The organism is Glaciimonas sp. PCH181, assembly GCF_003056055.1.
Lineage (GTDB): Bacteria > Pseudomonadota > Gammaproteobacteria > Burkholderiales > Burkholderiaceae_D > Glaciimonas.
In genome coordinates this window covers 1,557,132-1,614,802 of the sequence record NZ_PYFP01000002.1, presented here as the reverse complement: position 1 = coordinate 1,614,802, position 57,671 = coordinate 1,557,132, and the positions used below count along the sequence as shown (strand labels likewise).

The window sequence follows — 57,671 nt, the reverse complement described above, 5'->3', positions numbered from 1 at the left end:
TCAAGACACCTACACCATGAGCAGCCATCTCGACGCAGACACCGTCGCACAATATCTTGCCGAAACGCCCCGCTTCTTTGAAGAGCATGCTGAGCTCTTAGGAAAAATCAAGTTGACGAGCCCATTGTTGGGACGCGCTATTTCCTTGCAAGAGCGGCAAATGGAAATATTGCGGGAAAAAATCAAAGTCCAGGACCTCCGTCTCGCCGACATGATACGTAACGCACAAGAGAACGACACCATCGCCGAAAAACTACAAGTCTGGTCACGCAGTCTGCTAATGGCGCGTAACGACGTCGATATGCCGCACACCTTGGTCAGCGGATTACAAACCATATTTAATGTCCCTCAGGCCACACTGCGACTCTGGAACGTCGCCGAGGCGTTTTCACATACGTGGTTTGCCGCACCAGCATCTGCCGACTCCAAACTTTTTGCGAATAGTCTGAGCGTCCCGTTTTGCGGTGCTAATAATGATTTTGAGGCCGCCACATGGTTTGAAAATCCGGCTGACATGCAATCTATCGCCATGCTCCCATTACGCGTAGATAGCGCCGAAAGCACATTCGGATTGTTAGTCCTGTGCTCGCCGGATGTCGACCGTTTTAGCTCCGACATGGCAACCGATTTCCTTGAGAAAATCGGCGATACCGCCAGCGCAGCGCTTGCCTGCCTGCTTGCCTAAAGACTAAAACGTCACATCGTCATGTCCACCGACCGCCTCTCCCCCTCCCAAAATCAACGTTCTTCGGCGGTCGTTGAAGCCTATCTACAAAGTCTGGTTGATCAACGCAAGTTGTCCCCTCATACGGTCAGCAGCTATTCACGCGATCTGGCAGAATTACTTTCGCTAAGCCGTGCGCTCGCCAAAAGTGCTGAAGACAACATCGACTTCACGCTGCTCACCCATGCCCACATACGTAAATTTGCTGCACAGTTGCATTCCCATGGCCTAAATGCGCGCTCAATTGCACGCAAACTTTCTGCCTGGCGTGGATTTTTTAATTGGATGGGAGAGCACACTGCGCTAACCAGTAACCCAGTCGAAGGGGTTAAAGCCCCCAAGCGCGCCAAACCTTTACCGAAAGCATTAGGAGCCGACGATGCAATACGGCTTGTCACCAGCGCCAATCAACACAGCGAGCAAAGCCCCACCTTGACCGCCTGTAATCGCGCCATGTTTGAATTACTGTACTCAAGCGGATTACGTGTGTCCGAATTAGCCGGGCTGGATGTCCGTTACACAGCGACCGCAGGGTATTCCTCCGCCGGTTGGATCGATAGCGATGCCGCCGAAGTCACCGTCACCGGAAAAGGTAATAAGAAGCGCTCCGTTCCGGTCGGACAACCCGCGTTACGAGCGATCGCGGACTGGCTAATATTGCGGAATGCCTTAATAAAACACGAAGACACATTTGCACTATTCCTGACTGAGCGCGGCAGCCGCATGTCGCCTCGCGTGATTCAGCTCCGACTAAAAGCGCACGCACAGGCAATCGACATTCCGACCGATGTTCATCCGCACGTATTGCGCCATTCATTTGCGTCGCACCTGCTGCAAGGATCCGGCGATCTCAGAGCAGTACAGGAAATGCTCGGCCACACCTCAATTGCCTCAACTCAAGTCTATACATCGCTCGATTTCCAGCGTCTTGCGCAGGTCTACGATGCCGCGCATCCACGTGCGAAAAAAGTACCCAAAGAATAATTTCGCCATGAGCAAAGATGACCTGGTTCAAATCTGCGCAAAATATGCAACTCAATTGCAATTTGGGGCATAATTAGTCCTCACTCACACTCCTCTATGTGTCCTGGCATGACCACTGACATCAAACTTAAATCCACCACCACCTTCGCGGCTAACCAGCAGGCCACACTTTCGCAAGCAGCGACACTGGCAGCAGAGCAATTGCGCTCGGCATTGGTGCGCATCACCAGCGCCCGGCTAAAAGTGTTAACGGCATTGCTAGAGGCGCGTTGCGCGGTTTCACATCAGGACATGCAGGATTTATTCGTAGAGATGGATCGCGTGACGCTGTATCGCGCACTCGATTGTCTGACCGATGCTGGACTGGCACATAAAATTGCCGGTGATGACCGCGTATTCTTGTACAGCGCAGGCGCAGAACATACTGAATCGACTTTTGCAAACCCGGAACACCACGCGCAACATCAGCACGGGCATTTCAAATGCACCCGTTGTGCCAAAGTATTCTGTCTGGATGGCAGCGGCGAGGCAGGTTTTTTAGGCGACGTATTAGCGCCAGTCAAAACTGACCTGAAGGGCGAAGAGTCTGCTACAGCATCACCGGCCACGCTGCGCAGACATTTACAGCAGGCATTGCAGGATTCGCTCGGCAAAGGCTTTGAGGGCCATGACATCGAACTGACCATTAAAGGCTGGTGCGCTGACTGCGCACATTAGTTAGGGCGCATGGGCTAAGCCACTTAGCCCTTTGACACCCAGCCGCTTATTGCCACAAATATAGCAGTCCCAATTCCCCCATTCTTACCCCGCACATTCACTCACTTTATCGCCATGGCACTTATCCCCACCACTATTCTTACCGGCTTTCTCGGCGCTGGCAAAACCACTCTCCTGAATCGCATTTTGCAACAGCCGCACGGCCACAAAATTGCCATCATCGAGAACGAATTCGGCCAGGAAAATATCGACAATGAAATCCTGGTGCAAGACAGCACCGAACAAATTATCGAAATGAATAACGGTTGTATTTGCTGCACAGTACGCGGCGATTTAATTGTTGCCCTGAGCGCACTGGCGCGACGGCGCGATGCTGGCGAATTGCAATTTGACCATGTCATCATCGAAACCACCGGCATGGCGAATCCCGGCCCGGTCGCACAAACCTTCTTCGTCGATGAAGAAGTCGCGATGCACTACATGCTCGATGCCATCGTTACAGTCGTTGATGCCAAACACGCCATGCAACAACTCGACCAACAAGAAGAGGCCCAGCGCCAGGTCGGTTTTGCCGATAAATTGTTGTTGTCCAAAACTGATCTGGTTGACGCGCCCGAGATTGCGGCCTTAACTGCACGCCTCACCAGAATCAATCCACGCGCATCCATCATCAGACTCGATCCGGCGCATACCCCGATCGACGAAATCCTGGATATTCGCGGCTTCAACCTCAACGCCAAACTGGAAATCGATCCAGATTTTCTTGCCGCAGAGGAAATGCACGACCACGCCACGCATGCGGATCACGACCATAGTGGCAGCGATTGTGCCCACCCATCGCATCAGGACGAGCATGCCCACGCGGCAGAAAAGCACCACGATCACGACCATAATCACCATCACGCCCAACATGCAGATGACATTGCAGCGTTCGTTTTCAAAAGCGAGCGCCCATTTAACACCGCCAAACTGGATGAATTTTTAGGTGGAATCGTCCAAGTTTATGGACCGCGCATGCTGCGCTATAAAGGTATATTGTTAATGGAAGGCGCGGACCGCAAAGTTGTATTTCAGGGCGTGCATCAAATTATGGGGAGCGATATCGGTGGAAAATGGGAGGATAACGAAATCCGCACCAGCAAAATGGTATTCATCGGCAAGAACCTGCCAAAAGACATCTTTATTCGCGGTTTGGAGCAATGTCTGGTATAAACTATGGCAGTTTTGTACTACTGGAAATATGTCGGCCATGCGAAATGTTAACGATAGCAGGATGATAATAAATACGAAAAAGGAGATAAAAAACTCCCTTCGTCATTGTCGCAATTGAAAACCCGCACGTTTTTGGCATCAAACCTGTTGTAAAATTCTTGACCAACCAACAAAATGATCGTAATGGCAACAAAACGATTTTGACTTGTTAACAAGATACTCTCGCACAGCATTTGATAAAGCTAGTGACATTGCCTCAAAGAGAACTCCAAACGGCCAGATCCAGTACAAATTACAACCAGGACATCGTCAACATCTTGTCCTCACGTACTGAATTAACGGATAAAATTGAAACATACGTCGTATCGAAAGTAAGCGAAGTGGCTACCAAAACAACCAAACCGACCCCTGATGTCCCCCTGTTGACCGAAGCGCAACTCGTTACGATGAGCGAACAGGACTACATGAATGAGGCACAACTGGCTTTCTTCAGAGCGCGTTTAAAACAGCTGGAAATTGATCTGCTGAAAAACGCCGGAGAAACCACTGAGCATCTGCGCGAAACCGTGCTTGTCCCGGACCCTGCAGATCGCGCCACCATCGAAGAAGAACATGCGCTGGAATTACGCACACGTGACCGTGAGCGCAAATTGCTGAAAAAAGTACAACAATCAATCGCCTCGATTGATGCTGGCGAGTACGGCTGGTGCGAAGAAACTGGCGAGCCTATCGGTATTCCCCGTTTATTGGCACGACCAACAGCAACACTGTCACTAGAAGCACAACAACGACGTGAACTGAAACAGAAGTTATACGGCGATTAATTCTCACATCGACGCTAGTTCACACTGCTGCATCTCCCTGCGCCCGCTCTCTATGGCGCGTAGGGACTTCTGACTAAAACTGAAGTCAGACACCCCTACAATGTGCAAAGATTAATTTAAATTAACGTTGGTCTGATTTACATTAACAAGAAAACATCCTGATTCGTTTGTACTTACGCGCAATGCGAAACATTTTCTCGCCTGTATTTGCCTGACGCCGCTGGCATCTCTTCTGCCATGGAATACGCGCACTCCCCATCCATATGCTCAATAAGGTGCATCCCTCAGGCATCAAACTTACTCACTAAAAAAAGCAGGCAGAGCTGTTTCATCCGACCGTCAACAGGGTGATAACTTCCCCCAATCAAGCGCTTAAAAAAGCAGCAAAAGAACCACAAAAGCAAGAGTCGGATATCAGCTTTTTACTTAAAGTGAGGAAGGGTCTGGTGTAAAGGCGCACATATCCGACTACACTAAGCATAGCAATCGATATTGACGCGTTCAACGATCATCAACTCACCGCTTAGGATCAATGTGGGGCTTTTCTCGATATTTGGCAAAAATACCCGCCCCGTCGGTACGCCGGCTGAAGAGAGCAACGCATCTGATGCTACTCAGCCGGGAAACAATACTGCTCAGAAAACTGTCGCACCGCGGCTAAATAATATTAGCCGCAACACCACCGCAATGAAGATCGACGCCATCGAATCTGAAATGTCGACGGAGTTTATTTATCCCGTCAACATCCTCAATACAATGCCGTCGGAGCTGGCGGCTGCCGAAAAAAAGCTCCTCCCCAATTCGCCCAATGCTGCCAAACTCATCGCAGAGGATATAAACGCGTCACCGAGCAGCGCAAAGCGCGGCAATATCGAAGTCGCCATCTCGGACACACCCGCAGTAGTAGAAGAAGCGGCCGTATTATTTGCCAATTCGCAATCCGACCTCGCTGAGCAAGTGCTGCTACAAGCAATCGCGGAAAATGATCTTGGCAACGTGGTTTGGTGGATGTTGCTAGACCTCTATCGGATCAGTGGAAAACAAACCCAATTCGACGATTTATCACTCGATTTTGCACATAAATTCGAAACATCCCCTCCCACCTGGGATAAACAGCTCACCCTCAGTCCGAATAGCGAGTTAGCCCAAAAAACTAGCCCAATCACAGCTATCGCATTTTCGGGCAAACTCGACGGTAACATCATCAAACAAATCGAGCGCGCCCAAAAACTGAGCTTAACGCACGCGACTTTACGACTTGAATTCACACGTATTACATCGGTCGATTCGATCGGCTGCGGATTGCTGTTGCGGATGCTAAAGAAACTTCAAAAGGCCGGACTCGATCTGATTCTGGTCGGCAGCAACGAATTGGGCGATAGTATTCGCGCCATTTTATGTGTTGGCCGCCGCGACGAAACCACTGCGCCGTGGTTATTGCTACTTGAAATTTTGCACTTATTAAATAATCAGCAAGCTTTTGAAGACGTTAGTATCGATTACAGCATTACTTTTGAAGTCTCTCCGCCACCCTTTATTTCACCGGTAACCAAAGTCACCACGGCAAACGATGGCGATGCGGGCAGCGTCGGACCGATGCTAAAGAATCAGCAACAACTACGGATGCCGATTTTGATTGAAGGACGGATTGATGACTTGTTATTGCAGATTAAAACCCACGCGCACGAACACAATCCAGCGCTGATTGATTGTTCACGTCTGGTAAGAGTTGATTTCAATGCCGCCGGACAATTAGCAAATGGCTTGTTGCCCCTTACTGCGCAAGGCCGAAAAATAGCATTTTATGAAGTCAATCATCTGGTTGCTGCGCTCTTTAAAGTCATGGGACTACACGACATCGTCAGCATTAATACGCGAAAAAATTAAGCATTTAGACAGCAAAGCGTTAAAACTACCTTCATAAATAGTTGCTATCATCGCTAGAGATGGCATCGTTGCACCAACATTATTCAGACGTTAACAAGTAGACCTGTGTAACGACAAAACTGGTTTAATTCGCAAAAAAACACGCTTGTAATCACGCCCGCCGCCCCCATTTTTTTAACTACGCGCCGCGTTATTATGCGCTAGCAAACATGCGACGACGTCCGACATCCGGACGCCGCATGGCTGGTCCGTTCGTCCAGTTTGTCAAACTGCAACACGCTCGGTCCGCTTTTTTTAGGCAGACAAAATGGAACAATTTCATGGCACCACAATCCTTTCAGTGCGACGCGGGAATTCCGTTGCATTAGGAGGAGATGGGCAGGTCACCCTCGGTAACGTCGTGATGAAAGGTACTGCGCGGAAAGTGCGCACGCTGTATCAAGGTAAAGTACTGGTTGGATTTGCCGGCGGCACTGCCGATGCCTTCACTCTTCTGGATTTATTTGAAGCAAAATTAGAGAAGCATCAAGGCAATTTGATGCGCGCTTCGGTCGATCTGGCCAAAGAATGGCGCACCGATCGCATGTTGCGTCGACTTGAAGCGATGCTACTCACCGCAGATCGCGATACTACTCTGGTCATCACCGGCAATGGCGACGTGCTGGAACCGACAGACGGCATCGGTGCGATTGGTTCAGGCGGCACTTTCGCGCAATCTGCTGCGAAAGCCTTGCACGACAACACTGATCTGACGCCTCCAGAAATCGTCAAAAAATCGCTCGTGATTGCTGGTGATCTTTGTATTTATACCAACCAATCGCACATTATCGAAACCCTTAATTAAATCCGTCCGACCAGATGATGCGCTTGGGCGTAACAATATCCTTCGATAGACACTATTGAAGCGACGACCAGGCGACGACATTACGCAGCTATGAAAGATGCGACGGATTGGCACTTACACGGAACCGAAAAATATGAATATGACCCCACAAGAGATCGTTTCTGAACTCGACAAACATGTAGTCGGACAAGATAAAGCCAAACGCGCGGTAGCGATTGCGCTGCGTAACCGCTGGCGTCGTCAGCAAGTTGCCGAACCGCTACGCCACGAAATCACGCCGAAGAATATTTTGATGATCGGCCCTACCGGCGTCGGCAAAACCGAAATCGCACGACGTCTGGCAAAATTGGCCAATGCGCCCTTTATCAAAGTCGAAGCGACCAAATTTACCGAAGTCGGCTATGTGGGTCGCGACGTCGAAACCATCATTCGTGACCTGATCGATATCGGCATCAAGCAAACCCGAGAATTCGAGATGGCTAAATTAAGATCACGCGCCGAAGATGCTGCGGAAGATCGAGTGATCGATATTCTGGTTCCGCCAGCACGCGACTTTGGTTTTCATCCAGAGCAAGATACGCCTACCGACACCGACAATAAGGACAAAGGCAATAGCACCCGCCAGACATTCCGCAAACGTCTGCGCGAAGGCTCACTTGATGACCGTGAAATCGAAATCGAATTGGCAGAAAGCGCGCCACAGATGGAGATCATGGCACCGCCCGGCATGGAAGAAATGACGGAGCAGATCAAGTCGATGTTCTCCGGCATGGGTAACAGCCGCAAGAAAAGCCGCAAGGTCAAGATCAAGGATGCACTTAAACTGCTAATCGAAGAAGAAGCGTCGAAACTGCTCAACGAAGATGAGCTAAAACAAAAAGCCATCTTTAACGTCGAGCAAAACGGTATCGTATTTTTGGATGAGATCGATAAAATTGCCACTCGCTCGCAAAACGGCGGTGCCGATGTTTCCCGTGCTGGCGTGCAACGCGATCTGTTGCCGCTGGTGGAAGGTACGACTGTTAATACCAAGTACGGGATGATCAAAACCGATCATATTTTGTTCATTGCATCGGGTGCATTTCACTTGGCTAAGCCATCTGATTTGATCCCGGAACTACAAGGTCGCTTCCCGATTCGGGTAGAACTAGACTCGCTATCGATTGCCGATTTTGAGCGCATTTTGACTGGCACCGATGCTTGTCTGACGACGCAATATGAAGCATTGCTCGCCACCGAAGGCGTGACGTTGGAGTTTGTAGCTGAAGGCATTACACGGATGGCGGAAATCGCTTTTTCGGTCAACGAAAAAACTGAGAATATCGGTGCTCGTCGTCTGCATACCGTGATGGAAAAAATGCTCGAAGAGATATCGTACGCTGCCACGAATACCAGCGAAAAACATTTGAAGATCGATGCTGCGTATGTCGATTTAAGACTTGGCGCGCTGGCTGTGAATGAGGACTTATCGCGTTACGTGCTGTAAAAATCTACGCGGCAAATAGAAAACAGGATGCGATTGCAATTGCTGCAATCGCATCCTGTTTTATTTTCTGCGCTATTAAAAACAAAGATTAACCGCCATGTCATCGGCTGATTAGGAATAATAGATATCGCTGAAGTAATCTCAAGTCAGGCACAACATGAAAAAAATAGCTTCAATTTTCAATTAGTCATCTCCGAATTTAGGCAGACTCTTCACGGGGAGTCCGCGCAAGCAGCAACTCCACCATTGCCGCAGGCGCATCACCGTCAAACAACACCCCCGCCACCGCATTAGTAATCGGCATATCGACGCCACGCTCCTGCGCTAACGCACGTACCGCAGCGGCGCAGCGCACGCCTTCTGCTACGTGGCCTAACTCTGCCACGACGTCTGCCAGACTTTTACCGCGCGCTAAACCGAGACCGACTTTGCGATTACGCGACAGATCGCCAGTGCAGGTAAGAATCAAATCCCCCACGCCAGACAAGCCCATAAAAGTTTCGCTCCGCCCACCCAGCGCGATACCAAGTCGCGTAATTTCAGCAAGCCCACGCGTAATTAAGGCCGCACGAGCATTTAGTCCGAGATTTAATCCATCGGCAATCCCGGTGGCAATCGCCATGATATTTTTAACCGCACCGCCAACTTCGACACCGACCATATCATCGGTTGAATAGACGCGAATATTGCCGCCATGCACCGCTGCCACTACGCGCTCGGAAAGCGCTGGATGATCGGTTGCAATCGCCAACGCGCAAGGCATTCCGTGCGCAACTTCCTGCGCAAACGACGGCCCAGAAAGTGCACCTGCAGGAATGGCGTCTCCCAATACTTGCCGGACGATCTGATGCGGCAGCAAACGCGTTTGTTCTTCAAAGCCTTTGCATAACCAGACGATATTCGGTATCGGTAAATCCCGCAATTGCTCCGCCAGTGACCGGATTCCAGCGACGGATGACGCAACGATCAACAGGCTATCATTTGCATTAGCATGCGGACTCACATGATCGATAGCTTGCGCAAAATCAGCGGTCACAATCAATGTGGCGGGCAAGTGTAAACCGGGTAGATAAATCACATTCTCGCGCTGCGCTGACGCGGCCGCGATCATTTTTTCATTGCGTCCCCACAACAATACGTTGTGACGTTGCGCTAACGCGATCGCCAGCGCAGAGCCCCATGCGCCAGCGCCGAGGATCGTGATATTCATGGGTGTGGAATCAGCGGACACAGAGATCAATCGTCTAATAAAAATGGTGGGAGGGGAATAAGAACAACGAGAAATACGGCCGCGAAATCGTTGAATATCAACGTCGGCGGAAGCGACAGCAAATGGTATAACCCACTCCGCCGCGTTGACGAAGCCGATCAGCTAACGCGGGGGTAAATAAAAACCGTCCTATCGTTGGTCATCGTTCGCAATTCAGCCAGCGCTTCGCTTCTGAACTTGCCTTACTTAATTACCCCAAACTTCAGTCGCTTTTACATAGCCGCTCTGACCGTCGCGGTGCCGCACTTTGATCCAACCGGATGCACCAGGCTCGACCAGTTCCAGCAAAACCCCTTTATCGGCGCTAAATACTTCCGCTGCGGTATCGTTCGGATTCGCCCGAATCTTGGCGTTGGCGACCTTAACCTGTAAGTTACGCTTGCCAACCAGCCCACTCGATTGCACCCACGATAAGTCACCGCTAGAATCACGCACTTTGGTCCACTCGCCATAGGTCAGAACAACTTCGACCGGCATGCCGCGTGGTGCTACGGCTACACGTCGGCCTTTTTCGGATGGAGCATCGTAGAACACAACCGGTGCCGCGCCAACTGCCTTGAAATCAAGCGCATGTGCCGTGCCACCCGTGCCTAACACCACCAGCGCCGACGCCATTACCATACTGGTCAAGCGAATACATTTCATTCCATCGTCTCCACTTACTGCGCGTCCGTCCGAACAACTGGCAAACCACCATCATTATTCTTGCAAGCGACAAATAATGCCAGCAGCGCGCCGCCCACGTTATCTGGGCGGCTTAACACTAATACTAAAAAACCTGCTCTTAGTTGATTGTGTTGCTGCCGTCTACCGCAATACTGTCTTTGCTTCCCTGGTTCTCAGCCAGCGCTTGGGTACGTTGCTGATAAAACACTTCAAAGTTGATTTCCGCCAGATGAATCGGTGGGAAACCAGCACGGGTGATTGCATCGGCGATGTTAGCGCGCAAATAAGGATAAACAATATTCGGGCAACCGATACCTAACAATGGATCTAGCTGTTCAGCAGGGATGTTGCGTACTTCAAAAATACCAGCTTGCTTGCCTTCGACCAGAAACGCGACTTTGTCTTTGATCTTGGCAGTGACTGTAATCGTCACCGTCGATTCGAATATACCTTCAGCCAATGCTTCAGCACCAACGTCAACCGCTACTTCGATTTGCGGCGCATCTTGCTCAAGAAAAATAGCTGGGGAATTTGGCTGCTCAAGCGACAAATCTTTCAGATACACACGTTGGATCTGAAATACTGGTTGATCGTTTGTCTCGGTAGTTGCTGTTTGAATAATTTCGTCGGCCATAAAACTCTTTCGGTAAATGTAAGATGGCTAGTATGTGCCAGCCATAGAATGGTTATTGCAACAATTAATACGACCCTGGAATCTGTTTGCCATTGAGGTCTTCGCTATTTCGAAGGTCCAAACAGCAAGCAAAGCAAAATGCGCATGTCCGGATTGCTACATCGCCTCAAACTTGCTTGTTATTCATCAGGCCATAAAACATCAGATCGGTTCCCAACAATTTGCTCAGAACTTAAGGACCTTGCAGCAGAGGCAGTAATTTTCCTCCGTGATCAAGCGCGCTCAAATCATCGAAGCCGCCGACATGGGTTTCACCGATATAAATTTGCGGAACAGTGCGACGTCCGGTCTTTTTCATCATTTCGTCGCGCTGTTGCGGGTCAAGATCAATACGAACCTTCTCGATATTGTCGACGCCGCGGGATTTCAGCAGCTGTTCTGCACGTATGCAATAAGGGCAAACAGCGGTGCTGTACATTAAAACATGGGCCGTCATAGGGTTCTCTTTGTCGTTATTTAATAGTCGGCAGACCTTGCGTTTGCCAGCTTGCAATGCCACCGTCGAGGCTATAGACCTGCGCGAAACCAGCTTTAGTAAGTTGCGCAGTGGCTTTAGATGCTTGTGTACCTGTCTGACACACTACAATAACGTTTTTGGCTTTGAATTTTTCAATTTCGACCAAACGGGTAGTCAGGTCTTTCAAAGGGATGTTTTTCGAATCAATTAAATGACCGGCAGAAAATCCCTCTGCATCGCGTACATCAAGGACTAACGTCTTTCCTTGATTAATCAGTTGTGTTGCTTGCAATGTTGTTACTTTGCTCCCGCGTCGTTGCAATAGCGGGAAAATCAGTGCTCCGCCAGACAAAATGACCAATCCGAGCACAAAAATATTATCAATCAAGAATTTCACAGTGATCCAATGGTATTAGTTAATCGCGACATTATAAAATAGAAGCTGAAGCGCCACCCAATTCGTATTGGTTAGCCTGCAATGATTTTTTTCTGACCCTTTTTTCACTACTCCCCTTATTGCACCTATGTATAAAATTGTATTGATGCGCCACGGCGAATCCACCTGGAATCTGGCTAACCGCTTCACCGGCTGGGTAGATGTCGATCTGACCGAAAAAGGACTGGCTGAAGCCAAACAAGCGGGCAAACTGCTCAAGGAAGCCGGTTTCACGTTCGATCTGGCGTACACCTCGGTGCTTAAGCGCGCCATCCGTACGCTCTGGGGCACGCTTGATGAGATGGACTTGATGTGGCTGCCAGTACAACATGACTGGCGCTTGAATGAGCGCCACTACGGCGCGCTGCAAGGGCTGAACAAGGCTGAGACAGCCGCTAAATATGGCGATGAACAAGTAATGGTATGGCGCCGCAGCTACGATACGCCGCCGCTCAAGCTGGATGAAAACGATCCGCGCGCTTCGTATGACGATCCACGTTACGCCAATCTGGCGCGTGAAGAAATTCCGCTGACCGAATGCCTGAAAGACACCGTTGCCCGCGTGCTGCCAGCATGGAACGACACCATTGCACCAGCCATTCGATCAGGTAAGCGCATCATCATCTCTGCCCACGGCAACAGCCTGCGTGCGCTGATCAAAATGCTGGATGGCATCAGCGACGACGACATCGTCGGCCTGAATGTCCCGAATGGTCAGCCACTCGTCTATGAGCTAGACGCTGATCTAAAGCCGATCAAGAGCTACTATCTGGGCGATCAAGCTGCCATTGCCGCAGCAATGAACGCAGTTGCCAATCAGGGGAAAGCGAAATAAATATCGCCCTGATGAGGTCGCATCGCCCGGTGCAGCAAGCCGGGCGCGAAGCCGCGTGCAGCGGCAGCCAAGACCGCCCAAGAGGTGCTAAGTCAGCGCGGCTTGGCGGGCTGACGCTCGTCCTTGCATTTGTGCTGGCATTAGCGCCTGCATTAGATGCACGGGCGGTTGCCGCGACCAACAACTCCCCAAAAATCACGGAGCGCAGCAAACAAAAACAAGCTGCCGAAGCCGAGCGCGCGGGACTGCAACAAAAATTAAACGTATTACAAAGCGACATTAATCAAACCGAAACGGCAAAAGACGATGCCGCCGATGCGTTGGCAGATTCCGAAGCGGCCATCTCTACCGCGAATCGCGCTCTCTTCGACCTTAGCGGCGAACAAACGCAGACCCAGGCCAAATTAAATACATTAGCAAAAAAACATAGCGAACTCAGCAAAACCGTTGCCGCGCAACAAATCCAGATGGGCGCTCTGCTGCGTCAGCAATATCTGGCCGGTAACGAAGACCGCATCAAGCTGTTGCTGTCCGGCGATAATCCGAATCAAATTAATCGTGAATTGCAATACATGGGCTATGTTTCCAAAGCCCAGGCGAAGCTGATCGAAGCGCTGCGCACCAACTTACAGGCGATTGAGGCGAACCAGGCCGAAACACAAAATGCCAAAAATGAACTCGACGAAATAGCACTCGAACAACGCACTCAAAAGGCCGCGCTAGAAAAGGAAAAGAACATTCGGGCCGGACTGCTAACGCAACTCTCCAGCAAACTTGTCGCGCAACGCAAAGAAGTCGGTAAAACGCAGCGCGACGAACAACGTCTGGCCGGCTTGGTCGATAAGCTGGCGGTATTGATAGAAGCTCAGAAGAAAGCAGAAGCAATCCTGCGTGAACAACGCCGTCAGGAGCAACTGGCAAAAGCGCAGGCAGCCGCGCTGGCAAAGGCGCAAGCCCAAATAAAAGCCCAGGCCGCACGTGCGCTGGAGCAACAACGCCAGCGTGAGCGCGCCGCGTTGGCGAAAAAATCGAAGACCCCGGAAGCGCGCCAAAATCCGCCTGCAAAAGCGCCCGCCTTTACCCCAGACCCGATTGACGACGATCAACCGCCGCCACAAACTGCGACAACCGCGCCGCCAGCACCGGCAGCGCCAATAGCGCACAATGACGTGACGCCGGATGCCAACTCGCCCGACACCGCCTATGGCAAACCGTTTGCATCGTTACGCGGTCTGTTACGCTTACCGTTGCGCGGCGATCTGATGAATCGATTTGGTAGCAAACGCGGCGATGGTCCGGCAAGCAGAGGCGTGTTCATTCGCGCCCCTGAAGGGACCGAGGTCAAGGCAGTTGCGGCAGGCCGGGTGGTGTTTGCGGACTGGTTGCGCGGGTTCGGCAATCTGATTATTGTCGATCATGGCAACGAATACATGACCATTTACGGTAACAATCAGGCACTATTGAAACGCCCCGGCGATGTTGTAAAAGCAGGGGATATCATTGCTAACGCAGGTAACAGCGGCGGCAACGAACAATCAGGTTTATACTTTGAAATTCGGCATCAGGGCCGTGCGTTTGACCCCATCAGTTGGGTAACTACTAGGTGAAACATGGGAAGTAAGCTCAAAAATATCAGCCTAATCGGTTTAGGCGTGGTCGCAGGCGTCGCCGCCTCGATCCAATTTGACGCTATTGCGCAAAAAAGTGCGGCATCGCCATTACCGTTAGAAGAAGTGCGGCAACTTGCCGACGTATTTGGGTTAATCAAATCTGACTATGTCGAGCCGGTGGACGACAAAAAACTATTGACCGAAGCCATCTCGGGCATGGTCGCGTCGCTTGACCCGCATTCGTCCTATCTGGACAAAAAAGGCTACAAAGAACTGCGTGAAATGACGCAAGGGAAATTTGTCGGCATCGGAATTGAAGTCGGCATGGAAGAAGGCTACGTCAAGGTCATTTCTCCGATTGAAGATTCGCCAGCCTATCGCGCGGGCATCAAGGCCGGAGATCTGATCACCCGTCTAGACTCTACCCCGATCAAAGGAATGACACTGGATCAGGCCGTCAAGCGCATGCGCGGCGAGCCGAATACCAAGATCAAACTGACGATTGCCCGCAAAGATGAAGACAAGCCGATTGTTATCACCATCACGCGCCAGGAAATCCGCGTCCAGAGCGTCAAATCCAAAGTAGTCGAACCCGGCTATGGCTGGATACGCATCACGCAATTCCAGGAACCAACTGTCAACGACATGGCTAAAAAGATCGAAGCCATGTACGCCGCAGATCCGAAAATGAAGGGTCTGGTACTTGACTTACGTAACGATCCGGGCGGCGTGTTGCCGGGCGCTATCGGGGTTTCTGCCGCGTTCTTGCCAAAAGATGTGGTTGTTGTTACCACCAATGGTCAATTACCAAGCTCAAAAGCAACTTTCTACGCCAAGCCGGAATTCTACTCATCCGGGCCGGGCATGGACGGACTGGCAAAATTGCCGGATGCGGTGAAAAAGATCCCAATGGTGGTGTTGGTCAATACCGGCTCTGCTTCCGCCTCTGAAATCGTCGCTGGCGCATTGCAAGACTATAAGCGCGCCATCATCATGGGATCGCAAACTTTCGGTAAAGGCTCAGTCCAATCGATCGTCGCCCTGCCGCCAGATCGCCAGACCGCTGTCAAGCTGACGACTGCCCGTTACTACACACCAAACGGTCGCTCGATTCAGGCCACAGGCATCGTTCCAGACATGAAAGTCGACGAATACGCCGATGGTGATTTGCTCAAAGGTCTACGGGTACGTGAAGCCGATCTGACCAAGCATTTGACCAACGACAAGGACAAAGAAGCCGAGGTCACCGCCGCTGCACCAAAAGCAGACGAACTGGAAGAAGATCAACGCCTGATTGCACTCGCACGCAAACGCAAGCCGCTAGAATTTGGCGCGAAAGACGATTTCCAGTTGAATCAGGCCTTAAATTACTTGAAAGGCTTACCTGTTCAACTTGCCAAAGCGGACCCAAAACCTGCGTTAGATAAAGACGCAACGGCGGAAAAAGATGGCAAGAAACCGCTGCCGAAAGATCTGACTAAAGACGGCGACATCAAAAAAGACGATAAAAAGTAAGCAAAATAATCGGCTTAAGCGTTTGTTGTAGCCCGCACTAAACTCCCGCTAAAGCCGCATCAATCTTGATGCGGCTTTTTTTATTCCTTTTTTATAGTCATATTTGTGCGCGATACCATGGACGATCAACAGCTGCTACGCTACTCACGTCATATCTTGTTAGACGACATCGACATCCACGGTCAGGAAAAACTGCTGGCATCACACGCGTTGATTATCGGCGCAGGTGGTTTAGGCTCACCAGCCGCGCTATACCTGGCTTCCGCTGGCGTCGGCACCATTACGCTAGTCGATGATGACACCGTAGACCTGACTAATTTACAGCGCCAAATCCTGCACACCAGCGACCGTGTGGGCCAACTAAAAGTCCAATCGGGCAAAACTGCGCTAACCCAAATCAACCCCGGCCTCAACATCATCTGCATCGCCGAACGCGCCGATCAAACCCGCCTGAACGCCTTGGTTGCCAACGCAGACGTCGTACTTGATTGCAGCGACAATTTCAACACGCGCCACGCCGTCAATCTGGCCTGCGTGACGCACAAAGTCCCGCTAGTATCCGGCGCAGCAATTCAATTCGACGGCCAGATAAGCGTATTCGACCCACGCTCACCAACCTCGCCTTGTTACGCCTGCCTGTTCCCACCGGATCGTGAATTTGAAGAAATAAACTGCGCCACCATGGGCGTCTTCGCCCCACTAGTGGGCATTATCGGCAGCATGCAAGCCGCTGAAGCGTTAAAGTTGCTGATTGGGATTGGTACTTCGCTGGCAGGACAATTATTGATGCTGGATGCGCGCACGATGGAATGGATGCGGATTAGTCTGCCGCGGGATGGGAATTGCCAGGTTTGTGGAGAGCATTAAATTTAAATGAAGATTATTGTTTTTTCCAAATAACTTCCAAACACCAAGGCTGTTGACATTGCGGGCGCAGCCAAATTTGACGTTGACGCTCTTTTTGAAGTGGACATGGCCGTGGCAGTTGACGTACCCCGGCATGTAGCACTGCCAAATGTTTCAGGGGTTTATCGGGAAACATGTTTGAGCGTAGCGAGTTGGTTTCTCGACCCGACAAACGCCTGAGACATTTGGGGACCCGAAGGGCAGAGACACCCCCGGTCGCCTTCTTTTTGGTTGCGGTTTCTGCGGGGCCGCCTATCTGAAGCAAGAAAAAGTGACCGGCTGTCGGGCCGCCCCCGACAACTCTCCACAGAGCACCAACCGTTTTAAATACACACGGCTCTCATCAAGAACATCGTGGAATCTTGATTAAGCAGACTGCAATGCTCGCGGCACATTTGCAGCTGGCGTCGCACCAATTGACGTACCCAACTCGCGAAGCGCACGCAATCCCTCTACGGTCGATGCACATGCCCGCGCAACCTCAGCCCCTTTAACCAGAAAATGGTCAAAGAAAAATTTCTGATGTTCTTCGCCAGCATGAAAATGATGCGGCGTCAGCACTGCCGAAAAAACCGGCACGCCAGTTTCCAACTGTACCTGCATCAGTCCCGTAATCACCGCTTGCGCTACGAATTCATGGCGATAAATCCCACCATCGACGACCAGACCCGCCGCGACTACAGCAGCGTACCTGCCGCTATTTGCCAGCAATTTGGCATGCAATGGGATTTCAAAAGCACCGGCGACTTCAAAAAAATCGAGGTCGGATTCGCTATAACCGAGGCTGGTCATTTCTGAAATAAACGACAAACGACATTGATCCACGATATCCCGATGCCAACCGGCCTGGACGAAAGCGACGCGTTGACCATGCTGACCTGCTTGGGTTTTGGATGTGGTGACAGCTAATTGTTGCAACATTTGACTACTCCTGTTTTTAGATAATGCATAAAAAAACAGGGCAATTTGGATCGATAGGGATTTACAAGGCGTGCATAAGCTCGCCCAGAACCAGTTCTACATCGCTTACAACGCTGCCATCAACATGCTTAAATCCAACCAAAGCCAACATTAACACCAGACTTGACCACAGATTTCGTTCCAATTCTTAACTGCATCCCGCTCTCTCTTTATCCGGACTATAACCGTCGGCCTCGGAATCACACCGAGTCTGCTGACCTCGCTAGTGAAGCCAAACTACCGGCCTCACAACAAGCGCTCGCGGGCTAGACACATTGCGTGCCATTACCGCCGGAGGGGAATTTCGCCCCGCCCTGAGAACGTATTCGGCTGTCCGTGTATTAAGTACAACGCCCAGCCGAAAACAGAATTTATCATATTTGCCGGATTGCTGCAGCGCCGTTGTAAATTTGCGACCAGCCCGGTATTTCGCGCGAGTCAGCCGGTTTGCTGCCGCTCGTCAGTACTAGCCAGCCTTTTTCGCCAATCCCAAATACGCAGCAATGACCTTAGGATCACAGGCCAATTGCGAGGCCGGACCCTGCATGACCATATCGCCGGTTTCCAACACATAGGCATAGTCCGCTACCTGCAAGGCCGCACGAGCGTTTTGCTCAACCAGCAGAATCGCGACACCGGTTTGTTTAAGCCGTACGATAATGTGGAAAATTTCTTTGACGATAAGCGGTGCCAGACCGAGGCTGGGCTCATCCAGCATCAATAGTTGCGGCTTAGCCATCAACGCGCGCCCTACCGCCAGCATTTGACGCTCACCGCCGGACAACGTACCGGCTTGTTGTTTGCGCCGCTCTTGCAAACGCGGGAACAGATCGTAGACCACCGGCAACTGATCGGCATAATTTCGCTCGCGTGCTTTGTAACGCCGATAGCTGCCAAGCAACAGATTATCTTCTACGCTCATGCTGGCAAATAACTCACGCTTTTCAGGCACCAGACTCATGCCGCGTGCAACCCGCGCCTCGATCGGCACGCCCTGCATATCATGGCCTAGCAAGCGCACTTTGCCGCGCGCACCGCCATTGTTCGGCATGGCTCCGGCAATCGCATTCAGCATTGTCGATTTGCCCGCGCCGTTGGGGCCGATGACGGTCACTATCTGACCTGCGCCGACTTGCAATGTCGCGCCGTGCAACGCTTCGACCTTGCCGTAAGCGACGTGCAAATCGGTGACTTCCAATACCGGTGTCGCTGAGTTATTCGTACTATCAATCATCGATGCCTCCCAGATAAGCGTCCAGCACCGCAGGATGTTGCTGCACTTCTGCTGGCAAGCCTTCGGCAATCTTGGTGCCAAATTCCATCACCACCAGACGGTCAGTCAGCGTCATCACAAAATCCATATCATGCTCAACCAGCAAGATACTCATCCCTTCCGCTTTTAGTTTGCGCAGCAAAGCGGCAAGCGCCTGCTTTTCCTGATAGCGCAAACCCGCAGCCGGTTCATCGAGCAGCAACAACGTCGGATCGCAGCACAGCGCCCGGGCGATCTCCAATATCCGTTGCTGGCCCAACGCCAGACTGCCCGCTTCTTCGTACATCAATCCACCCAGACCAACACGTTCGAGCTGGACTTTTGCCTCAAACAATAACGCGTTTTCTTCTGCTTTATTCAGGCGCAACAAACCGCTTGCCACGCCCGCAACATCGCCATATTTTCCACGTAAATGCGCGCCGATTGCGGCGTTTTCCAGCACCGTCATCGTCGGCAATAAGCGTACATGCTGAAAGGTGCGCGCAATCCCGCGACGTACGATCTGACGGGATGGCAAACCGGCTATTTGCTGCAACACGCCGTCGCTACGAAATTTGACCGAGCCGCTGGTCAATGGCAACACCCCGGTGATGAGGTTAAACATGGTTGATTTACCCGCACCGTTGGGGCCGATCAGGCCGACAATCTCTGCCGCCGCAACGTTGAAACCGATGTCATTCACCGCGACCAGACCGCCGAATTCCTTACGTGCCTGGGCGATTTCCAAGACGATTTCACCGTGCGGCGGTTTGACCCGCATCGCCAATGCTGGCGCAGTCTCCGGCGCGACAGCATGCTGTTTAGCCGGACGCAATTTGCGCAGATAAGGCCATAGACCTTCACGTGCACGCTGCAACAACAGCACCATCAAAAGGCCAAAAACGATGGTTTCAAAATTGCCATTCGATCCTAGCAATTTAGGCAACCACGATTGCAACTGATCCTTCAACAGCGTCAGCAAAGTCGAGCCGAGAATCGCGCCCCAGACATAACCAGCGCCGCCGACCACGGCCATGAACAAATATTCGATACCGGCATTCAGGCCAAACGGGGTTGGATTGACCGCACGTTGCAAGTGCGCATACAGCCAGCCGGAAACGCTTGCCAGCAAAGCTGCCAACACAAAAATCACGATCTTGACCCAAGCCGTATTGACGCCCATCGCTTCAGCCATGACGCCGCCGCCATTCAATGCCCGAATCGCCCGCCCCAATCGCGAATTCAACAAATTCTGCATACCCAACAGCGCGACCAGCAACATCGCCCAGATCAGGTAATACATCTTGCGGCCACTATCGAGGGTGATGCCAAAGAGGTCTATCGAAGGAATCCCATTGAGGCCGTCGTACTTCCCCAGAAAATCCAGATTGCCGAATAAATAGAACAGCGACAATGCCCATGCAATAGTCCCAAGCGGCAAATAATGACCTGACAAACGCATGGTAATCGCGCCGATGCTGAAAGCTGCAATCATCGTCACGCCTAAGCCGACCAGTAATCCGAACCAAGGCGAAATGCCAAATCGGGTACTGAGATAAGCCGTGGAATACGCGCCAAGTCCGACAAAAGCCGCCTGCCCGAAAGAGGTCAAGCCACCGATACCGGTCAGCAGCACCAATCCCAATGCAACAATGGCGTACAAGCCAATATAGTTGGCTAACGTAATCCAATATTCGGGTGTTGGCAAAACCGGTAGCAACGCCACGATCACCAGAAAAATGATCAAAAGTACGAAGGTCTGCGATGCCATCAAAGGCCGTAAAAAAGCGCGCATTATTGATCTCCCTCGTCCACGTGCTTGCTAGTCAGCGAGCGCCATAACAGCACCGGAATGATCAACGTAAACACGATGACTTCTTTGAATGCGCTGGCCCAGAAAGACGAATACGATTCCAGCAAACCGACCAGCAATGCACCGGCGGCGGCAATCGGATAGCTGCCAAGGCCGCCAATAATGGCGCCGACAAAGCCCTTCAATCCGATCAAAAATCCACTGTCGTAGTACACCGTCGTCAGCGGCCCGATCAATACGCCGCACAATGCGCCTAATGCCGCCGCCAATGTAAAGGCCATGCGCCCTGCTTGCGTAGTACCGATCCCGACCAGACGTGCGCCGAGTCGGTTCACTGCCGTCGCCCGCAGCGCTTTACCGGATAAAGTCCGTTCGAAATACAGATACAGCGCCAAAATCAGCACGATAGAAACGCTGATGATGACCACGCTTTGCCCTGTAATCGCCAGCCCGCCGATATCCATGCGCGCATCCGAAAATGGCAATGTGCGCGAACCCTCAGCGCCAAACATCAGCAGGCCGATCCCGATCAACGCGTAATGTACGGCGACCGCAACGATCAGCAACACCAGCGTACTGGCTTCAGCCAACGGTTGAAACGCCAATCGATAAATCATCGGTCCCATCGGCACCACAATCAGCAACGTCAGCAAAACTTGTAACGCCATCGGCAAACTGGCGTGACCGTAGTAGCGCGTCAGCGCATAGATCGCCAACGGCAGCAGTATAAATTTCAGACCCGCCAGCGCAATACTGCGCACTGCGCCCAGACGCGATTCAGGCGTACTCAGGATCGACCAGGTTTCCTGCACAAAACTCAATATTCCGAGCACGACCAACAATGTTGCGGAGAGCGGAAACCGATCGGCCTGTAACGCCGCCATGGTCAACGCGCCGAAGGCGACGAACTCGCCCTGCGGTATAAAAATCACGCGCGTAACTGAAAATACCAGCACTAACGCCAGTGCCAGCAACGCATAAATCGCGCCGCTGGTAATGCCATCCTGTGCGAGGATGACGGCAATAGAGGTGTCCATAGCGGCCCAAAATGAGATTGCCGCTGGTCCCGGAATTCCGGTCAGCGGCAACAAACAAATGACTAAAACTATTTCAAAAATAGGAGAGATAGCGAATGCCGCGCACAACTTTGCTGCGTGACATTCGCCCTAAGCCTTCAACCTTCAGCAACAGGCAAGCAATGCTTACTTGGCAGCGCCCAGCAATTTCCATTTGCCGCCGACCACTTCCACCATTACGCGTGAACGTTGGTCGTAACCAACGTGATCGGTCGGGCTCATGTTGACGATACCGTGCGAGACCGGCAAATTCTTGATAGCTTCAATGCCATCACGCAAAGCAGCGCGGAATTCTTTCGTACCGGGTTTGCCTTTTTTAAGTGCAGCAGGTGTTGCCGCTGCTAACAACTGACCGGCATCCCAGGCATGACCGCCAAAGGTCGAAACACTGCCGACGCCATAGGCTTTTTCATAAGCGGCGCGATACGCCATTGCCGATTTCTTAACTGGATTGCTGTCAGGCAGTTGTTCTGCCACCAGCAACGGTCCTGCTGGCAAGAAAGTACCTTCGCAATCCTTGCCGCAAACGCGCAGGAAATCGTTGTTGGCAACACCATGCGTTTGATAGATTTTGCCTTTATAACCGCGCTCTTTTAGTGTTTTTTGTGGCAGCGCTGCTGGCGTGCCTGCACCGGCAATCAATACCGCATCTGGATTGGCGCTGAGGATTTTCAGAACTTGACCGGTGACCGACGTATCCGGACGAGAAAAACGTTCATTGGCAACGATCTTAATCTTGCGGATGTCTGCGAATTTGGCAAATTCACGATACCAACCTTCGCCATAGGCATCAGAAAACCCAATGAAACCCACGGTTTTTACGCCAGCGTCCGCCATGTGCGCAACAATCGCGCTCGCCATGTGCGAATCGTTTTGCGGCGATTTAAATATCCAGTGACGCTTGGCATCAACCGGTTCCACCAATGAGGCCGAAGCGGCCATCGAAATCAGCGGCGTACCAGACTCAGCAGCGACATCGCTCATTGCCAGCGAATTCGGTGTCGTGGTCGATCCAACCAACAAATCGACCTTATCTTCGGTCACCAGTTTGCGGGCATTCTTGACGGCGGTCGTGGTATCGGTCGCATCATCGAGCACGATATATTCGACTTTTTGACCGGCAATCTCTTTCGGCAACAGCGCGAATGTATTTTTTTCCGGAATACCCAACGACGCAGCAGGGCCGGTCGCCGATACGCTGACACCAACTTTGATCTGGGCCATCGCACTGGTGACGCTAACACTCAAGGTCAGGGCAACAGCGGCGGAAAGAGCAACGTTTAATCCTAATTTTTTCATGTAAAGACTCCTGTAAATGATCGGCTTTTTTTATAACGCCGTTATGACAATATTGGGTTGTGCTGCTGCACTTTTAAGTTTGTTAGCCCGTAAGCGTTTCATTACACCAGAATCAAGGCAATTTGCTGCGCCGCGTCGTCGCACGGCTTTTGCTGAAATCGCGTCTTGGCAAACCGCTGCCAGCGCCCCAGCACAAAACTGGTCAGTATATTGGCACGGATAGTCGCCTCTTGCTCGTTAGTCTCACCCTGGCTGGCGGCGATGCGCAACGATTGCTTCAGCGCCAGCTCAACCCGATCGACAAATTGATTCATGCGCAATTGCAGGCGCTCGTCCTCATTCACCAGCGCCTCGCCAATGATGACGCGGGTCATGCCGGGATTACGCTCGGCAAAATTCAACAACATCATCGCCACTGCCTGCGCCTGCAACAATCCTTTTTCCTGCTGCTCGGTAATTTGATTGATCAGACCGAAAACGCTGGACTCGATAAATTCGATCAATCCTTCGAACATCTGCGCTTTGCTGGCGAAATGGCGATATAGCGCCGCTTCCGACACCTCTAGCCGGGCTGCCAAAGCCGCAGTGGTGATCTTTTCACCTTTGGGTTGTTCGAGCATTCTCGCCAACGTTTGAAGAATCTGTAGCTTACGTTCGCCAGGTTTAATTGTTGCCATATCGTGTTATCAGTCAGTGATCTGTTGAAACAGGACTGTCGTAAAAGCGCTGCCCGGATGGGTTCGCGGCAGGACAATCCTCGCTGCCGGGCGATTTTACGACAGTCCTATCAAAATTAGCGTAGCCGATGCAGTTTATCTGCCAGTCGCCGCACGGATTTTACTTTGACATCGACATAGCGGGTGCGCTTTGTCATATTTGAACGCGACAATTGTTGGCCCGGCCACTGAATTTTGGCGCTTTCGGCCAAATATCCGGTCACCCATACCGTACGCATGCCGATCCGCTTGGCGCTTTTCAGATTAGTGAGCGTATCCTCAACCAAAATACAACGATGCGCGGCGACGCCTTGCCGCGCAATCAATTTACGTAGAAATTGCGGCGAAGGTTTAGGACGCGGTTGCCGATGCACGTGCATGGATTCAATCGAAATGTGTTGCTGAAACTGGCGATGCAAACCCAAATGCCGCATTACCTGACTGGAATAACGTTGCGGCGCATTGGTCAGCAAAATTTTACGGCCCGGTAACTGCTTCAGCAAACTGATCAAACCGCGTTCGGCCCGAATCATGCCAGCGACATCGTCAAAGCGATGCGCCTCACGCAAAAATTCTTCCGGCCGTACCGCGTGATGCTTGACCATGCCGGTTAAGGTCGCACCATAGCGTCGCCAATAGTCGGTACGCACAGCGTTCACCGTTGCCGCATCGGCGTCCACCCCATCCACACCCAACACCCGTGCAATGAAGCGATTCATGTTCTCGTTAATTGCCGGAAAAAACGCGTGAGATGCGTTGTGCAGCGTGTTATCGAGGTCAAATAACCAGAGCGGTGTAGTATTTGTCACAGAGTTTTATCGCCATTAATAAAATGTAAGCCATCAGGAGAACGCGTGCTGCGCCAGATTATAGACAATTTGCGTTATCGGTTTAAAACGCATCAAAGGATGAGCGAACGACGCGATGATCGGCATACGCCGCGCTATTTACTGCCATTGCTGCCATTATTGTTGGCAGCGCTCTACGCCGCATCCTCTGTGGCAAAAGACATCGGCGCAAAATCTGCTGCACTAGCAACACCAACCAGCAAAGAAGTCAGACGCGGCGGCGCGCTCTTCAAAATTGAAGGCAGCGGTCACACTGCCTATTTATTCGGCACTGTCCACGTCGGCAGTGCCGATTTTTTCCCGCTCGCACCGCCGGTGATGACAGCGCTGGGCCAGTCCTCACGCATCGCGATTGAAATCGATGCCAGCGATACGCAGGCGGTCAGCCAACTGCTACAAGAATATGCGCTGTATCCAAATGACAGCGCTTCTGGGCAGGATATGCCGTTAGCATTGCATCAGCAAGTCAGCAAATTACTGGAAAAATACAGAATGCAGCCGACCGATGTCGTGCGCATGAAACCGTGGCTGCTGGCAACCGTGCTGACGACGGAAGAATATGCGCGCCATGGCTTTCCCAAGGAGCAAGGCGTTGACAACTATCTGGCACGCTATGCGCAAACCCGGCATAAACCGCTGATCGGCCTGGAAAGTGTCGAATATCAGTTGTCGCTATTAGGCAACTTATCGATAGCGGACCAAAATCGGTTTTTGCAGGATACCGTAGACGATTTGCGTGACCCTGTCCGCGCCCGTAAAGCGCTGCAATTAGTCACCTTATGGCGCAGCGGCGACCTGCAAGGCCTCGAAAAACTGTTGAAAGAGATGACCAGCGACGACACTTTCACGGGCAAATTCATTCAGCGTGCGTTACTAGACGGACGTAATCCGGCGCTGGCCGATGCGATCGAAAAACTGCTGACCACCGGCGAAGCCAACGAAACTACATTTTCCGGCATCGGCATGCTGCATTTGGTCGGTGCCAACAGCGTGCAGACCTTGTTACGGCAACGCGGCTACAGCGTGCATCGCATTTATTGATCCCGCCACTCGCTGAAAACCCAACAAAACCATAGAAATGAAGCACGCATGCGTCTGTACCCTCAGACGCACTGCTCTTTTGCGATCACAAAATTCGCTTTTAAAAGATCTTTTTAATAACAAAAAGATAGGTACGTGCACTATAAATGTTCTAAAGGATAAAGATGCCGGGAATTTCATCAGCAAGCACACAACTTACAGCCATTAGTCAGCCCCAAGCATTTCCGACCGCCCAAGATAGCGCCAAAGATAGTGTCATTAAAAGGCGATTAAAATCTGCGGCACTCACATCGGATCAATTACAACCACGTTGTGAACCCGGACCTGATCACCTCGCTGGCGTAAATACCTTAATAACGGGCTTCAAGAGCGTATTTGCTTTGGCTGGCGGCGGCTTTTATCAGACCGAATTCGCCGCAGCCGAAAATCATCTAAAACTTCTTCCTGCTTTCAATACAGCGTCGGCCATCTCGACCGATCCTTCCAAACCAGCATTAAAGGAAGAAGAAACAAAAATCCTGATGCGTCAAATCGGCAAAATTCTGGATGAAATCAAAGCCGCGGCAAGTGACGGATTGAAAATACGCTTGTTGCGAGATCTTATCTCGCTGGTGGTAAGCGCTTCCATGGTCGCCGTGATTGTCAATGGCTTGTCTGAGGACGACCCGGCCAGCGGATTCCAGACCGCCAATGGGCCACTGCGCTCGCCCGTTGGCGATTGGGCGCTGATCGGCGTCGAAGGTTTGAAGACGCCGCTCACACTGGGCCTTAGCTATGGAACGTTAAAGCGACAGCATATGGCCGATGAGATGGAAAAACGCCTGACCATCTACGTTAACGCTGTCAAAGAATATCTTCAGGATCCAGCGCTAATCAAGAATACCTCAGCATGGAATAGCGTTTTTTACTTTGGGCTGCAATGCGTGGAAAAATTGCGGGATTTTTCAACGATTTTTACCGTCCTCAATACAGTCATCCCTGCCGGCAGACTAACGCTATTTGCTGCGGAAGCGCTGGGCGCAAAAGACGCGGCTTCGTCATATCGTGGTTTCCTACGATTGCTGGGAAATATATCAGACAGCACGCGCGCGATCAGCAGCGCCATGGGCGTTGCAGCACGCACCGCCATAATCGGCCAAGGGATGGACAATATAAAATCGAACGCTGAAATGCTTTTTGAAAAATACAAAGACTGCGGCCCCGAGCATCCCCACGTACTGGGATTAAAGCGAATAAATCTGGCTTTTTCCTTTTGCACGACGCCATTGCTTGCGCAGATTATGGCTCCCGACGGATGGACTGCCGATTTTGTCAGGGAGGATAATTTAACGTCACGAGAAGCGTTAGAGGCATTTTTAACAGAACGGAAGATCACATTTAACGTAGCCGACGATGGCTTATTAACTAACAAAGCAGCAGAAAACGCATTTGGGCAACAATTTCAGAACGGTAAATTTGAAAATACCGTCAATTTGTCGATACGCGCGCCCTACCGACTATGGCTTATAGTGCAAGAATTGCTGGGGCGACCGTGGGAATCGTTTGGGACTTGGTTACAGCGCACAGAAAATGTGCCACCCGTTATGCTTCAAAGTGTGAACGTTATTGAGATGAATACGCGCACCTAATCCGCAGCGGATATGCAGTTTTCCCGGGCTGCATATCCCTGCGCTAGCGATGTCGTCCATCACTTTTTTATGTGCAATGATTGCAAAACCTTAGTTTCAACAATACCTGCAAAATCAGACACTATTTATGCGTGCAGCCGAGATCAGAACCAGCAAATCACGCGGCCACAGACGAAAAAATGATTGAAAAAATCGTCGCAGAATGGCGACAAAAATCCTCCTATACCGTGCTAGATACCGCATTCGAGGCTGGTCAGCAATTCCTCGCAATCTGGCAGGCCTGGCGCGACGACGCTGCACGACCACAGCAATTACACTATCTGGCGTGGCTACCGACGGGTTTATCCATTGCAGAGATGGCCCAGAAACAGTCAGAATGGGCCGAATTGTCCGAGGCGCTGTTGGCGGTCTGGCCTGTTGCAGTGCCGGGATTTCATCGCATTTATCTGGACCAAAACCAGATCGTGCTGACGCTGATGATCGGCGACAGCGCTAAATGCGTGCAACAAATTGATGCCCGCATCGATGCTTTTTATCTGTCAGCGCAAGACTGGCCATTATCGCTATGGACGCGCTTGGGACGACTGGCTAAAGCCCAAGCAATATTGCGTATGCCGATGTCCAGCGACAGCCAGCAAAAAATGGTGGAAAACGCTGGATTTGTGTTTGAAAATACGCCCGGTGCTGCAGTAAAAAATGCCTGTTTTTGTCCACGATGGCGAATTACAACGCCCCGCACACAACCTCCGCCAGTCCAGCGTCACGCCATCATTCTTGGTGCGGGATTGGCAGGCGCGGCTGCATGTCAACGGCTGGCCTTACGCGGCTGGAAAGTAACGTTAATTGAACGCCATGCCAATATCGCACAAGAAGCGTCCGGCAATCTGGCAGGCATCTTTATGCCGCTTTTATCCAGAGATGACAATCCCACCTCGCGCCTCAGCCGCAACGCATATTTATTCGCACGGCATGTCTGGCAAAGTCTGGGCGGCATTGGCAACGGTTTTTCCGGTGCCGCTTGCGGCGTGCTCCAGATAGCCCGCGATGCCGCCCATGCAGAAGCCCAGCAAAATTTGTCGCAACAAACAGATTTCCCCGCCGAATACGCACAATGGCTGGCGCAACCGGCGGCCAGCGCATTATTGGGAGCGCCCGTCAGCGGCGGTGGCTGGTTATTCCCCGGCGGCGGCTGGGTCCATCCACAGAGTTTGTGCCGCGCCATGCTGCAAGCCTGCGGTTCGCAGTTGCAAACCCACTTTAATGTCAGCGCCAGCACACTCATAAAAATGGCCGATAGCTGGCAGGTTTGCGATGAAAACGGTGCTGAGATTGCCACTGCGCCGGTGGTCATTCTGGCAAACGGCATGGGCGCGCTGTCTTTTCCACAAACCTGCGACTTGCCGCTGACCGCGATTCGGGGTCAGGTCACGTATCTCGATGCAGAAAGCGCTCCGGCGATCATGCCGGTACTGTGCGGCGATGGTTATCTGACGCCAGCGATAAATGGTCTATGCAGTATCGGCGCGACCTATGACAACGATGCCGAAACGGCCTTACGCCAAAGCAGTCAGGACGAAAATCTGGCGCGTTTGCACCAAATCCTGCCCGACTGGACTGCCGATGTAACCGTATTGCCGTTGACTGGTCGAGTAGGTTTTCGTTGCGTGGCGACCGACCGTCTGCCGCTGGTCGGCGCGCTGCCCGATACGACGGCAACATCGCCACTCCGCGAACCGCAATTGAAAGATATCCCGCGCTTGCCAGGGCTATACGGTTTGCTGGGCTATGCGTCACGCGGATTGATCTGGGCACCGTTGGCAGCAGAACTGCTGGCCGCAGAATTGAATGACGAGCCGTTACCGATAGAAGCAGAGCTAGCCGCAGCGCTAGACCCGGCGCGCTTTATCTTAAAAGCGCAACGGCGTACTAAGCCGTAAAAATGGCGAAAAAAAGAGCACCCGAAGGCGCCCTGAAATACTGACATGCGGACCATGCCAGACCAACTTTTATCTTTCCCAACCGCGCTCACGGAAGCGCCAGTCGCCACGATCACCGCGCTCCCAGCGTGGTTCGTAATAACGATAGCCGGGGCGCGCACGGATGTAATGACCGCCAACCCAGACGTGCCGCCGTCCGTTCCAGCGCCAGAAACCCGGAGCCCAGACAAAACCGCCTCTTGGTGGAGGAATCACCTCATAGCGAGGGGGAGGAGGTGCAACGCCGACACCCACCACAACCTGTGCTTGCGCCTCCGATATTGGGGCCAGCAATCCTGCACTGATTGAGAGCAGGCTAACGCAAATAATCGCCTTGAATTTCATGGAAAATCTCCTTTGAATTGAGTATGTCCTGACAAGTAATATAGGCCAAAGAATCGCTATTAACTGTAATTTTGTGTTTCCAATTTGATCTAATAACGGGTTTTACGGTCTTTTTGACACAGTTTGAAACACCTCTTATTTGTGGCCGATTCGCCACCGCTGCCCAACGAACACTGACACGACCGCAAAACTCAGAATGCGTCGGAATCTGCGGTGCCCTAAGGTAAAATGGCGTCCAGCGAGCCGTTGCCGCGCATAAGCGTCTCTGCCTTGTGCGCGCATTGCAACGGCGCCAACAATTATCAAGATTTTTACCGGAACACCCATGTTGCGATTGAACGAAATTCAACTCCCGCTCGACCATTCTGAAGACGCGCTGCACGGCGCGATTCTGGAGCGGCTCGGGATCAAACCTGAAGCTCTGCTTGGCTTCACGATTTTTCGACGGAGTTATGACGCCCGCAAGAAAAATGCAGTCACGCTGACCTATACCGTTGATGTCGACGTAAAAGACGAAGCGACCATCCAGCAACGTCTGAAGGCGCATAAGCATGTAACGGCCACGCCGGATATGCAGTACAAATTTGTCGCGCACGCCAACGGCACCGAAAAATCGCGCCCGGTCGTCATTGGCACCGGCCCTTGCGGCCTGTTTGCGGCATTGATTCTGGCGCAAATGGGATTTAAGCCGATTATTCTGGAACGCGGCAAGGCAGTGCGTGAACGTACCAAAGATACTTGGGGACTATGGCGCAAACGTGAATTAGCACCGGAATCGAATGTCCAGTTCGGCGAAGGCGGCGCAGGGACTTTTTCTGATGGCAAACTGTGGACGCAGATTAAAGACCCTAAACATTACGGCCGCAAAGTCCTGACCGAATTCGTGCTGGCCGACGCGCCGGAAGAAATTATGTACGTCAGCAAACCGCATATCGGCACTTTCCGTCTGGTAAAGATGGTCGAAAAAATGCGGGCGTCGATTGAAGCGTTGGGCGGCGAATTCCGCTTCGAGCAAAAAGTCCAGGATCTGGATATTGAGAATGGTCAAATCCGCGCAGTCATACTCGCCAGCGGAGAAGCCATCGTCAGCGATCACGTGGTGCTGGCGATCGGTCATAGCGCGCGCGATACGTTTCGCATGTTGTTTGACCGTGGCGTGTATGTCGAAGCAAAACCGTTTTCGGTCGGCTTTCGGATTGAGCATCCCCAATCCCTGATCGACAAATGTCGATTTGGCCCCAGCGCCGGGCATCCAATACTCGGCGCAGCGGATTACAAACTAGTCCATCACTGCGCCAATGGCCGTGCGGTCTATAGTTTTTGCATGTGCCCGGGCGGTACTGTGGTCGCTGCGACATCCGAGCCGGGACGCGTCGTCACCAACGGCATGAGCCAGTATTCACGTAATGAACGCAACGCCAACAGTGGCATCGTCGTCGGCATTACGCCCGCCGATTATCCTGGCCATCCGCTCGCAGGCATCGCGCTGCAAGAACATTGGGAATCACGCGCCTACGAACTCGGCGGCAGTAATTACGATGCACCGGGGCAACTGGTCGGCGATTTTCTGGCTAAACGCGCTTCCACCGCTTTCGGCAGCGTGCAACCATCGTATAAACCCGGCGTACATTTAGGCGATTTGAGTACGGCGCTGCCCGACTATGCAATCACCGCCATGCGCGAAGCTTTACCTGCCTTTGACAAGCAAATCCGCGGCTTTGCGATGGCCGATGCGGTATTGACCGGCGTTGAAACCCGGACATCCTCGCCGGTTCGGATTAAACGTCACGACGATAGTTTGCAAAGTCTGAATACAGTTGGCTTGTTCCCTGCTGGCGAGGGAGCCGGTTACGCTGGCGGCATTATGTCAGCAGCAATCGACGGCATCCGCGTGGCAGAGGCGGTCGCGCTGAGCATGGCGAAATAACCACCTCAAACGTATCGTAGTCGCTGCGTCCGCGCCAGAAATCATCGCTTCGCGGACGCAGCAGCATCAATTTTCTAAGTTCCCCACCACCGCGCACAACATGCTGATCGCGCCCATATTGATGCCGTCGATCGGGATCGTGACTTGCTCATCGTCATGCTGCGTGCCGATGATGTACAGCAATGGTAAAAAGTGTTCTGCGGTCGGCACGGACAACTTTCCGTCCTCGCCCAAAGCAGCGTAATTCACCACTTTTTGATGATCACCGCTTAATAAACTTTCCCGAATCGTGGTGTTAAAGCGCTCTGCCCAGCCATGCGCAGGCGCATTTGGGTCCCAATTCATCAGGCGCAAGTTATGCACGACATCGCCGCTTCCGATAATCACGACACCCTGATCGCGCAATGCCGCTAATTTCCGGCCCAACTCAAAATGAAATTGCGGCCCTTGCGTGGCGTCAATACTCAACTGAATTACCGGAATATCGGCATGCGGCAGTGCCTTCACCAACACCGACCATGTCCCGTGATCAAAGCCCCAGGATTGATCCATCTCGACGGCCATAGGCGCCAGCAAATCTCGTATCTGGGCAGCCAATGCCGGATCGCCCGCAGCCGGATATTGCATATCAAACAAGGCCTGCGGAAACCCACCAAAATCATGAATCGTCTTGGGCTGCGGCATCGCGGTAACGGCTGTGCCACGCGTATACCAATGCGCCGAGATAGACAAAATAGCACGCGGCTTCAGCGCAGTTACCTTGGCGCCTAATTGCTCCCAGGCTTGGGTGAAACGGTTGTCTTGTATTGCGTTCATCGGGCTGCCGTGGCCGAAAAATATTGCTGGCATGCGACGCGGAATAAGGGTGCTCATGGCGTTTTCTCCACTAAAAATAATGACTATATAGCTAGCGTGGTGGCGCAAATTTGCCCCCGCTTTAATGACTACTATATATTTTTCCACTTGAAAGAAAAATAGGCTTCGTAGAAAATGATCATTCCGGATTCCAAAACAATAAGGCGCGAAGATGAATTTATTTGAAGCGATGAAGATCTTTGTCAAAGTCGCCGATTGCGGCAGTTTGTCGGGCGCGGCACGGGCGCTGGAGTTGTCTAATCCCTCCGTCACACGGCATATTGCCGACCTTGAAGCGCACTTGCATGCGCGCCTGCTCAACCGCAGTACGCGCCGGATTAGTCTGACCGATACCGGCGCCGCCTATCTGGAGCGGTGCCGTCAGGTATTACTGGATCTGGACGAAGCAGCCATGACCGCCAGCAACAGCGCCACCAACCCAAGCGGCGTATTGCGTATCAACGTGCCGGTGTCGTTTTCAGTGAATCATCTGGGCCGCGTGTTGCCGTTATATGCCGAGCGTTATCCGAATGTTGCGCTGGATGTGTCGTTATCGGATCGCGTGGTCGACCTGGTGGATGAGGGTTTCGATCTGGCGATTCGGATCGGCAAGCTACAAGGCCAGAGTCTGGTCGCCCGCAAGATCGCCCCGGCGCGGATTTTGTTGTGCGCCGCGCCGGCATATCTGGCAAAAAATGGCGTTCCAGAACATCCGGCCGATTTGGAAAGTCATGTTTGTCTGAGTTATGCCTACTCAACACCACGCGATGAATGGCGCTTTTTACGTGACGGAAAAACGGTCACAACACGCGTCAAAGGCGGACTTCACACCAACAACGGCGATCTGCTGCGGGAAGCCGCATTAGCAGGGATGGGGATTATCCTACAACCGTCATTCATAGTTGGCGACGATGTCCGCGCCGGAAGACTGACCACTTTGTTGCCCGAATATCATAGCGAGACGCTGTCGATCTACGCGGTATACCCCAGCCGCCAGCATTTGTCGGCCAAAGTCCGGACCTTTGTCGATTTTCTAGCCGAGCAGTTCGGTGATGCGCCGTACTGGGATCGTGATTTACCGGCGGGATAACTCGCCCATCAAAGCTGTCGCAAAAATAAAAATGCCGCCTGGCGAGAAGCCAGGCGGCATTTTTGTCTTACCGAGCCCTGATCCAGACGGGCTCGTTTATTCTATAAATTACTTCTTAGTGCGGACTTTGTCAGCAGTTTGTGCGAACTGAGTTGCTGCATTATTCACATTGGCTTCCAATGTTTCTACTGCTTGCTTAGCTGTCTTAGTCAGTTGCTCGTAACCAGCGTTAGCGTTACCGATGACCGATTTCAGAATAGCGATGGCGTTTTCTGAACCAGCTGGTGCATTTTTGCTGACTTCGTCGATCAGCGCATTGATACGGCGGCTAGTTTCAGCGATTTGAACTTCAGCAGCTTTAGTCAATTCAGCTTGTGTACCAGTAGCGATACCTTGCAGGTGACGGCCATAAGCGGCTGCCTTGTCTGCGTTTGGCTTAGCTTGGGCTGAAGCGATAGCGGCGAAATCTTGTGCATCTTTTGCGCCGAGCAATTGCTTGGCAGACGCGCTGGACTCTTCCATTGATGCTTTAGCAGCGCTCATGTTCAGTTCGATGACTTTTTCAACGCCTTCAAAGGCTTTGGTTGTCAGTGTGTTCAGCAATGCTAATTGCGCTTCGAAATGGGCTTTGGTGGCTGCGGAAAACTGCTCTTGAAATGAAAACATGGTCTTCTCCTAATTTATAAGATGCTTCAACAAACGGTCAGCCACCAAATGGTGCGCTGCAACAAATCCTATTTTACAGACACAAATCACTACGTCAAGAATTATTGTGCGATGCAACAAATTTGTCTTACGATTTAACAATTGCCCCGGCGCAGTGTATTGATCTTACAACGCGCTGATTAATTAGCAAGCGCGCATATTTTTCTTACCGCTACCGTTTTCTTCTTGCCGCTTAGGCAGCCGTGATAGACCGCAATGCTGTTCTCGAAATAGGCCTGTGCTTGTTTGATTGGCAGTTTCGCCAAGTGTTCCGCCGTCTTTCGGCTGACCTGGAAATGTTGATAGTCAATCGGCTGACGCCAATGTCCGCCCCAAATCGGGAAGCCATGCTCTGCAAAAATCGCGACGATCTGATCGTCAACCATGCCTGCGCGATGCGGCAAACGCGATATAAACGGCTTGCCATCTTCGGGACTTACCGCAATCGCGCCGTTGGCAGTCCGACGTAAATAAGGGTTTTGCACAGGATTAATATCGATTGCCAAACCGTAAGCGTGCAAAGAAGGCGCGCCGCCACCGGTAATCGGACGATCATTAAAAGCGGAACTATTATTGTCAGCCATCGCCAGCGCGTCATCGCCATGATAGTGATTCATCAACTTTGCACGGGCCAATGGCACGCGACGCGCTAGCAATAACTTAAAGATAGTCTGCACTTGCGGCGCAACGGCAGCCATCACCATGATTTCACCGTCATCATGCCGTTGACCTTCGAAATCCACAAACGCAAAGCGCACCACCTGCAATTGCGCGCACCCGACCGGCGCACCGGACTGCATCACATGCGTCGCTTTAAGCTGCGCGCACTGTGCGCTGTCGAGCACAGTCGGAGCGGCCGAAATTGCGGTTGCAGCCGCACTACTGTTTCCATTGGCAAATAGCAACAATGGCAACAATAACAACCGCAACCGCGCTTGCATCCAGTTAACACCAATCAAGCAACGACCTCAGTCAAATCGTGAATGACCAATCCGGCATCGGTTTTACCAAACATGGCAATGTTGGCCCGTTCTATCGCCTGCATTGCATCCTGATAACCCTGTTCCCAGCGCCACTGTACCGAACCACGCGAAAAGTTAACATCTTTCGATGCCATGTTCCAGTCGTGACCGGCATAACGCAACCGTATTAAGTGAATAGTACTGTCGTCGGCCAAACCAGCAAATTCCTTCAGCTCAGATTTACTCCGCTCCTCCGGTGGCAATTTGTCGTACAGCGCCCGTGCAGTGCGTCGTAATTGATGCGTACGCAGATAGTTTTCAATATGGCGCTGCGAACGCGAGGCAAACGTGACGTCTTTCTGACGCGTCTGCACTTCGTCGAGCGTGCGCGGCTCTTCGCCCTCTGCGCTCCACAGATCGACCATCAGGCAAATCGTATCGACGCGGGGTTTTTCAGCGCGGTCATCCTGATCGTCCAGCACGACTTCAAGCGGTGTATTTGAATACAAACCACCATCCCAGTACAAATCGCCATCGACGCGTACCGGCGCAAAACCGGGTGGCAACGCACCGCTAGCCATCACATGCTCAATCCCTATTTTGCGTTTATCGGAATCAAAACAGGTCAGTTCGCCAGTCGTTACTTTCATCGCGTTGACGGTCAGCCGGATGCTGTCGGGACAATTCAGAAAATCCAGATCAACCAGTTTTGCCAACGTCTCGGCCAGAGGGGAAGTGTCATAAAAACTGGCTTCTTCTGGCTCAACTGGCAAACCCATCGCAAACGGGCTCATCTGACGCGGCTTAAAAAATCCCGGTACGCCACGCAATATCGTATCCAGCGAAGTCCACCAAGTGCTGGTCTGGCGCACCGAATCCGGCACTTTATCCATTGCCACCAAATCCTTGTGCGATACCGACTCCCAAAATTCTTTCAATCGCGATAGTCGCAATTCGCGTGAATTCCCCGCAATAATCGCTGCATTAATTGCACCGATCGAGGTACCGACGACCCAGTCGGGCGTCATATCATGCTCGTGCATGGCGTGATACACGCCCGCCTGATAAGCACCAAGCGCACCGCCGCCTTGCAACACCAGCACGACACGCGGCTTGGCATCAGGTCGATCATCCTTTTTAGGTTTAGTGTCAGGGGTGGTTCTACCGCTAGCCGGGCCAGCCGCTGCTTTAGCTGGGGACAAGACAGTTGCATCTGCAGCAATTTTATTCGAGACTTTACTAGACATGTCACGCCATTCTTCGCAGTGGGAGGAGACTTATCTTACCTGACCTTCATCAACACGACGCAGCGCTGTTTTTTTCGCATAGTCCTCATCCACCTTTATTCAGGAAGCGCGCCCTCACTAATTACGAATAGAAATCATTTGCATTAGATGCTATAGTTTCCGCTCAGAAATGTGCGTCGGGCCGGTCAACGCCTCAACGCTCATACCATGTTCATCAAAGGGAGACTTTATGTTTTTGCGCACTTTCATCGCCAGCGCCATATTAGCCAGCTTCGCCGTCACCGCCGTAGCACAAGAAAAAGTGTTGAATTTGTATTCCGCACGTCACTATCAAACCGACGAAGCGCTGTACAGCAACTTCACCAAAACCACCGGCATCAAAATTAATCGCGTCGATGGTGACGATGCCGGGACCATCGCCCGCCTTAAAAGCGAAGGCAGCGCTAGTCCTGCAGATGTCATTTTGCTAGTCGACGCCGCTCGGCTATGGCGCGCGGAGAATGACGGCCTGTTCCAACCGATCGAATCCACGACATTAGAAACCCGCATCCCCGCCAATCTGCGCGGCAAAGATACCGGCAAGGGCTCGGAATGGTTCGGCTTATCGACCCGCGCACGCGTAATTGTGTATAACAAGGAACATGTTCAGCCAACCGATGTAGATACCTATGAAGCGTTGGCCGATCCAAAAAACAAGGGCAAACTCTGCACACGCAGCGGCGCGCATCCTTACAATGTTTCGCTATTTGGTGCCTTGCTAGAACATCTGGGCGAGCCTAAAACCGAAGCGCTGTTAAAAGGCTATGTCGCCAATCTTGCCCGTTCGCCAGTCGGCGGCGATACCGATCAGATCAAAGCCGTCAGTTCCGGTGAATGCGGCATTGCGATTTCAAATTCTTATTACGTTGCGCGTCTGATGAAATCCACCAAGCCAGAAGACATAGCATTGATGAAAAAAGTTGCTGTAGTCTGGCCTAACCAAAAATCCTTCGGCGCGCATGTCAATATCGCCGGAGCCGGTGTCGCCAAATACGCACCGCACCGTGCCGAAGCAGTTAAATTTCTCGAATATTTAGCCAGCGACGATGCGCAACGTTACTTTGCAGAAGGCAATAATGAATGGCCAGCCGTAAAAGGCGTCAAAACCGAAAACGCGGCGCTAGATGCACTGGGAACGTTCAAACCAGAAATCATCGATGTCTCCGCCGTCGGTCGCAATCAACAAAAAGTATTACAGATGCTGGACAAGGTTGGTTATAAGTAATTAGCGCATTTACTCAGGCCGTCGCGCAAAAAAATCGGGCTGGTGAAATAATCACCAGCCCGATTTTTGTTTCGATGCTGCGTCCGATAATACAGAACGTGTCTCAAGTTGGTCTTATTAAACGCAACGAGAATTAAACTTAACGAGATCTGACCGTCACAATGCCACCATCCTGGATGCCCTTTTCCACAAAACCAACACGACATTATTTCTTCTTAATCATATAAATCGCCAACCCAATCACCACCACCACGCTTACTTCCAAGCCAACCACGATATAGTTCGTCAACATTTGTGCCTCCTCAATCTTGTCATAAATTAATCAAACTGTTGGAAATGTCACCACGTGACTAACATCAAGGCGGATGCCGATCCATTCATCGATCGCATGATCGTGATGCGAGGGCACCAACGCCAGCAATTCCTGTCCATCCAGTAGTTTCAGCGTGTATAAAAAATCCGCGCCACGGAAAGTTTTTCGGACGACGCGTGCTTTGAAATGTGAATCATCGTCATGCACGATATCGTCGGAACGCAACAGCACATCAAACCCACGCGGAGCGCTGTCCGGCGACGCGCCCGCATGCGCCAAAACCCCATTAACATCATGCAAATTGCCCAGTGCGGTGGCGACCATCATGCCGGCGTCAGTCTGCACCAGCGCACCCGGCACAAACACACCGTGACCAATAAAATCGGCAACAAAACGACTGGTGGGACGATGATACAACTGATACGGCGCGGCCCACTGCTCCAGATGCCCGGCCTGCATTACGCCGACTACGTCACCAATGGCGAACGCTTCCAGTTGATCATGCGTCACCATCAACGCGGTGATATGCGCTTGCTTCAGAATCTCGCGAACATCGTGCGCTAGTCGTTCGCGTAATTCAACATCGAGACTGGAAAAAGGCTCGTCAAGCAACAATAAACGCGGTTGCGGCGCCAATGCCCGCGCCACTGCGACGCGCTGTTGTTGACCGCCGGACAATTGATGCGGGTATTTTTCATGCGCACCATCTAGCCCTACTAGCGCCAGCATTTCATCGACACGTTGACGTACTTGCTGACGCGGCATGTCACGCAGGCCAAATCCGATATTCGCGGCGATATTCAAATGCGGGAATAAAGCGAAATCCTGAAACACCATACCGATCCGGCGCTGTTCTGCCGCGATCCGCACATTCGGGCCATCCAGCAACGTACCGTCTAGCAGAATACGCCCGCTCTGCGGCTGTTCAAGCCCGGCAATCGCTCGCAATAATGTTGTTTTACCACTGCCGGATGGACCAATCAATACGCCTAATTGACCGGCGGCTAATTGTAACGATACGTCATTCACCGCTGGCGCAGAGGCCTTCGGATAACGCGCAGAGATGTGTTGAAGATCGAGAAACATTCGGCAGTTGCTGTGAAGCTGGTTACAATTCTGGTTGATCGAAAAAATCTATCGACGCTATCGGCCTGTCTTGAACCCAATCGGCAAAGATCAGAAAGCCCAATAAAGCCCGTTAGTGTAGCGTAATCCCACCCATTTCTGACTTGCCTCCATGCTCTTCATCGGTTTAATCGCCCTGCTGATTGCCCTACCCATCCTCGGCATCGCGGCCGCCTGGCTTAACCTCGACGCGCACGCCGTTGACGTATTGATGCAGCAAATGCACACGGTCTTGCCGGGCTATCTAGCGACCTCGGCATGGCTGGCAATCGCCGTCACCATTGGCGTGGTGCTGGTGGGCGCAGCAACGGCTGTCACGGTGAGTTTGTTCGAATTTCGCGGACGGCGTTTTCTGGAATGGGCTTTGCTGCTGCCGATGGCGATGCCAGCCTATGTCTCGGCCTATGCCTATACCGACTTTCTGCAATATAGCGGGCTAGTGCAAACCAGTCTCAGAAACGTCATTCCCGGCATGCGATTGCCGGAAATACGTAATCTGTCGGGCGCGATTTTTCTGTTCATTTTTACACTTTATCCGTACACCTATTTACTGGCCCGCAGCGCCCTGAATGAGCGCGGCTTGCATTTGATGGAGGCGGCACGCCTGCTCGGCACACCGCTGGCTGCCAGAATTCGCCGCGTTGCGTTGCCGCTGGCGCGCCCTGCGCTGATGGCAGGCGCGGCGCTGGCGTTGATGGAAACACTGGCTGACTATGGCGTCAGCGCGTATTTCGGCCTCACTACTTTTACCACCGGGATTTATAAAGCGTGGATGGTGATGGATGACCGTATCGCCGCTGCACAGCTGGCGTCGGTGTTACTCGGCATCGTGGCGGTATTACTTTGGGTAGAACGCCAAGGCCAGAAAAAACTGCGCTTTTCCAGTGTCCGCGGGCAGCGTGGTGACGGATCGGAGTCGCGCCTGGAGCCGTTGCGCGGCATGCATCGTAACGTGGCGTGGCTAGTCTGCGGCCTGCCCATATTTCTCGGATTCGTGCTGCCTGTGCTTATTTTATTGCAACTGATGTGGGCCGAATTCGGGCACAACGCTGCGGCGAATAATGCTACCAATGGCGATAGCGATTTTGGTAGCGTGTCTTTCGACTTACTGCGCTATGCAGGTTGGGCCTGGAACAGCTTCCGCTTCGGCACCATCGCCGCCTGTCTGGCGGTGGCCTTGGCGCTGGCGCTGAGTTTTGCCCAGCGTTCGCACGGCTTGCCGCGCTTCAAAGCCATGCTGCTGCGCTTTATCACGCACGTGGCGTCGATGGGCTATGCGATCCCCGGTTCGGTGATCGCGGTCGGCATCCTGCTGCCCATCGCGTGGCTGCAAGTGATCGCGCCGCATAACACCATCGGCATCTGGCTGACCGCGACTTCGCTCGGGATTGTGTACGCGTATCTGGTCCGCTTCAGTGCGGTTGCGGTGCAATCAATCGATGCCGGTTACGCCAGAATTCCCACCAGTTACGACGAGGCTGCACGCACCTTGAGCAGCAGTCGCTGGCGCATTGCCAGTCGCTTACACGCGCCGTTGCTTTGGCGCTCGATGGCGACCGCGTTTCTGATGGTCTTTGTCGACGTGGTCAAAGAATTGCCCGCGACGCTTTTACTGCGCCCGTTTAATACTGACACGCTGGCCGTCATCGCCCATAACCTTGCCCGAGACGAACGGCTAGGCGAAGCCGCATTACCCGCCCTGACCATCGTCGCAGTCGGTTTGATTCCCGTGTTGTTAGTCACCCGCGCCCTAAGTCGACGCTGAGCGGCCACCGTTTTAGGTGCCAAATTGCCGATAAATTATGGCAAGTTAGCTGTCGTGACAATGCCGGGTGTTAATACGATTTTCCGACATTCATCTTCTTTTCTATCGAACATCCGATAACCTTGCGCTGCACTTTCCAACGAAAGTCGGTGCGAGATAATGGCTTCCGGCGCTAACTTTCCCTCCTCGATATATTCGAGCAGTTCAGGCATATAACGCTGCACATGCGTTTGTCCGGCTTTAAAAGTGATGCCCTTCTCAAACGCATCCCCAAACAAAAATCCATGAATAAATCCAGCATACACACCCGGCACGCTAACTATCCCACCGCGCCGGACTGCTGCAATCGCCTGCCGTAGCGCTGCTCCGCTGCTGCCTTCCATTTTTAGCGTGGTCATGACGGTTTCCAGCGTGCTGCCTTTGGCTTCAAACCCCACCGCATCAATCACGGCGTCAACTCCTCGGCATCCGGTGTTTTGAATGATAAATTCAGCCGCGTCCACCTCATCGAAATTGATCGGGATAACGCCATAGTGCTGACGGGCAAACTCCAGCCGATAAGGATGATGGTCGATCATAAATATCTTTTCCGCGCCCAGCATTTGCGAGCAGGCGGCTGCCATTTGTCCGACCGGGCCAGCGCCAAAAATAGCCACGCTGGAGCCTTGCTTTACCTCTGCATTCAATACCGCCTGATAGCCGGTCGGCAAAATATCGCTGAGAAAAAGTACTTTCTCATCGGCAAGTGTATTGGGGATTTTGATAGGACCGACGTTGGCCTTCGGCACGCGGACGTATTCCGCCTGACCGCCGGGAACGCCGCCGTAAAAATGACTAAAACCAAACAATGCCGCCCCTGGGCGCAGGCTTTTTTTGTTCATGATCGTGCCGCGATCGGGATTGGTTGTTTCGCAAGCGGAAAATAGACGCATATCGCAGAAAAAACAACTTCCGCAGGCGATCACGAAAGGGACGACAACGCGGTCGCCCTTTTGCAAGGCGGCGACGCCGTTTCCTGCCTCCACCACTTCGCCCATGAATTCGTGGCCCATGATATCGCCCTCTTTCATGCCCGGGACTTTGCCGCGATACAGGTGCAGATCCGATCCGCAAATCGCGGTGGCGGTGACTTTTAAGATAATGTCATCTGACTCCTGCAAGACGGGGTCCGGGACGGTATCGACTTTTACATCGTGGGCGGAGTGAAATACAAGGGCGCGCATTGTTGATCTCCTAGAGGAATTGGAGGAAATAGCGGTGAATTGGATGGGTTGCTGGCAGAAGTCTGCGAGATTGAAGAAAAATCACAGTAGCAGAAGAGGGCTATGAAAGTAGATCAGGGATTCGCTGGAATCGCCGTAGGAGAAGACCGACAAGTGGGGGAGTCGCTGTAACAAAACCTTTGCGGCTCTCCAACACGCGTAAAATTGCCTCCAATTGTGCAATTCCGCCATCCTTACCGGCCCCGCCCTCATGACTATCCTGCTGTCTACCCTCAATGCCCGCTATTCCCACGCCTCACTCGGTTTGCGCTATCTGCAAGCCAACATGGGCGATCTGCGCGGCGACACCCAGCTGCATGAGTTCGTGATTGGTGCAAAAACCACCGATATCGTCGAAAAGTTATTGGCGCACAAGGCCACCGATGGCAGCACTACCATCGTCGGCTTCGGCGTGTATATCTGGAATATCGAAGAGACCACCAAAGTCGTTGCCATGCTGAAATGCATCGCGCCCGAAATCGTCATCGTACTAGGCGGCCCGGAAGTGTCCTATGAGTCCGAGCAGCAACAAATCGTTAAACTAGCCGATTATCTGGTCACTGGCTGGGGCGACGTCACGTTTCCCGATCTCTGCCGCCAAATCATCAATGGCCCTAAACCGTTAATGAAAACCCACATCGGCATCCAACCGCCGATGCAAGACATCACACTGCCTTACTCGTTATATAGCGATCACGATATTGCCCATCGCACGTTGTACGTCGAGGCCTCACGCGGCTGTCCGTTCAAGTGTGAATTCTGCTTGTCGGCGCTGGACAAAACAGCGTGGCCGTTCGGTCTGGACACATTTTTGGCGGAGTTAGAATCCCTGCATGCGCGCGGTGCGCGGTTGTTCAAATTCGTCGACCGCACCTTTAATCTGAACGTCAAAACCAGTCTGAATATCCTGCAATTTTTTCTCGATAAACTGGCTGCGCATCCCGACGATCCGGTGTTCGCCCACTTTGAATTGGTCCCAGATCATTTGCCCGATGCTTTAAAAGAAGCCATCACTAAATTCCCGCCGGGCGCGTTGCAATTTGAAATCGGGATTCAGAGTTTTAATCCCGCAGTACAAGCGCTGGTCAGCCGCAAACAAAATAACCAAAAAGCCGCCGATAACATCCGCTGGCTGATCGAGAAATCGCATGCGCATTTACACGTCGATCTGATCGCCGGTTTGCCCGGTGAAGATGTAGAGAGTTTCGCCCAAGGCTTCGATAAATTGGTGGCGCTGGAACCACACGAAATCCAGTTCGGCATCCTGAAACGCTTACGCGGCACACCAATTATTCGCCATACGCAGACCTTTGGGCTGATCTTTGATCCGCATCCGCCCTACACAATTCTGGCGACTAATCTAATCGATTTCGCCACCATGCAGCGGCTGGTAAGGTTTTCTCGCTACTGGGATTTGGTCGCCAATTCCGGCCGGTTCGCCCACACCTTGCCGCTTATTTTGGGTGCAACGCCGTTCTTCAGCTTCATGGCATTTTCGGATTGGCTCTATGGCAAAACCGATGCCACCCACCGGATCGCGATGGACCGGCTGGCAGGATTGGTGGGACAGTGGTTGCGCTTGCAGGGAATGACCGACGCCAGCGTCAATGCGGTGCTGAGCACGGATTACGCCGGACAGCCGCCGAAATTGCCGAATACACCAAAGCCGGTGATCGCCGCAGAACATGCGCCGATAGTCGCACCGCAACGACAAGCGCGGCACTTAACGGCTTAATTGGGGCGTGAATTAGCGCTGATGCGCTAATTTTGACGATCAGGCAGGGCGTTGAGTGCGCCAAATAGCGATCAACTGTTGTGATGCCACGTCGATGGCCTCTAGCGATACACTGCTAAGTTGATTAAAAATCATCAATGCGTAGACGCTTGCTAACGAATTAACTTCAGGCGATAAAGCGCACTCCTCGCCTATCGCGGGCCGTTGCAAACGCCAATAATTAATGGCTTCTTCGAGTTCCGGCAATGAAATATTCATGGCTGTATTGTACCCGTGGTACGCGTGAATTTTTATACTTTGTCAAGTTTCAAAAACCGCCACTTTTGGCGTCGCCAACGGCCGTATCGCGCCTTAAAACACGACACCAGCAACCAAAATAATATTCGCAAACGGTGTACATTCGCCAGTCCGGATGATCGCTTTTGCGCCTTGCGTCAGTTGCTTAAAGTCTTCATGCGACATTTCCCGCTTGCCGGGCAAGTCGAAAGCCGACATCTGCGCGGCCAATAGCGGACTGCGAAGCGCTAACGCATCTGCCACGATATGCTGTTCGACCTGCATCTCTGTCAATACCGTCTTCAAAGTCTCAATAAAACCCGGCACGCCGTGCGTCAACGCAAGGTCGATTAATTTAACCCCGGCTGGCACTGGCAAACCAGCATCGCCGATCACGACCATATCGCCATGTCCTAAAGAGGCGATCAATTGAGACAGCGCGATGTTGAGTAAAGGCGTTTTTTTCATATGGGCTATCGTTAATTCAATCGTATTTAATCTAAAGCGATACCGGCAGCAACTCGCGCCGGTAAGGAATGGAAGTCTGCGCGCCAATCCGCGCCACGCTCAGCGCTGCAGCACGCTGACCAAAATGGATTGCGTCTTCTTCGCTATCGCCATCGGCCAGCGCGGCGACAAAACCGCCAATGAAAGTATCGCCAGCAGCGGTCGTATCTAGTGCAGTCGTCGGCTGTGCCGGAAAATGGCGGACACCACCACCGAGCGCGGCACGCACGCCTTTTGCACCTAGCGTCACCAACACATTAGCGCAGCCAAAGCCACGTAATTCGGCAATGATTGCATCAATTTCAGCATCGCTATCAAGACCGGAAGCCGCACGATTAACCAACATCGCCGCTTCAATTTCATTGGGAATAAGGTAGGTCAACTGGCCCAATAATGCGTGCGGTAAAGCCTGAGCAGGAGCCGGATTCAACACAATAATTTTCCCTAACGAATGCGCTAGTTGTATCGCATGGCACACGGTCGCCAACGGGGTTTCCAGCTGTAAAACCACTATCGTCGCCTGCGCAATTAAGTCGCGTGCAGCATCGATATGCGCCGGACTTAACGCATCGTTCGCACCGGCAGCAAGCATGATGCTGTTTTGACCGGTGGCATCGACCGAAATCGCGGCCACACCGGAAGACATGCCAGCAATCGTGCTGATATGCGTATCGTCAACACCGTCCAGGCGTAACGACGCCCGTAACTCTGTACCGAAAGCGTCGTCGCCCAGACAGCCTATCATCGCGACTTTATTGCTGCCGGTAAGGCTGGGCTTGCTCAGACGTGCGCAGGCTACTGCCTGATTTGCGCCTTTACCGCCGGGGATCGTTCGAAACTGGCCGCCTAATAGCGTCTCGCCGGGATGCGGCATGCGTGGCACGCGCATCACCAAATCCATATTAATACTGCCGATGACAACAATCATTTGCTGCTTTCTAATTGCTTTTTGAGAACGTTAATTAATTATCGTGGGCGTTTATTTTGCGGCAATGTGGCTTACGCTGGAACCTCTGACATGCAATTCCGGCGCAATAGTATGTTGTTGCAATGCCATATCCGGGCGCGCAATGCGGGCCAGCAAACAAGCCGCCGTTAGTTGCCCCAATTTACGCGTATTTTGCGCCACGCTGGTCAGCGGCGGATGGATAAATTGCGCCAGATCAATATCATCAAAACCCACCACAGCCAATGCCTGCGGTACATCAATATTGCGTTCCGCCGCAGCACGCAACGCGCCAATTGCCATCAAATCGTTACAGCAAAAAATCGCATCCGGACGTTCTTCAAGCGGCAAATCCAGCAGCTCGCAAGCCGCCGCATAGCCGCCTGCACTTGTAAAATCGCCATATACGCACATCGCTGCTGCCAACTCAGTATTAGCTTGCGCGAGCTTGTTACGCAGCCCTGCTATCCGTTCGCGGGAAATCGCAATTTCAGCCGGACCGCCGATACAGGCGATGCGTTTACGCCCCAACGCTAATAAATGTTCGGCTGCCAACGCGCCACCGGCAACGTTATCGACAGCGATTAAATCAATCGCCAGATCATCCGCCAGGTCTTTGCGGGCGCGATCCAGCAGCACGGTGGGGACTTTCATTTTGCGCAATAACTCGCCATCGGCCCGACCCAGCGTGGCAACAATCAAGCCATCGCAACGCTTGGTCAGCAGCATGTTCAGATAGTCGCGCTGCTTGGCTGGGTCATCATCGGAATTACACAAGATGACGCTATATCCGGCGGCATAACAACTGTCTTCGATTCCCCGCGCCACCTCGGAAAAATAGGGGTTGGTGTTGTTCGGAATAATCAACCCAATCGTACCGGTGGTTTTGCTTTTTAACGAGCGCGCCAATGCGCTTGGCACGTAACCCAGCGACGCCACCGCCGCGACCACCCTTTCGCGGGCGCTGTCGCTGACGGGGCGGGTCTGATTTAATACATGCGATACCGTGGTGTAAGACACTCCGGCTACGCGGGCTACTTCTTTTATGGTTGCCATCTGGGTTCACACATTCTGAAATTTTATCGATACGGCGTTTCATAGCGCATGTGCATCACTACATCGCTATTTTTCGCACCAATTTTAGCCCATCAAGCTGCACGTTCGTTACGTCTTCTATACGCATCAAATACCACCGCCGCCACAATCACGATACCGGTAATAATCCGCTTCATCGGCTCGCTGACGCCGACTTGCGCCAGTCCCGCTTCCAACACCGAGATAATCAGCACGCCGATAAAAGTGCTGATGACTGAACCGCGACCACCCATCAGACTAGTGCCGCCGATCACCACCGCTGCGATCACCTGCAACTCCATGCCGACGCCGCCGTTCGGGTCCGCTGCTTCCAGTCTGGATACCTGAAATAACGCGCCGATACCGGCCAGCAAACCCATTAATGCAAACACCATTATCTTGCTGGGACGCGGATTGATACCGGCCAATCGCATCGCTTCTTCGTTGGTGCCGATGCCGATCCAATGGCGTCCGACCACCGTTTTGGTGAGTACCAATTGCCCCGCGATCACGATCAATATCGCCGCTAAAAAGGCAGGCGATAAACCAAAAGCGATAGGAGAACTGATCGAATCGACGGCGCTGCCGATATACACGGTACGAGAATTCGTCACCTGATACGCTAGCCCGCGTGCCATTTCCAGCACACCCAACGACACAATAAACGAAGGAATCCGCCAGCCGACCGAAATTGAACCGGTCACGGCACCACATACCGTTGCGCACAAAACGCCTAATACACAGGCTGGAAACAAACCCCAGCCCCATTGCACCATCGCCGTCGACAATACAGAAGCAGCCAGCGCCAGCACCGAGCCGACCGATAAATCGATACCGCCGATAATCAAGACAAAGGTCATACCGACGGCCATCACGACCAGCGTTGGAATATCGTTTGAAAGTGTTTTAAAGGTTTCGAGCGTGAAAAAATTTTCGCTCAGCACCGAAAACAAAGCGCACATAGCCAGCAAAGCGCCGATCAGACCGACATAATTCATCAGGCCGGACATCGCATTTTTGAGAGAAGTTTTGGTCATTATGAGGTGTTAAAAGTTATGTATGCCACGGTCACGCTGGATATATTTATCCCAGCACTTACACGACGTTACGTTGAATGGGCCGTCGGCTTGGCGTCGATTGTGGCTTCGATTGCGGCGGCAACCGCTGCGTCGGAAGGCTTGGCATAGCCGCTAAAGGCAGCCTGCAAAATCGCATCCTGACTCCATGCGCCGCGAGCAAAAGTGTCGACCATATGACCGGCGCTCATGACGGCAATCCGGTCGCTGATCAACATCAATTCGCGTAGATCGCTGGACACAATGACCAGACCTTTTCCTTGCCGCGCCAACTCTGCCAACAATTGATAAATCTCAAATTTGGCACCGATATCAATGCCACGCGTCGGCTCATCAAATAGCATGATCGGACAATCGCGATACAGCCAGCGCGCAATAACGACCTTTTGCTGATTACCGCCGGATAGTTCACCGACCGCCTGCGCAGCGCTGCGGCAACGCACTTTTAAGCGTGCGATGTAATCGTCGGCCACCGCCATTTCAGCATCGGCATCCAGCCAGCCGCCGTTGCTGACGCTGTCCAATTTAGCCAGTGTCGTATTGGCGGCGATCGATTGCGAGAGCAACAACCCCTGACCTTTACGATCTTCTGTGATCATCGCCAGACCGGCGGCAATCGCCATTTTCGGCGACGTAATACTGGTTGCCGTCGTATTCTCGCCCAAAAATATCTCGCCCTGATCGGCCCGATCAGCACCAAAAATCAAGCGTAACAATTCAGTCCGGCCCGATCCAATCAAACCGGCAATACCAAGAATTTCGCCAGCGCGCACATCGAACGACGTTGGATGCACGACACCGCTGCGTCCCAGATCGCGCACACGTAACAACGGCGCGCCGAAAGTACGTTCGCCATGTTCGCGCTCGGCATCGACATTGCGCCCGACCATCAATCGCACTAAATCATCGCTGCTATAACCTTGAATCGGCGCATCGCATACCAACTCACCATCGCGCAACACGGCAATCCGATCGGCAACCCGCTTGAGTTCTTCCAGCCGATGCGAGATATAGACAATTGCCACGCCTTCGGATTGCAGTCTGGCTATCTGCAAAAATAACAATTCAACTTCGCGGTCGGTCAGCATCGCCGTCGGCTCATCCAGCACCAGCAAACGACAATCGCCGATCAGATTGCGGGCGATTTCCACCATTTGCTGATGGCCGACGCCAAGGTCGCCAACGCGCGTCCAGGGATCGATATCCGCGAGACCGACTGCGGCCATTTGCGCGCGCGCATGAATGGTCAGTTTCGCTCTGTCGATCCAGCCAAAACGGTGCGGTAATTGATGTAAAAAGAGATTTTCGGCAATGCTGAGAGTCGAAATCAGATTCAACTCTTGCATCACCATCCGAATGCCGAGATGCTCTGCGGCCTGACGTGAGCTAGGCTGATAAGACTTTCCATCAAGCAGCATGCTGCCTTGTGTAGCCGAAATCAGACCGCAGACTATTTTGGATAACGTACTTTTTCCAGCGCCATTTTCGCCAGTCAGCGCCAGTACCTGACCTGCGCTGATTTCCAGCGACACGCCCGCCAGCACTGGCTCAACGTAGCTTTTTCCGATGTTGGTAAGGGATAAAAATGGGGTATTTTTATACTGAGGTGCAGCGGGCATACGGCCTCCACCGATTGTGGTGCGGTTGCAGAAAATCGTGATGAAACGTCAGATACAAGTCAAATACAAGTCAAATGTGCATCAGATTCGGCAACAATAAAAAGGATGGCGCAAAAACGCCATCCTATTGTGCTTATTTCGAATCTTTAGTCACCAATTCGACTTTAGTTTCAACCATGCCACCCAGCGCAGATTGCGGCTTTTTGTCGGCAATCGCCTTCAACACCGTTTCAATCCCGAACACCGCCTGCTGCGAGCCAAACTGATCGGCTGTCGCCAACACGCGTCCATCTTTTAGCATCGGTTTAATAGCATTGATATTGTCATAGCCCACGACCAAGACCTTACCGGTTTTGCCCGCCGCTTTGACTGCTGCGACTGCGCCCAGCGCCATGTTGTCGTTACCGGCTAACAACGCCTTGATATCCGGATGCGCGTTCAGCATCGCCGCGGCCACTTTGTTACCCGGATCGAGTTCCCATTGACCAGACTGCACGCTGACCACATTTGCGCCGACCGCTTTCATCGCATCCTGGAAACCGGCGGTACGTTGCTGCGCATTAAAGGTCGTCGAAACGCCTTCTATGATGCCCACTTTGTCGCCGCTTTTGATCTGTTTGCCCAGATAATCACCGACCAATTTAGCGCCTTTGCGATTATCAGGACCAACGAACGGGACCGTAATACCTTTTTCTTTCAGGGCTGCATCGTCCAGTTTGTTATCGATATTCACCACAATAATCCCGGCATCAATCGCTTTTTTGAGCACAGGCACTAACGCCTTCGAATCGGCGGGCGCGATCACCAAACCATTTACTTTGGAGATAATCATCTGTTCGACGATCTTGATCTGGTTAGCAGTGTCTTGCTCGTCCTTGATGCCGTTGGCGATCAAATCATATTTTGCGGCGTTGGCTTTCTGGTGATTCTTGGCCCCGGTTTCCATGGTCAGGAAAAATTCATTGGCGAGTGACTTCATCACCAAAGCGACTTTCGGCTTAGTTTGCGCCATCGCAGGCAGACTGATGCCGGGCAATGCACACACCAGAATGGTGGCGGCGATGAGTTTCAGGCGAGTACGGGCGGACGGGCGGCTGACGCGAGTGTTCATTAAAAGTCTCCTGATTGTATTTTTGGTTGTCTTTTGCAAATATTTTTGTGGATTTCCGTGGCTGACTGACGCAGCGAATCTTCGGGAAACCGCTAAAAACAAACGCGCAAACGTTTGCGCGATTTAATAATAGCATCAGATTGGCAAGGCGCAAGGCATCCTTCGCAAATAATTAAAAACAGCGGAACAGCCTGACTTGCCTTATTTTTACGCGTTTTGGGGATGAGTTATGTTTCTGATCAGACCGATAGGAAACGCTCCAAACGCTGAACGCCCTCCTCCAACCGCTCTACCGAACTGGCAAAACACCAGCGAATATAGCCCTCACCTTCGGTACCAAATGCACTTCCCGGCGCTAATCCAAGACCGACATCCCGGACGAGTTGCTGGCAGAGTGCCAGACTGTCGCCAGCACCCTCCATCCGAAAAAATAAATACATTGCGCCTTTCGGCCTCGGTGCAGTAATTCCGGGGAGCGCGTTCAGACGTTGGTATAAAAAATCACGCGCAGTTTGATAACGCGTGATGGTATTGGCGATAATTTCGTCGCCGCGTTCAACCGCCACAATCCCGGCACGCTGTAGAAATCCGGGCGCGCATGAAGTGTTGTATTCGATTAATTTGCCGAGGTCATTCATCAGCGTCGGCGGCACGACCAGCCATCCCAGCCGCCATCCGGTCATCAGCCATGACTTGGAAAAACTATTGGAAGAAATGAGGCGGTCATTCGGTTCAGCAATATCTAGAAACGACGGCGCGCAACGTTTGGCGTCATTCCCCATGTCGTCGGAAAACGCATTTGTGTATACCAGCCGCTCATACACATCGTCGGCAACAATCCAGATGCCATGCTGACGGCAATGATCCAGCACAATTTGCTGGTGCGCACGGGACATCACCCAGCCAGTGGGATTATTGGGCGAATTAATCAATACAGCCCGGGTGCCGGGTGTCAGCGCGTCGATTAATTGCTGCACATCGAGCTCCCACACTTCACCGAATTGCAGCGGTACACGGACGACTTCCGCCCCTAGAATTTTTGGAATTTCGACTACGTTGGGCCACAACGGTGTGATCGCGACGACTCGGTCGCCCGGCCCGATAATCAGCTGCGATAACAGCATCAATGCCGACACGCCGGATGAGGTCACCGCAATGCGACTGGCGTCTAGCGGTTGATGCAGGCGGGATAAATAGGCCGCAATCGCTTCGCGCAACGGCGGAATGCCGTGGTTGCCGGTATAGAAAGTATCGCCATCATCCAGCGCCGCTTTTGCTGCATCACGAATAAAAGCTGGCGTGACCTGATCCGGCTCACCGAACCAAAACGGCAATACGTCGGATCGTCCGATACCGACATTGGCGACTTCACGAATGCGTGAAGGGGCAAGATTCTGAATCGCAAGCCGGGCGCTAGGGGGAGTGTGCATAGATATAAACCTCAGATTCCTAAAATGGACAATCAATATGCCGGATGACCGATCGCTAAATAGCGCTAGCTGGCGGCGAAAAATTAAGTGTAACGCATACGTTGCGGCTAGTTTGCGGCGCGTCGCATCATCGCGAATAAAAGGGAGCCGTCTCACAGAACTGGTGTATTTCAGTTATTGTTCCTGTCATCGGAACGACTAATCGAGGGCAGTGATGAGCACATTCAACGCAACCGCTTTGCGGTCTTTTTATCCGTCTATCGCACCACACCGGCATGGGATGCTGGATGTGGGCGATGGGCATCAAATCTACTGGGAAGAATGCGGTAATCCGAATGGTAAGCCGGTAATATTTTTGCACGGCGGCCCGGGTGCAGGTTGCAATGAAAACCATCGACGGTTATTCGATCCGGCGCGTTATCGGATTGTCTTGTTTGATCAGCGCGGCTGCGGGCGCAGTGTGCCGCATGCATATTTGGAGGCGAATACGACCTGGCATCTGGTGGATGACATTGAGCAATTGCGTGAGTTGTTGGGGATAGAGCGGTGGCAGGTATTTGGCGGTTCGTGGGGGAGTACTTTGGCGTTGGCCTACGCGCAGACCCATCCTGAGAGGGTGACGGAATTGATCGTGCGGGGGATTTTTACGGTGCGGCCGCAGGAGCTTGACTGGTTTTATCAGGCGGGGGCGTCGATGATTTTTCCTGAGGCATGGGAGGGTTTTTTGGCGCCTGTGCCCGAGTCTGAGCGGGGGGATTTGATGGGGGCTTATCATCGGTTGTTGCATCATTCTGATCCGCAAATTCAGCTTGCTGCGGCGCAGGCTTGGAGTCGGTGGGAGGGGGATGCGGTGAGTTTGTTACCTAATCCGGTGTTTGCGGATGCCTTTGCGGAGGCGCATCATGCGTTGGCGGTTGCGCGAATTGAAAATCATTATTTTGTTCATGCCGGGTTTTTTACTGCTAATCAATTGATTTTGAATGCTGGAAAATTGGGGCATATTCCTGGGGTGATTGTGCAGGGGCGGTATGATGTTATTTGTCCGCCGCAGACGGCTTGGGAGCTTCATAAAGCTTGGCCGAATAGTGAGCTTACTATTGTGGATGATGCTGGGCATGCAGTTACTGAGCCGGGGATTTTGCATCATTTGATTGAGGCTACTGATCGGTTTCGAGATTGATTTGGGGGTGGTTTAGGTCGTGTTAAGTATCCACAAACCAAAACACACCAACCCATTAGTTGCATGTCCGAAAACGGCTAGACGATACCTGTCGTCAAGCGTATAAATAGCCCATGACCCCTGCCCTAAAAAATGCCCCAGCGAATCAAATCGCTGAATCAGAACCCCTAAACAACGAAAGCTGCTACCGCGCATTAGCAGCCAAAGACGCCCGCTTCGATGGCGTCTTCTTCGTAGGCGTAAAAACAACTGGCATCTATTGCCGCCCAATCTGCACCGCCAAAACACCCCGCCCCTCATCTTGCACATTTTATACAGGCGCAGCAGCCGCAGAGGCCGCCGGCTTCCGTCCCTGCCTACGCTGCCGCCCAGAACTAGCCCCGTATGCACTACAGCAAAATCTAGCCTATGCAGTCTGGCAACGCATCGCCGCCGGAGCGTTAAACCAAAACAACGACAACAACACCGCAACCAGCGGGCTTGAGAAATTAGCCGCGGAAGTAGGCCTGTCATCGCGCCAGCTACGCCGCGTTCTGCTGCAACATTTCGGCGTTACGCCAATAGAATTAGCCCAAACCCACCGCCTGTTATTTGCCAAAAAATTACTCCAGGAAACCCGTTTATCAATGACCGCGCTTGCGGATGCAGCAGGCTTCGGCAGCGTCCGCCGCTTTAACGCGCTATTCAACGCGCGCTATGGCTTAGCCCCCACCGCATTACGCAAACAACATACATCCAGCGAAATCGACACCACGCAAGACGTGGTAACCGTGCGACTAGCATATCGTCCCCCCTTCAACTGGGACCAAATGCTGGCGTATCTACAACCCCGTCTGATCGCCGGAGTCGAAGCAGTTCAGCTCGCCCAACCTCGCTCCGCCTATCTACGCAACATTTGCATCGACAACGTGCGCGGCTGGATACGTGTGACGCATCTGATCAAACAGCAGCAATTGGAAGTAGAAGTTGCGCCCAGCCTGACACCGATGCTGATGCCGCTACTGGCAAGACTGCGCCAGCAATTCGATCTGGATGCAAATCCGGCATTAATTACAGCGCATTTGCGGCTCGACCCTGCCTTAACCGGCCTGCTTGATGCACTTCCCGGTATTCGGGTTCCCGGCACGTTTGCGCCATTTGAACTGGCAATTCGGGCAATCCTGGGCCAGCAAGTGAGCGTCGCCGGAGCGACTACATTGACCGCGCGTTTAGTAAGCCGCTTTGGATCGGCGTCAGAAACGCCGTTTGCCGTGCTGACCCATCATTTTCCAGAAACCAGCGTGTTGGCAGCGCTGCCAGTAGCTACGCTGGCAAGCATTGGGATACCGACCTCGCGGGCGGAAACGCTGCGCAATATGGCCCAATATGCCGCCGAGGGGCGCTTACAAAATAAACCCGGCACTAGTCTGACCGAAACAATTTCGCAATTAACGGCCATCCCCGGCATCGGCAACTGGACCGCGCATTACATTGCCCTGCGCGCGTTGCGATTTCCGGATGCGTTTCCCGCTGGGGATTTAGGCCTGCAAAAAGCAATAGCATCGCTCATCAACGGCGAAGGCCGTCTCACGGAAAAACAACTCACTGCAGTCGCTGCCGCCTGGACGCCATGGCGCGGTTACGCAGCACTTCTTTTATGGCAATCACTATGAAAACATTAAAAAACACCACCAACATGCCCGAAAACATTTATTACGTCGAGCACGCCAGTCCGGTCGGCACATTATTGGTCGCAGCAACCGATGCTGGTGTCAGTGGAATTTACTTTGAAAATCATCGCCACTTTAAAGGCAAAGAAGGCTGGCATGCAGCGCAGGATCACCCGCATTTGCAACTCGCAATACGCCAATTGGATGAATACTTTGCAGGCACGCGTCAGAAATTCGATTTGCCGCTGGCGTTGCGGGGAACGCCGTTTCAGCGTGCGGTATGGGATGCGTTAATCGCTATTCCGTTCGGACAATCGACCACCTACGGCGCGCACGCAACTATCATCGGCAAAGCGAATGCCGTGCGCGCAGTCGGTACGGCGATTGGCCGCAATCCGGTATCCATCATCGTGCCTTGCCATCGTGTTGTGGGTGCTTCAGGATCGCTGACAGGGTATGCGGGTGGGCTGGAACGTAAGGCATTTTTATTGCAACTTGAGAAAGCGAAGCGCATTTAACGTAGAAGGCGGGATACGCCACCATCGTGTCTCTTAACGCACAATTCAGGTGCTGGTTTTTGTTGTTAGTTTTGCCGAAATAAAAAAACCGCCAATGCAAACACTGGCGGTTTTTTACTTAGATAGCATCAATAATAGCTGTCCGGCTATGCCATTAGCTCGCGCTGTAATTAGGCGCTTTTGGCTTTTGCCACGACCCGCTTAACTACTGCTTTTTTCGCTACGGCCTTCTTGACTACGGCTTTCTTGGCGATGGTTTTTACGACCGCGCTGGCTGGTACCGCGTTTTCCGCGCCATCTGCATCGTCTTCTACCGTAGCGGCTTTGGCCTTGCCTTTGGCGGGGGCTTTCGCTTTACGTTCTTCAAACTCAAAACTGACCTTGCCATCTTTGGCTTTGACTAAGAAGGCTTTAAAAGGCCGACGTGTACGTTGCGAAATAAAGCCCGGCAGCAAATCGGTTTTGCCATCGTTCAGCAATTTGACCATTTGCTCTGGCAAAATTTCTTGTTGCAAAATAATCCGGCCACTGCGGAAATCACATTCTTTCGGCTTTGCGACAGTCTTCTCGCAAACATACGCCAGACCCATTTCGTAGACGCCGTTGCCGCATTTTGGACAAGGGCCGACGGGTGTCTGGCCTGTGAAATCAACGCCTTCACCATTCTCGCCTTCTTCATCGTTCTGGCCGAAATCGAATTCCAGTTTGAAATTCTTGATCTCTTCATCACGACTAATTTTAAGAATCGCTGCAAATGGACGTCCCATTTTGGAGCGAAAACCTTGCAACGGGCCGATAGTCCGATTGATCAGCAATTCTTCTACTTCTGGAATTTCAAACTGACGGCTACCCGGCGTTTTGCTCATCGAGAATTCGCATTTTGTGCAGGCGAAACGACGATAATTTTCTTTCACTACGGCGCCACAATTTGGACACGGCGCAACCAACGTTGCATAGTCACCGGGAATTGTATCGTTGTCGTATTCCTTAGCACGCTTGACGATGGTCTGCGTCATCTGCGCAATTTCGCGCATGAATTCTTCACGCGTGATCTGACCTTTTTCCATCAAGGACAGTTTGTGTTCCCACTCGCCGGTCAACTCAGGTTCCGTCAACTCATCCACGCCCAGACCGTGCAATAACGTCATCAGCTGAAATGCTTTGGCAGTCGGGGTTAATTCCCGGCCTTCACGGAACATGTATCTTTCGAAGATCAGCCCTTCAATCGTCGCCGCCCGCGTCGCAGGCGTTCCCAGACCTTTACCCGCCATGGCTTCGCGCAGGTCGCCATCGTCAACCAGCTTGCCCGCGCCTTCCATTGCAGAGAGCAACGTGGCTTCGGTGTAGCGCGCTGGCGGTTTGGTAACCAGACCGTTGGCAGAGACTTTTTCCGTCTTTACTTTCTCGCCTTTAGCTACCGCAACCAGCGTGCCGTTGTTTTCAGAATCTTTTTCGTCAGCGGCTTCTTTGCCATAAATCGCCAGCCAACCCGGATTGATCATGACCTTGCCTTCAGTTTTGAACTGATGGCCGGAGACCTCTGTATAGCGCGTGGTGACTTGAAATTCTGCGGCAGGGAAAAACACGGCCATAAAGCGACGCGTTACCAAGTCGTACAATTTTTGCTCAGGCTCGGATAAATTCTTCGGTGCCTGGGTCGTCGGGATGATCGCAAAGTGATCGCTGATCTTGCTGTTGTCGAAAATCCGCTTGTTCGGCTTGACCCAACCTTTGTTCAGAATTTGCGCCGCAAACTGCTGATAGTTGTTGTTTTCCGACACGGTTTCCAGCGCTTGCTTAACCGTACCCAGATAATCTTCTGGCAAATGGCGCGAATCGGTCCGCGGATAGGTCAGGACTTTGTGTTTTTCGTACAACGCCTGAGCCAGACCAAGTGTATTTTTGGCCGAGAAGCCAAAACGCGAGTTAGCCTCACGCTGCAAACTGGTCAGATCGAACAGGCCCGGGGCCATCGATGTTGTCGGTTTGGATTCTTCGGTGACATTACCTTGCT

At 52.3% G+C, this 57,671-nt stretch carries 51 protein-coding genes and 1 riboswitch (1 of these 52 only partly in view); of the genes, 23 read left to right on the top strand and 28 right to left on the bottom strand.

Annotation, left to right across the window (positions count from 1 at the left end; all coding sequences use genetic code 11):
• Positions 1-16 precede the first annotated feature (16 nt).
• The 8 genes from C7W93_RS20525 to hslU all read left to right on the top strand — a co-directional run bounded on the left by C7W93_RS20525 (position 17) and on the right by hslU (position 8,678).
• Positions 17-685, top strand: coding sequence for a DUF484 family protein (locus tag C7W93_RS20525; RefSeq protein ID WP_108442069.1), 669 nt, complete (start codon positions 17-19; stop codon positions 683-685).
• Between the two features lie 21 nt (positions 686-706).
• Positions 707-1,708 (top strand): tyrosine recombinase XerC, encoded by a 1,002-nt coding sequence (gene xerC, locus C7W93_RS20520; protein ID WP_108442068.1) that lies wholly within the window; start codon positions 707-709, stop codon positions 1,706-1,708.
• A 108-nt stretch (positions 1,709-1,816) separates the two neighbouring features.
• Complete coding sequence (locus C7W93_RS20515; protein WP_108442263.1) at positions 1,817-2,425, top strand: Fur family transcriptional regulator; 609 nt, start codon at positions 1,817-1,819, stop codon at positions 2,423-2,425.
• A gap of 114 nt (positions 2,426-2,539) precedes the next feature.
• Complete coding sequence (locus C7W93_RS20510; RefSeq protein WP_108442067.1) at positions 2,540-3,637, top strand: GTP-binding protein; 1,098 nt, start codon at positions 2,540-2,542, stop codon at positions 3,635-3,637.
• A 380-nt stretch (positions 3,638-4,017) separates the two neighbouring features.
• A complete protein-coding gene (gene dksA / locus C7W93_RS20500) occupies positions 4,018-4,461 on the top strand; it encodes an RNA polymerase-binding protein DksA (protein WP_108442262.1) in 444 nt (147 codons plus the stop codon).
• A gap of 492 nt (positions 4,462-4,953) precedes the next feature.
• A complete protein-coding gene (locus C7W93_RS20495; protein WP_225869949.1) occupies positions 4,954-6,348 on the top strand; it encodes an STAS domain-containing protein in 1,395 nt (464 codons plus the stop codon).
• A gap of 307 nt (positions 6,349-6,655) precedes the next feature.
• Positions 6,656-7,192, top strand: coding sequence for an ATP-dependent protease subunit HslV (gene hslV, locus C7W93_RS20490; RefSeq protein WP_108442065.1), 537 nt, complete (start codon positions 6,656-6,658; stop codon positions 7,190-7,192).
• 133 nt (positions 7,193-7,325) lie between these two features.
• Positions 7,326-8,678, top strand: coding sequence for an ATP-dependent protease ATPase subunit HslU (gene hslU, locus C7W93_RS20485; RefSeq protein WP_108442260.1), 1,353 nt, complete (start codon positions 7,326-7,328; stop codon positions 8,676-8,678).
• A gap of 199 nt (positions 8,679-8,877) precedes the next feature.
• Here hslU and C7W93_RS20480 read toward each other — a convergent pair whose 3' ends face one another.
• The 5 genes from C7W93_RS20480 to C7W93_RS20460 all read right to left on the bottom strand — a co-directional run bounded on the left by C7W93_RS20480 (position 8,878) and on the right by C7W93_RS20460 (position 12,162).
• Positions 8,878-9,888, bottom strand: a complete 1,011-nt coding sequence (locus C7W93_RS20480) for an NAD(P)H-dependent glycerol-3-phosphate dehydrogenase (RefSeq protein ID WP_108442064.1) — start codon at positions 9,886-9,888, stop codon at positions 8,878-8,880.
• A 246-nt stretch (positions 9,889-10,134) separates the two neighbouring features.
• Complete coding sequence (locus C7W93_RS20475) at positions 10,135-10,593, bottom strand: SH3 domain-containing protein (protein WP_201747299.1); 459 nt, start codon at positions 10,591-10,593, stop codon at positions 10,135-10,137.
• Between the two features lie 139 nt (positions 10,594-10,732).
• The gene (gene secB / locus C7W93_RS20470) at positions 10,733-11,248 is read right to left on the bottom strand and encodes a protein-export chaperone SecB (protein ID WP_108442063.1); all 516 of its coding nucleotides are present in this window, start codon (positions 11,246-11,248) and stop codon (positions 10,733-10,735) included.
• Positions 11,249-11,480: 232 nt separating this feature from the next.
• Positions 11,481-11,744, bottom strand: a complete 264-nt coding sequence (gene grxC, locus C7W93_RS20465) for a glutaredoxin 3 (protein ID WP_108442062.1) — start codon at positions 11,742-11,744, stop codon at positions 11,481-11,483.
• Between the two features lie 16 nt (positions 11,745-11,760).
• Positions 11,761-12,162 carry a rhodanese-like domain-containing protein gene (locus C7W93_RS20460; protein ID WP_108442061.1) on the bottom strand — a complete coding sequence of 134 codons (402 nt, stop codon included), beginning with the start codon at positions 12,160-12,162 and terminating at the stop codon, positions 11,761-11,763.
• A 127-nt stretch (positions 12,163-12,289) separates the two neighbouring features.
• On the opposite strand from C7W93_RS20460, the gene gpmA reads away from it, so the two are divergent.
• The 4 genes from gpmA (at position 12,290) to C7W93_RS20440 (ending at position 17,028) form a co-directional block, all read left to right on the top strand.
• A complete protein-coding gene (gene gpmA, locus C7W93_RS20455; RefSeq protein ID WP_108442060.1) occupies positions 12,290-13,036 on the top strand; it encodes a 2,3-diphosphoglycerate-dependent phosphoglycerate mutase in 747 nt (248 codons plus the stop codon).
• An 11-nt stretch (positions 13,037-13,047) separates the two neighbouring features.
• Positions 13,048-14,643: a murein hydrolase activator EnvC gene (locus C7W93_RS20450; protein ID WP_108442059.1), complete on the top strand. Its 1,596-nt coding sequence runs from the start codon at positions 13,048-13,050 to the stop codon at positions 14,641-14,643.
• Positions 14,644-14,646: 3 nt separating this feature from the next.
• Complete coding sequence (locus C7W93_RS20445; protein WP_108442058.1) at positions 14,647-16,161, top strand: S41 family peptidase; 1,515 nt, start codon at positions 14,647-14,649, stop codon at positions 16,159-16,161.
• Positions 16,162-16,278: 117 nt separating this feature from the next.
• A complete protein-coding gene (locus tag C7W93_RS20440; RefSeq protein WP_108442258.1) occupies positions 16,279-17,028 on the top strand; it encodes a molybdopterin-synthase adenylyltransferase MoeB in 750 nt (249 codons plus the stop codon).
• 405 nt (positions 17,029-17,433) lie between these two features.
• On the opposite strand, the gene C7W93_RS20435 is transcribed toward C7W93_RS20440, so the two are convergent.
• The 7 genes from C7W93_RS20435 to C7W93_RS20405 all read right to left on the bottom strand — a co-directional run bounded on the left by C7W93_RS20435 (position 17,434) and on the right by C7W93_RS20405 (position 24,992).
• On the bottom strand, positions 17,434-17,988 hold the full coding sequence (locus C7W93_RS20435; RefSeq protein ID WP_108442057.1) for a 6,7-dimethyl-8-ribityllumazine synthase: 555 nt from the start codon (positions 17,986-17,988) through the stop codon (positions 17,434-17,436).
• Between the two features lie 196 nt (positions 17,989-18,184).
• Positions 18,185-18,353, bottom strand: a riboswitch (FMN riboswitch).
• A gap of 140 nt (positions 18,354-18,493) precedes the next feature.
• Positions 18,494-19,261, bottom strand: coding sequence for an ABC transporter ATP-binding protein (locus tag C7W93_RS20430; protein WP_108442056.1), 768 nt, complete (start codon positions 19,259-19,261; stop codon positions 18,494-18,496).
• Positions 19,254-21,050 (bottom strand): ATP-binding cassette domain-containing protein, encoded by a 1,797-nt coding sequence (locus C7W93_RS20425; protein WP_370446508.1) that lies wholly within the window; start codon positions 21,048-21,050, stop codon positions 19,254-19,256. The genes C7W93_RS20430 and C7W93_RS20425 overlap by 8 nt, the downstream gene beginning before the upstream one ends.
• Before the next feature lie 23 nt (positions 21,051-21,073).
• A complete protein-coding gene (locus C7W93_RS20420) occupies positions 21,074-22,129 on the bottom strand; it encodes a branched-chain amino acid ABC transporter permease (protein ID WP_108442257.1) in 1,056 nt (351 codons plus the stop codon).
• Positions 22,130-22,294: 165 nt separating this feature from the next.
• Positions 22,295-23,467: an ABC transporter substrate-binding protein gene (locus C7W93_RS20415; RefSeq protein WP_108442054.1), complete on the bottom strand. Its 1,173-nt coding sequence runs from the start codon at positions 23,465-23,467 to the stop codon at positions 22,295-22,297.
• Positions 23,468-23,568: 101 nt separating this feature from the next.
• Positions 23,569-24,144 (bottom strand): nucleoid occlusion factor SlmA, encoded by a 576-nt coding sequence (slmA, locus tag C7W93_RS20410; protein WP_108442053.1) that lies wholly within the window; start codon positions 24,142-24,144, stop codon positions 23,569-23,571.
• Positions 24,145-24,260: 116 nt separating this feature from the next.
• Positions 24,261-24,992: a pyrimidine 5'-nucleotidase gene (locus C7W93_RS20405; protein ID WP_108442052.1), complete on the bottom strand. Its 732-nt coding sequence runs from the start codon at positions 24,990-24,992 to the stop codon at positions 24,261-24,263.
• Positions 24,993-25,037: 45 nt separating this feature from the next.
• Here C7W93_RS20405 and C7W93_RS20400 point away from each other — a divergent pair, with 45 nt between their 5' ends.
• The 3 genes from C7W93_RS20400 (at position 25,038) to mnmC (ending at position 29,637) form a co-directional block, all read left to right on the top strand.
• Complete coding sequence (locus C7W93_RS20400) at positions 25,038-26,072, top strand: TraB/GumN family protein (protein ID WP_108442051.1); 1,035 nt, start codon at positions 25,038-25,040, stop codon at positions 26,070-26,072.
• Positions 26,073-26,236: 164 nt separating this feature from the next.
• Positions 26,237-27,700, top strand: coding sequence for a hypothetical protein (locus C7W93_RS20395; protein ID WP_108442050.1), 1,464 nt, complete (start codon positions 26,237-26,239; stop codon positions 27,698-27,700).
• A gap of 179 nt (positions 27,701-27,879) precedes the next feature.
• Complete coding sequence (gene mnmC / locus C7W93_RS20390; protein WP_108442049.1) at positions 27,880-29,637, top strand: FAD-dependent 5-carboxymethylaminomethyl-2-thiouridine(34) oxidoreductase MnmC; 1,758 nt, start codon at positions 27,880-27,882, stop codon at positions 29,635-29,637.
• Between the two features lie 69 nt (positions 29,638-29,706).
• Here the strand turns inward: mnmC and C7W93_RS20385 are convergent, their stop codons facing one another.
• Entirely contained in the window at positions 29,707-30,021 is a 315-nt protein-coding gene (locus tag C7W93_RS20385) for a YXWGXW repeat-containing protein (protein ID WP_108442048.1), read from the bottom strand.
• Between the two features lie 325 nt (positions 30,022-30,346).
• Between C7W93_RS20385 and C7W93_RS20380 the strand changes: the two genes are divergently transcribed.
• Positions 30,347-31,948, top strand: a complete 1,602-nt coding sequence (locus tag C7W93_RS20380) for an NAD(P)/FAD-dependent oxidoreductase (protein ID WP_108442047.1) — start codon at positions 30,347-30,349, stop codon at positions 31,946-31,948.
• A gap of 66 nt (positions 31,949-32,014) precedes the next feature.
• Here C7W93_RS20380 and ygiD read toward each other — a convergent pair whose 3' ends face one another.
• Entirely contained in the window at positions 32,015-32,821 is an 807-nt protein-coding gene (gene ygiD, locus C7W93_RS20375; protein WP_225869948.1) for a 4,5-DOPA dioxygenase extradiol, read from the bottom strand.
• 154 nt (positions 32,822-32,975) lie between these two features.
• Here ygiD and C7W93_RS20370 point away from each other — a divergent pair, with 154 nt between their 5' ends.
• Positions 32,976-33,893 (top strand): LysR family transcriptional regulator, encoded by a 918-nt coding sequence (locus C7W93_RS20370; RefSeq protein ID WP_108442046.1) that lies wholly within the window; start codon positions 32,976-32,978, stop codon positions 33,891-33,893.
• Positions 33,894-34,001: 108 nt separating this feature from the next.
• Here C7W93_RS20370 and C7W93_RS20365 read toward each other — a convergent pair whose 3' ends face one another.
• The 3 genes from C7W93_RS20365 to C7W93_RS20355 form a co-directional block, all read right to left on the bottom strand.
• Positions 34,002-34,559, bottom strand: coding sequence for a phasin family protein (locus C7W93_RS20365; RefSeq protein WP_108442045.1), 558 nt, complete (start codon positions 34,557-34,559; stop codon positions 34,002-34,004).
• 179 nt (positions 34,560-34,738) lie between these two features.
• The gene (locus C7W93_RS20360) at positions 34,739-35,539 is read right to left on the bottom strand and encodes a M15 family metallopeptidase (protein WP_108442255.1); all 801 of its coding nucleotides are present in this window, start codon (positions 35,537-35,539) and stop codon (positions 34,739-34,741) included.
• 14 nt (positions 35,540-35,553) lie between these two features.
• Positions 35,554-36,807, bottom strand: a complete 1,254-nt coding sequence (locus C7W93_RS20355) for a patatin-like phospholipase family protein (RefSeq protein WP_108442044.1) — start codon at positions 36,805-36,807, stop codon at positions 35,554-35,556.
• A 229-nt stretch (positions 36,808-37,036) separates the two neighbouring features.
• Here C7W93_RS20355 and C7W93_RS20350 point away from each other — a divergent pair, with 229 nt between their 5' ends.
• The gene (locus C7W93_RS20350) at positions 37,037-38,071 is read left to right on the top strand and encodes a Fe(3+) ABC transporter substrate-binding protein (RefSeq protein ID WP_108442043.1); all 1,035 of its coding nucleotides are present in this window, start codon (positions 37,037-37,039) and stop codon (positions 38,069-38,071) included.
• 322 nt (positions 38,072-38,393) lie between these two features.
• On the opposite strand, the gene C7W93_RS20345 is transcribed toward C7W93_RS20350, so the two are convergent.
• Positions 38,394-39,470 (bottom strand): ABC transporter ATP-binding protein, encoded by a 1,077-nt coding sequence (locus tag C7W93_RS20345; protein ID WP_108442042.1) that lies wholly within the window; start codon positions 39,468-39,470, stop codon positions 38,394-38,396.
• Between the two features lie 151 nt (positions 39,471-39,621).
• On the opposite strand from C7W93_RS20345, the gene C7W93_RS20340 reads away from it, so the two are divergent.
• Positions 39,622-41,274 carry an iron ABC transporter permease gene (locus C7W93_RS20340; protein ID WP_108442041.1) on the top strand — a complete coding sequence of 551 codons (1,653 nt, stop codon included), beginning with the start codon at positions 39,622-39,624 and terminating at the stop codon, positions 41,272-41,274.
• A 35-nt stretch (positions 41,275-41,309) separates the two neighbouring features.
• On the opposite strand, the gene C7W93_RS20335 is transcribed toward C7W93_RS20340, so the two are convergent.
• Positions 41,310-42,497 (bottom strand): zinc-dependent alcohol dehydrogenase, encoded by a 1,188-nt coding sequence (locus tag C7W93_RS20335; RefSeq protein WP_108442040.1) that lies wholly within the window; start codon positions 42,495-42,497, stop codon positions 41,310-41,312.
• Positions 42,498-42,747: 250 nt separating this feature from the next.
• Between C7W93_RS20335 and C7W93_RS20330 the strand changes: the two genes are divergently transcribed.
• Complete coding sequence (locus tag C7W93_RS20330; RefSeq protein ID WP_108442039.1) at positions 42,748-44,271, top strand: B12-binding domain-containing radical SAM protein; 1,524 nt, start codon at positions 42,748-42,750, stop codon at positions 44,269-44,271.
• Between the two features lie 39 nt (positions 44,272-44,310).
• Here the strand turns inward: C7W93_RS20330 and C7W93_RS20325 are convergent, their stop codons facing one another.
• From C7W93_RS20325 to C7W93_RS20290, 8 genes are all read right to left on the bottom strand, one after another.
• Entirely contained in the window at positions 44,311-44,529 is a 219-nt protein-coding gene (locus tag C7W93_RS20325) for a DUF3717 domain-containing protein (RefSeq protein WP_108442038.1), read from the bottom strand.
• Positions 44,530-44,622: 93 nt separating this feature from the next.
• Complete coding sequence (gene rbsD / locus C7W93_RS20320) at positions 44,623-45,015, bottom strand: D-ribose pyranase (RefSeq protein ID WP_108442037.1); 393 nt, start codon at positions 45,013-45,015, stop codon at positions 44,623-44,625.
• Positions 45,016-45,046: 31 nt separating this feature from the next.
• Positions 45,047-45,982, bottom strand: a complete 936-nt coding sequence (gene rbsK, locus C7W93_RS20315; protein ID WP_108442036.1) for a ribokinase — start codon at positions 45,980-45,982, stop codon at positions 45,047-45,049.
• Positions 45,983-46,033: 51 nt separating this feature from the next.
• Positions 46,034-47,056 carry a LacI family DNA-binding transcriptional regulator gene (locus C7W93_RS20310; protein ID WP_108442035.1) on the bottom strand — a complete coding sequence of 341 codons (1,023 nt, stop codon included), beginning with the start codon at positions 47,054-47,056 and terminating at the stop codon, positions 46,034-46,036.
• Positions 47,057-47,148: 92 nt separating this feature from the next.
• A complete protein-coding gene (locus C7W93_RS20305) occupies positions 47,149-48,111 on the bottom strand; it encodes an ABC transporter permease (RefSeq protein WP_108442034.1) in 963 nt (320 codons plus the stop codon).
• Positions 48,112-48,179: 68 nt separating this feature from the next.
• Positions 48,180-49,769, bottom strand: a complete 1,590-nt coding sequence (locus C7W93_RS20300; RefSeq protein ID WP_108442033.1) for a sugar ABC transporter ATP-binding protein — start codon at positions 49,767-49,769, stop codon at positions 48,180-48,182.
• Between the two features lie 133 nt (positions 49,770-49,902).
• Positions 49,903-50,880: a sugar ABC transporter substrate-binding protein gene (locus C7W93_RS20295; RefSeq protein ID WP_108442032.1), complete on the bottom strand. Its 978-nt coding sequence runs from the start codon at positions 50,878-50,880 to the stop codon at positions 49,903-49,905.
• A 239-nt stretch (positions 50,881-51,119) separates the two neighbouring features.
• Entirely contained in the window at positions 51,120-52,310 is a 1,191-nt protein-coding gene (locus tag C7W93_RS20290) for a pyridoxal phosphate-dependent aminotransferase (RefSeq protein WP_108442031.1), read from the bottom strand.
• A 214-nt stretch (positions 52,311-52,524) separates the two neighbouring features.
• Between C7W93_RS20290 and pip the strand changes: the two genes are divergently transcribed.
• The 3 genes from pip to C7W93_RS20275 all read left to right on the top strand — a co-directional run bounded on the left by pip (position 52,525) and on the right by C7W93_RS20275 (position 55,657).
• Positions 52,525-53,490, top strand: a complete 966-nt coding sequence (pip, locus tag C7W93_RS20285; RefSeq protein ID WP_201747298.1) for a prolyl aminopeptidase — start codon at positions 52,525-52,527, stop codon at positions 53,488-53,490.
• A gap of 113 nt (positions 53,491-53,603) precedes the next feature.
• On the top strand, positions 53,604-55,142 hold the full coding sequence (locus C7W93_RS20280; protein WP_108442030.1) for a DNA-3-methyladenine glycosylase 2 family protein: 1,539 nt from the start codon (positions 53,604-53,606) through the stop codon (positions 55,140-55,142).
• Positions 55,139-55,657 (top strand): methylated-DNA--[protein]-cysteine S-methyltransferase, encoded by a 519-nt coding sequence (locus C7W93_RS20275; RefSeq protein ID WP_225869947.1) that lies wholly within the window; start codon positions 55,139-55,141, stop codon positions 55,655-55,657. The genes C7W93_RS20280 and C7W93_RS20275 overlap by 4 nt, the downstream gene beginning before the upstream one ends.
• Positions 55,658-55,827: 170 nt before the next feature.
• Here C7W93_RS20275 and C7W93_RS20270 read toward each other — a convergent pair whose 3' ends face one another.
• A protein-coding gene (locus C7W93_RS20270) for a DNA topoisomerase III (RefSeq protein WP_108442029.1) crosses the window boundary here: on the bottom strand, positions 55,828-57,671 show its 3' portion. The gene runs 814 nt beyond the window's last position; 1,844 of the gene's 2,658 nt are visible here — the last part of the coding sequence; its start codon lies off the right edge, out of view; the stop codon is at positions 55,828-55,830.

Coding starts and splice junctions, on each gene's coding strand:
- C7W93_RS20310 (WP_108442035.1), bottom strand. CDS start 47,056: ATGGCAACCATAAAAGAAGTAGCCCGCGTAGCCGGAGTGTCTTACACC.
- C7W93_RS20325 (WP_108442038.1), bottom strand. CDS start 44,529: ATGAATATTTCATTGCCGGAACTCGAAGAAGCCATTAATTATTGGCGT.
- C7W93_RS20305 (WP_108442034.1), bottom strand. CDS start 48,111: ATGACCAAAACTTCTCTCAAAAATGCGATGTCCGGCCTGATGAATTAT.
- C7W93_RS20290 (WP_108442031.1), bottom strand. CDS start 52,310: ATGCACACTCCCCCTAGCGCCCGGCTTGCGATTCAGAATCTTGCCCCT.
- C7W93_RS20420 (WP_108442257.1), bottom strand. CDS start 22,129: ATGGACACCTCTATTGCCGTCATCCTCGCACAGGATGGCATTACCAGC.
- hslV (WP_108442065.1), top strand. CDS start 6,656: ATGGAACAATTTCATGGCACCACAATCCTTTCAGTGCGACGCGGGAAT.
- C7W93_RS20330 (WP_108442039.1), top strand. CDS start 42,748: ATGACTATCCTGCTGTCTACCCTCAATGCCCGCTATTCCCACGCCTCA.
- C7W93_RS20415 (WP_108442054.1), bottom strand. CDS start 23,467: ATGAAAAAATTAGGATTAAACGTTGCTCTTTCCGCCGCTGTTGCCCTG.
- hslU (WP_108442260.1), top strand. CDS start 7,326: ATGAATATGACCCCACAAGAGATCGTTTCTGAACTCGACAAACATGTA.
- C7W93_RS20425 (WP_370446508.1), bottom strand. CDS start 21,050: ATGGCATCGCAGACCTTCGTACTTTTGATCATTTTTCTGGTGATCGTG.
- C7W93_RS20430 (WP_108442056.1), bottom strand. CDS start 19,261: ATGATTGATAGTACGAATAACTCAGCGACACCGGTATTGGAAGTCACC.
- mnmC (WP_108442049.1), top strand. CDS start 27,880: ATGATTGAAAAAATCGTCGCAGAATGGCGACAAAAATCCTCCTATACC.
- C7W93_RS20380 (WP_108442047.1), top strand. CDS start 30,347: ATGTTGCGATTGAACGAAATTCAACTCCCGCTCGACCATTCTGAAGAC.
- C7W93_RS20360 (WP_108442255.1), bottom strand. CDS start 35,539: ATGCAAGCGCGGTTGCGGTTGTTATTGTTGCCATTGTTGCTATTTGCC.
- C7W93_RS20340 (WP_108442041.1), top strand. CDS start 39,622: ATGCTCTTCATCGGTTTAATCGCCCTGCTGATTGCCCTACCCATCCTC.
- C7W93_RS20450 (WP_108442059.1), top strand. CDS start 13,048: ATGAGGTCGCATCGCCCGGTGCAGCAAGCCGGGCGCGAAGCCGCGTGC.
- C7W93_RS20355 (WP_108442044.1), bottom strand. CDS start 36,807: ATGTCTAGTAAAGTCTCGAATAAAATTGCTGCAGATGCAACTGTCTTG.
- pip (WP_201747298.1), top strand. CDS start 52,525: ATGAGCACATTCAACGCAACCGCTTTGCGGTCTTTTTATCCGTCTATC.
- C7W93_RS20350 (WP_108442043.1), top strand. CDS start 37,037: ATGTTTTTGCGCACTTTCATCGCCAGCGCCATATTAGCCAGCTTCGCC.
- secB (WP_108442063.1), bottom strand. CDS start 11,248: ATGGCCGACGAAATTATTCAAACAGCAACTACCGAGACAAACGATCAA.
- gpmA (WP_108442060.1), top strand. CDS start 12,290: ATGTATAAAATTGTATTGATGCGCCACGGCGAATCCACCTGGAATCTG.
- C7W93_RS20525 (WP_108442069.1), top strand. CDS start 17: ATGAGCAGCCATCTCGACGCAGACACCGTCGCACAATATCTTGCCGAA.
- C7W93_RS20445 (WP_108442058.1), top strand. CDS start 14,647: ATGGGAAGTAAGCTCAAAAATATCAGCCTAATCGGTTTAGGCGTGGTC.
- ygiD (WP_225869948.1), bottom strand. CDS start 32,821: ATGAGCACCCTTATTCCGCGTCGCATGCCAGCAATATTTTTCGGCCAC.
- C7W93_RS20435 (WP_108442057.1), bottom strand. CDS start 17,988: ATGTTGCAACAATTAGCTGTCACCACATCCAAAACCCAAGCAGGTCAG.
- C7W93_RS20385 (WP_108442048.1), bottom strand. CDS start 30,021: ATGAAATTCAAGGCGATTATTTGCGTTAGCCTGCTCTCAATCAGTGCA.
- C7W93_RS20275 (WP_225869947.1), top strand. CDS start 55,139: ATGAAAACATTAAAAAACACCACCAACATGCCCGAAAACATTTATTAC.
- slmA (WP_108442053.1), bottom strand. CDS start 24,144: ATGGCAACAATTAAACCTGGCGAACGTAAGCTACAGATTCTTCAAACG.
- C7W93_RS20335 (WP_108442040.1), bottom strand. CDS start 42,497: ATGCGCGCCCTTGTATTTCACTCCGCCCACGATGTAAAAGTCGATACC.
- C7W93_RS20345 (WP_108442042.1), bottom strand. CDS start 39,470: ATGTTTCTCGATCTTCAACACATCTCTGCGCGTTATCCGAAGGCCTCT.
- C7W93_RS20480 (WP_108442064.1), bottom strand. CDS start 9,888: ATGAATATCACGATCCTCGGCGCTGGCGCATGGGGCTCTGCGCTGGCG.
- grxC (WP_108442062.1), bottom strand. CDS start 11,744: ATGACGGCCCATGTTTTAATGTACAGCACCGCTGTTTGCCCTTATTGC.
- C7W93_RS20515 (WP_108442263.1), top strand. CDS start 1,817: ATGACCACTGACATCAAACTTAAATCCACCACCACCTTCGCGGCTAAC.
- C7W93_RS20475 (WP_201747299.1), bottom strand. CDS start 10,593: ATGAAATGTATTCGCTTGACCAGTATGGTAATGGCGTCGGCGCTGGTG.
- C7W93_RS20295 (WP_108442032.1), bottom strand. CDS start 50,880: ATGAACACTCGCGTCAGCCGCCCGTCCGCCCGTACTCGCCTGAAACTC.
- C7W93_RS20300 (WP_108442033.1), bottom strand. CDS start 49,769: ATGCCCGCTGCACCTCAGTATAAAAATACCCCATTTTTATCCCTTACC.
- rbsK (WP_108442036.1), bottom strand. CDS start 45,982: ATGATTGTTGTCATCGGCAGTATTAATATGGATTTGGTGATGCGCGTG.
- C7W93_RS20365 (WP_108442045.1), bottom strand. CDS start 34,559: ATGTTTTCATTTCAAGAGCAGTTTTCCGCAGCCACCAAAGCCCATTTC.
- C7W93_RS20370 (WP_108442046.1), top strand. CDS start 32,976: ATGAATTTATTTGAAGCGATGAAGATCTTTGTCAAAGTCGCCGATTGC.
- C7W93_RS20280 (WP_108442030.1), top strand. CDS start 53,604: ATGACCCCTGCCCTAAAAAATGCCCCAGCGAATCAAATCGCTGAATCA.
- C7W93_RS20510 (WP_108442067.1), top strand. CDS start 2,540: ATGGCACTTATCCCCACCACTATTCTTACCGGCTTTCTCGGCGCTGGC.
- C7W93_RS20395 (WP_108442050.1), top strand. CDS start 26,237: ATGCCGGGAATTTCATCAGCAAGCACACAACTTACAGCCATTAGTCAG.
- xerC (WP_108442068.1), top strand. CDS start 707: ATGTCCACCGACCGCCTCTCCCCCTCCCAAAATCAACGTTCTTCGGCG.
- rbsD (WP_108442037.1), bottom strand. CDS start 45,015: ATGAAAAAAACGCCTTTACTCAACATCGCGCTGTCTCAATTGATCGCC.
- C7W93_RS20440 (WP_108442258.1), top strand. CDS start 16,279: ATGGACGATCAACAGCTGCTACGCTACTCACGTCATATCTTGTTAGAC.